This is a genomic window from Salegentibacter sediminis, from assembly GCF_002078605.1.
Classification (GTDB): Bacteria; Bacteroidota; Bacteroidia; order Flavobacteriales; family Flavobacteriaceae; genus Salegentibacter; species Salegentibacter sediminis.
In genome coordinates this window covers 57672-109171 of the sequence record NZ_MSJR01000009.1, presented here as the reverse complement: position 1 = coordinate 109171, position 51500 = coordinate 57672, and the positions used below count along the sequence as shown (strand labels likewise).

The following is a 51500-nucleotide window of genomic DNA, read 5'->3' as shown; positions in this document are numbered from 1 at the left end:
AAGATCTTCTTGATGATGGTTTTGGAATGTTCCAATTTTCTATCTACACCCGGTTTTGCGCCAGCCGTGAAAATGCTGAGGTACATTCCAAACGCACCAAAAGAAACCTTCCCAAAAAAGGAAAGGTGTGTATTATGCAAATTACCGATAAGCAATTTGGAATGATCGAACTATTTCAAGGGCGCAAAGAAACTGCTCCCGAAGCTCCAACGCAGCAACTGGAACTTTTTTAGGATTTCAAAAAAGCAGGCTCGCCTAGCAAAGAAATCAAAAAAAGTGTTCGTTTTTTAATTCTAACTACAAACTTAAAAAACAGGATACCAGCTTTTTAGAGCGGGTATCCTGTGAATCCTAATTAAAAATACAATTCTGAAAGCAATTCACAACTTACTATGAAAAGAGGCTTTGAAACTGATGCCTGTGAATCCTAATTAAAAATACAATTCTGAAAGCAATTCACAACTATTACAAAGCGCCACTTTCAATTGCATGACCTGTGAATCCTAATTAAAAATACAATTCTGAAAGCAATTCACAACAACTTGCTCGCTAAAAAGGAAAGAGTTAACCCTGTGAATCCTAATTAAAAATACAATTCTGAAAGCAATTCACAACTCATCCCACTTACCGGAAGTTTCCTTTAAGCCTGTGAATCCTAATTAAAAATACAATTCTGAAAGCAATTCACAACTAAGCAAAAAATGAATAACGAGCCTGTAACCCTGTGAATCCTAATTAAAAATACAATTCTGAAAGCAATTCACAACGGAACAACCCTTTTGACTTAAAAATATTCACCTGTGAATCCTAATTAAAAATACAATTCTGAAAGCAATTCACAACAGGTCGCAACGAAACCTTATACTTTCCCGCCTGTGAATCCTAATTAAAAATACAATTCTGAAAGCAATTCACAACATCCCAATTAAGCAACAGTTAAAGAGAGATCCTGTGAATCCTAATTAAAAATACAATTCTGAAAGCAATTCACAACTAATACAAAAAGGGCGGTTATCCTGCAACACCTGTGAATCCTAATTAAAAATACAATTCTGAAAGCAATTCACAACAGCTTGTAGATGAAGATGAAGAAGAAGATGCCTGTGAATCCTAATTAAAAATACAATTCTGAAAGCAATTCACAACACAATGTTATTTGTTGTAGCGTAAAGTACACCTGTGAATCCTAATTAAAAATACAATTCTGAAAGCAATTCACAACTGTTCAAATCTCATAGCCGGGGGTGACTTTCCTGTGAATCCTAATTAAAAATACAATTCTGAAAGCAATTCACAACCTACAGTAAAAGAACCTTTACAATAAGAACCCTGTGAATCCTAATTAAAAATACAATTCTGAAAGCAATTCACAACCCGGTATACGCTGAAAGGTACGTGCAGGCGCCTGTGAATCCTAATTAAAAATACAATTCTGAAAGCAATTCACAACTGCGTGGTTACCCTTCCAAATGGAGATCAGCCTGTGAATCCTAATTAAAAATACAATTCTGAAAGCAATTCACAACATTGTGTGTTGAAGGAGCCTCTCTCTTTTGCCTGTGAATCCTAATTAAAAATACAATTCTGAAAGCAATTCACAACCGGGGTAAATATGGGGTTTCTTTCAAAAGGCCTGTGAATCCTAATTAAAAATACAATTCTGAAAGCAATTCACAACCGGCCTGTGAGATCGTTTGCACCTCTTTCCTGTGAATCCTAATTAAAAATACAATTCTGAAAGCAATTCACAACAGACCGGGCTATATTAAAAGGATCCTATTTCCTGTGAATCCTAATTAAAAATACAATTCTGAAAGCAATTCACAACAGAGTCATCATATCCTCGTTAAATTGAGCACCTGTGAATCCTAATTAAAAATACAATTCTGAAAGCAATTCACAACCATGTACTTCACGTTAAGCTGGTTTTCTGACCTGTGAATCCTAAATAAAAATACAATTCTGAAAGCAATTCACAACCCATCCCACAGTAAGCAAATTCAATGTTCCCCTGTGAATCCTAAATAAAAATACAATTCTGAAAGCAATTCACAACGTATACGGAATTGTAAAAGAAGGTGGCATACCTGTGAATCCTAAATAAAAATACAATTCTGAAAGCAATTCACAAGACTTATTAAAATTTAGAAACTGTTTTTCCTTTGGGTGTTTCCCGGTAGCTGCTTCCGAATTATTTATATTTGCGTAAAACCCAAAGCAAATGATTTTCATCGAGAACGAAGGGGTTAATAACCCGAGACTGAATCTGGCATTAGAGGAATATGCCCTAAGGAATTTTAGTGCCGATACCGATTATTTATTGTTTTATATCAATTCGCCTTCCATCATCATAGGCCGGAACCAAAACACTTTAGAGGAGATCAACCAGGGCTATGTCGATGAGAAGGATATCCAGGTGGTAAGAAGGGTTTCAGGCGGTGGCGCGGTGTATCACGACTTCGGAAATTTGAATTTCAGTTTTATCACCAACCACGACGTAAAAAGCTTGAATAACTTCAAGAAGTTCACGGCGCCGGTGATCAAGGTTTTAAAAAGTATGGGGCTTGATGCCGAACTCAAAGGCCGCAATGATATTCAGGTAGAGGAAAAGAAAATTTCTGGAACCGCCCAGTTCTCTACCGGAAAGCGAATGATAAGCCACGGCACCCTCCTCCTGGATACCGAGCTGGGGGAAGTTGCCAATGCCCTGAACGTAAAGATGAGTAAGATCCAGTCTAAGGGCCATAAATCGGTGCGCAGCCGGGTGGCGAATATCTCAGACTTTTTAGAGGAACCGATGAAGATCGAAGATTTCCGGAGTCGGCTTTTAAAAGGACTCTATGAGGAGAGCGAGGATTTTGAGCGCTACTACCTCAGCCCGGAAGAATGGGAAGCCGTGCACCGCTTAAAAGAAGAGAAATACGATACCTGGGACTGGAATTATGGCCGCTCCCCCAAATTCAACATTCAGCGCAGCAAGCGTTTTGCTGCAGGAGAGGTGGATTTACGGATATTTGTAGAAAAAGGTCATATCAAGGATTTTAAAATCTTCGGGGATTTCTTCGGAAAAGAACCCGTAGAAAAACTGGAAAGCCTGTTAGTTGGAGCCCGCTATGAAAAAGAGGATATTTATGAACTTCTAAAGGATATCGAGTTAAAAGAATATTTTGGGGAGATTCCGCATTTGGAGTTTATAGAATTGGTTTATGGGGAAGATGAGTGATTTCGGTTCTCGGTTGTGAGTTAATTCCGGACTTCTCCGTATTTTTTGATGATTGCCAGCTGGCCGGCGTGGTAGGTGGTATGGGAAATGATTCTTCCGAAGGCTTCAGCTTTGGTTTTGGCACCGAATTCTTTGGTGGTAATGATGCTTTCCCAGTCGGCATCGCTTTGTTTCTCTACAATGGCTTTTAGTTGCTCCAGGGAATCGGCAGCATAGGCTTTGATTTCTTCCAGGTTTGTCCACTCCCCGGTATCTTTTTGTGCAATCACTGTTTTAGCGACTACCCTAACCCCGGAATCTCCGAAAACATTTTTGGCAAAAAGCAGTTCGACATCACCAATGTGTCTGATAAGAAATCCTACAGAATTTGGGGAGGTCCCTAATCTTTTTTTAAGATCTTCAGCGCTAAGGTCATCCAGCAGGTTGGAGAATCGCGTGCGGGCTTCCAGCCATAGTTCCAGTAAAGTTTCGGTTTTCGTTTTCATGGGTTTTCTTCCTGAGATTCTGCCAGTCTAATTTACGAATTTAGTTTATTAGTCTTTAGGTCTTGGATGGTAGATGCCGTGGTGGTTTAAGATTTAATAAACCAAGGGTGCTAAGATATTAAGCACATGGTAGCGGCTACAAAAGGAATACTTTTCTGACATTTCTTGTCAATCGGCTTATTCCGAGTTTATTTGCTGACTTGGTTATGTTCATTTTTTTGCTTGTCCAAAAAAACGAACCAAAAAAAGGACACTTTTTTGCAGGTGTTTCCGTAGCGCTACCGCGCTCGGAACCGCACTTTCCCGGCTAAATTTTCTCCAAGGCTTCAAAAATTTTACGCCGGGAAAGTACTACACTCAAAAAAGAAATTTTGATAATAAAATTACCAATATAAGTTATTATGGAATTTTAAAGAATTGATCTTAGTGTGCCAAGAACTGTCCTAACCCAAAGAAACTATTCTGATTTTTATCATTTCCACTCTTTTTCGACCTGGCTACCTTAGCTTAAAAACAATGAGAGTTTATAGTTCAATAATAGTGATACTTTTATTTCTGAACAGTTGCGGGAATAAGGATGAAACTAAAATTCCACACTTTGGGGTAAAACCTGTAGTACCTTCCCTAATTTTAAAGGATCACAAAGATTTTCTTGACAAGCTAAAAGTTATCACTTCTTATGAGGACAGTACCGGCTTAGCCGCAAGGGAGTTGTATGAAGTAATGGAATTTCATTTTAAGGAGGAAGAGGATTATGTTTTGCCTCCTTTAGGGATCCTGCCTTTATTGGCAAAAGGCGAACTCCCCAAAGAGAGCGGGAAGATCATTCAGCTTACCGAAAAATTCAGAGAAAACTCAGACGCCATGCTCGCAGAACATCAGATGATCAAACATTTCCTGGGCGAAATGATGGCTGCTGCCTGGAGAGAAAAGCATCCCGAAATTCTGGGATATGATAAAGCCCTAGAAAAACATGCTGAACTGGAAGAAGGCATCTTATTTCCAGCCGTGTTATTAATAGGAGATTATTTGAAACTCAGGGACAAAGATCTTTGACAAAGCACAAAAAAAAAGAACAGGAGGTGCAGTCCTCCTGTTCTTATAAAAGTATTAATTACTATTAACCAAAAAAGTAACCTGATTGATCGGGCTGTCTGGAGGCCCAACCGGTATTCTGACCGTATTCCAGACAGGAGCTAAATTAGGTATTTAAGGCAGTACGAAATATGATGAGCCTCATATTTTGGAAAACAAATGAAAATTATCATTTAAACCAGCCGCTGTACATGATATAATTTTTAGCGGTTTTCGTTAGGTTTCTTATTTGGTCTTTACTTAGTTTTTTGATCTTTCGCGCAGGGGTGCCGGCGTAGATATGTCCGGGTTCGCAGATGGTATTCTCCAGCACCACCGCGCCGGCAGCGATAATACAATTCTCTCCAACCACAGTTTTATCCATTACAATAGCGCCCATCCCGATAAGGACATTATCCTTTACTTCACAGCCATGAACAATGGCATTATGCCCCACCGAGACATTATTACCAATGCTGGTTGCCGCCTTCTCATAAGTACAATGGATCACGGCCCCATCCTGGATGTTGGTTTTATCACCTATACGTATAGCATTTACATCCCCACGAATCACGGCGTTGAACCAAACCGAACACTGCTCTCCCATCACCACATCTCCAACTATGGTCGAATTTTCGGCAAGAAAACAATCCTTGCCGAATTCAGGGGTAATTTCTTTCACGGGTAAAATAAGTGGCATAAGTTATTTTTGTTCGAAAGTTAGGAATTTTTCTGCGGGAAAAGCAACAAAAAACCGATACCTGAAAACCTAGTCCTCCAGTTTATTGATCACTTTTGCGGCATCTGCTCCCGATCGGAGGGCACCTTCCATGGTACTACGCAATATACTGGTATATTCCCCGGCAAAATGGAAGCGCCCATGAGGTTTTTGCAGCGCCTTTAAATATTTGGCTACATCTCCCGGGGCCGGGAAGCTCGGCCCACCAAGGGCGTAAGGATCTTCTCCCCAGGCCTTGATATAGGTCTTCACATGATGATCTTTAAAATCGGGGAAGATCTTTTTCATTTCAGGTAGGAGCTTGTCTGCCAGGTCTTGTTTATTTAATTTTCCGAGAGCTTCTGCCTCTTTTCCCATGGCATAGCTTTCCAGTATCCCGGGATTTTCGGCTGGGTTTTGAGACATAATATAAGGGGTGATCTGTTTTACAGGGAGGTCGGTATAGACGGCTCCCGATAGATTTTTATTCAACCAGAAGGCCTTGTCGGTTTGAAAAAAGCTACGGGTTACCTCAAGTACAGGTAGTTTCTGTAATGCTTCGGCTTTAAGGGGAGGTAAGGCAGGTTCAAAAGGAATCCCGGCAAGAACTGCCGCGGGGATAGTACAAGCCACGTAATCGGCCCTATATTCAAAATTTCCCTCCTTGTTTTTCACTTTCACAAAGGCCTTATCCTCCGACTCGCCAAGTTGGGTCACTCTGGTGTTATATTTAATCTTATCGCCAAGTTGCCTGGCCATAGCTACGGGCAAGCTGTCGTTGCCTCCTTTAAGCTGAAAAAAGGAAGTCCCGCTCATAAAGAGGCCAAAATCAGAAACTGCCATAGAAAGTCCCGAGGTCTCTTTAGGTTTTGCGGCAAACCACTGCGTATGCTGCACCAATTTAATGGCGCCTTCACTGGCTCCCTGACGCTTCATATAATCATAGAGCGAGATTTCATCGAGATCTATAAGAGGTTTTTGATCCCAGGCATCATAATTAATGTTTTCTTTGGGGAGGGGTTTCATTATATATTTTTGAACGATTCCCATAGGGCCCAATTCATTTTCCTCCGGACTTAAATCGTAGGGCCATTTTGGGGTATCTCCCGGGGCCACCTCCATCTTTTTACCATTAAAATAGTAAATCACAGTTTTTTCCGGAAATGGGAAAGGAACCTGTTCGAGATTTAGTTCTTCAATATATTTTAGGGCCAGGATATAGGTAGAAGAAAAACCCAGCGCGCCCTCTTCGGCGTATAGGCCCTGGGGAAAAGGATCCCGAATGGTAGAAACCCTGCCACCGGGGCGGTTTCGGGCCTCAAGGACAGTGACCTTATGCCCTGCTCTATCAAGTTCCCTGGCTGCAGCAAGACCTGCCAGCCCCGCGCCAAGGATTAAAATATCCCTGGGCTTCCTGGTTTTGCTCAGGATAAACTCTCCGGCCATAAGAGATGAAGGGAAAAGCATGCCCGCTCCCAGGGCACCGAGGCTAAGACTAAATTCTTGAATAAATTTCCTTCTGGTAATTTGTGTTGCATTTATTGGTATCATAATAATTAAGATTGGTGAGTCTAAATATTAAGCACAAAAAGCAGGGATGAGAATAGACAGGGGAGCAATTATAAAGAGCAATAATAGGCTAAATGGGAATAGCCACCAGACTAAGATATTGAATTTTAGATAAATATAAAAACAAGGGTCCCGGTCAGGACTAAATTAAGGTTCAAATACAGAAAAGAGGATTGTATAGAAAGATAAGTTTTTTTTAGGGGCGATTTTTTTACCGCCCACTTATTTTCTTATAGCTACGAAGCTGGTTTGGAGTATATTCATTAACCTTATTCCTGCTCCCCTTGCAGGATCTTAAGATAGGCCGATAATTGCCCGCGGTGGTAAATCTCGTGTTCAAGCAGTTTCTGCATAATGAACCACCAGATATTAGTCTGCTCCCCAAGTTCTCCGGTTACTTTCTCATTCAAGGTGTTTTCATCCATCGCCTGGATGGTTGCGTGACGTTCTTTTTGAAGGCTTTTCAGGCGTTCCTTCACCTCATCGAATTCGGCTTTTTCCACCTCGTAATGAGGCTCTTCTGAACCGAGTTGCCATTTAAAGGTTTTTTCTCCAGCCTGCAGCATCTTTAAAAAGAGCTCATCTACCTTCACCAGATGTTTTGCGATATGGAAAAAGCTCATCGTATTATTATTCAGGCGCCAGTTCATAAAGCCTTCAGGAAGTCTTTCCAGGACCTCAAGGCTTTTATCCCTGATCTCCCAGGAGAATTCGGCCAGTTGGTTTGCATAAGTATTACACTCCATAATTTCTCTGTATGGGTTGGATCTTCCTAAAGTAAGAATATTTAAAAGAGCCTGAAATGATATTTATCAGAAAGGGAAACCGAAAGGTATTTTTAAGCTTCAGGGTACCATATTCCCTGGAAATAAAAAACCGACAGGAAGGCCTGCCGGTTTTTGATGTAAAAAAATCCTGAAAATTTCAGTTTTAATCTTTACTACGTCTTACTTTTTTCTTCTTACGATGTTTCATTACCTCGGCTTCGCTGTAAAAGATAATCTCTTCGGCAATATTAGTAATGAGGTCTCCTATGCGTTCCAGTTTTTTGATCACAGAAAACAGCAGGAGAAACTGGTTGATAAGCTCCGGATCCTTCTTAATCTCTTCAGAAATAATATTGAAGGAAGCCATATTAATCTCGTTCAGGGTCTTGTCTTTTTTAAAGACCTTGCGCGCCATTTTGGTGTCTACCTCTTCATAAGAGTCGGTAATGTCTTCCAGCATAGAAAGAGCGGCACTAAACATCTCCTCCACCCGCATCATTTCCAGAAGCTTCTTATCAATTGGGGTATCGAGTTCTACGATATATTTAGAGATCCCATAGGCGTGGTCTCCTACTCTTTCCAGGTCAAAATTGATTTTTCGCAGGGCCAGGGCGAATCTCAAATCGCTGGCAACTGGATTATGAAGAGCGATGAAACGTTCACAATCCCGGTCTATTCTCAAGTCTAGGGCATTCACCCTGTTTTCGGTATGAACCACCTCTTCGGCTAATTCGCTGTCGTGAGCAAAAAAAGCATCCCGGGCGTTCACCAGTTGTTTGTGACAAAGATGAAGCATCTCAAGCCCGGCTTGATTTAAAGCTTCCTTATGTTGATCTAAACTTATCATAATACTTATTTTTATCCGAACCTACCGGTAATATAATTCTCTGTTTGCTGTTTTTCGGGATTGGTAAAGAGTTTTTTCGATTTATCGTACTCAATCAATTCCCCAAGATAAAAAAATGCGGTATAATCGCTAATCCTACCTGCCTGTTGCATATTGTGTGTTACAATCACAATAGTGTATTTCTGTTTTAGCTCGTAGATGAGTTCTTCGATCTTGGCCGTGGAAAGCGGGTCGAGGGCAGAAGTTGGCTCATCCATTAAAATAATAGAAGGTTCTACCGCAAGGGTACGCGCAATACAAAGTCGTTGCTGTTGTCCTCCGGAAAGAGCCATCGCCGATTTGTTAAGATCGTCTTTTACCTCGTCCCAAAGGGCTACCTGTTTCAGGGACTCCTCTACTTTTTCCTTAAGGAATTTTTTATCTTTTATTCCCTGTATCTTCAGGCCATAGGCCACATTCTCATAAATGGATTTCGGGAAGGGATTAGGTTTCTGAAAAACCATGCCCACCTGTTTCCGAAGTTGTTCTACATTCACCTTCTTTTTATAGATGTTCTCACCGTCTATCAGGATCTCACCTTCCATCCTGAAACCGTCTACATAATCATTCATCCTGTCGAAAAGTCTGAGAAAAGTAGATTTCCCACAACCGGAAGGACCTATAAAAGCGGTAACCTTATTGGCTTTAATCTGCATATCTATGCCCTTAATAGCCTCAAAGTTATCATAAAAGACTTTTACTCCCCTGGCCTCCAGTTTATGCACTCGTTTAATAGATTTATCTACAATATTTTCGTTCACTTGTTGCGTCATTTATCCTAATTTTTTCTGCCATTTATTTCTGAAGAAAACAGCTATTCCATTCATCAGGAAAGTTATTAATAATAAAATTATAATTGCTGCGGCGGCATTTACTTCAAAGCCTTCTTGCGGTCTCGAGATCCAGTTAAAGATCTGAATAGGCAAAACCGAAAATTCATCCATAGGAGATTCCGGGGCAAAAGGCACATAGGTTAGGGCCCCGATCACGATCAGTGGGGCAGTCTCCCCAACTGCTCTGGAAAGCGCCAGAATAACCCCGGTGAGTATCCCTCCAAAGGAGGCCGGTAACAATTGCCGGGCCACAGTTTGCCATTTTGAAGCTCCCAGGGCGAAAGAAGCATCTCTCACCGACTGGGGCACTGCTTTAATCGCCTCTCTGGTAGAGACAATCACAATGGGCAGGATAAGCAAAGCCAGAGTAAAACTTCCGGCCAGCACACTGGAGCCCATTTCGGCTACACGCACAAAAATCTCAAGCCCGAGCAAACCGTAAATAATCGAGGGCACTCCTGCGAGGTTAGAAATATTTACTTCAAGCAGGGAGGAAAGCCGGCCTTTTTTAGCATATTCTTCGAGATAGATCGCCGCAGCTATTCCTAATGGCAAAGCGATTAGGGTTGTTAAAACCAGTACCCATACACTTCCCATAAGGGCCGTATAGATCCCTGCTCTCTCGGCCTTACGGGAAGGCAGGCTGGTGATAAAGTCCCAGTCTATTCTTTGCAAGCCATCAATAAGAATAGATCCTATAAAGATGGCCAGTAAAACCAATCCTAAAAGCGTACAGGCAATTCCCCAGTACTTAAAGATCTGGTCTTTGAGTCTATTGGCTTTTATATTATTCATATTTTTCCCTGAATTTTTTCCTGATCTTATAGCTAAAAGTATTCAGCAGGAAGGTGAAAATGAACAGGGTAATCCCTGCCGCAAAGATGGTTCTGTATTCCAGGCTACCGTGTTCCACATCTCCGAGGCTCACCTGAACTATGTAGGCAGTAATGGTCTCTACCGGTACGGTTGGGTCCATCGTTAAACGGGGTTGCTGGCCGGCGGCTATAGCTACGATCATCGTTTCTCCGATAGCCCTGGAAATTGCCAGGATTATCGATACAATAATACCAGAGGAGGCTGCAGGAACCAAAACCCTAAAAGAATTTTGAAGTTTTGTAGAGCCCATCCCGTAGGCCGCTTCCCGCAGCGAATTTGGTACAGCGTGCAAAGCATCCTCACTCAGGGAAGAGACAAAAGGAATAATCATTATTCCCATCACCAAACCAGCTGAAAGAGAATTAAATCCGGAAAGGCCCGGGATAAAGCTTTGCAAGAAAGGGGTGACTACTGTTAAGGCGAAAAAACCATAAACAACAGTTGGAACCGCTGCCAGTAATTCCAGTGCCGGTTTTATTGACTTCCTGAAGCTTCTTGGAGCGTATTCACTTATGTAAATACTTATGCTAAGACCTACCGGTACTGCAAAAGCAATAGCGATAAAGGAGGTAAGCAAAGTACCGGAAAGCAGGGGCATAATCCCAAAATGCTTATCGGTAAACAATGGGGTCCATTGCGTATCGGTAAGGAAATCGATTATTGGGACTTCCTTAAAGAAATTCACCGCTTCCACCGAAAGAACCAGGATAATCCCCAGGGTAACCAGAATGGTGATTAGCGCGCTGGTTAGCAGGCTCTTTTCGATAAAGACCTCTTTAATTTTCCGCATATGAAAATATTATTAGGAAGATCCCGAACCCGTGTAGGATCCAGGATCTTCCTTAAAGATTATATTATTCTACCTTGTTTTGCTCCACAAAATCACTAAACTTCTTTCTTTCTGTTTTATATTCCTCCTCGGTTAAAGGAACATAACCAACATCTTTCAATAAAGAAGGAACTTCATTTAGATAGAATTCCATAAAGTCTATCACCTTAGGATTATTCTGAACTGAAGAACTATTCACGTATACAAATAAAGGTCTTGATAGCGGTGCGTAAGTTCCATTGCTCACTGTTTCGGAAGTAGGTTTTATACAGCCTTCTCCTCCATCTACACCAACTAATTTAAGCTTGTCGCTGTTTTCTCCGTAGTAAGCCAGGCCAAAAAAGCCAAGTCCATATTTATCGCCTGAAACTCCCTGTACAAGTACGTTATCGTCTTCACTGGCGGTATAGTCTCCACGACTGCTACCACTTTTTCCGTTGATAGCTTCGGTAAAATAATCGAAAGTACCAGAAGCAACTCCGGGACCATATAGATGGATCTCTTCATCGGGCCATTCAGGTCTAATCTGGTTCCAACGCTTTATTTTTCCCTGAGCTGCAGGTTCCCAGATCGTTTTAAGTTCTTCAACGGTGATACAGTCTAACCAGTCATTCTCAGGGTGGGCGATTACGGCAAGCCCGTCATAAGCTACCTCGAGTTCAATAAAATCAATATTGTTCTCTTCTGCTATGGCTTTTTCATCAGTTTTAATAGATCGGGAAGCATTGGCAATATCTACATCGCCACGTCCGAATTTTTGAAAACCTCCTCCGGTACCTGAAACCCCAATGGTTACATTAACTTTTGGATCTTCATTTCTATATTCTTCAGCTATAGCTTCAGTTATGGGATACACCGTACTGGAACCGTCTATAGAAATTCCAGCACTGTCATCTTTCTTATTGTTTCCGCAGGCAAACATCAGGAATGCCATGGCGCTTGTTAATAGAATTTTTTTCATTGTTTCTTAGTTATTAAAAGTGAAAGTCAATTTGAAATCTAAACATTAAACTATTGTCTATATCATCCTCATAATTATTGAGGCTAAGGTCTGTCTGAACTTTTAGCTTATGGCCAACGATATATTTCGAAAGTCCCAGGGTGTATTGATCCTGAATTCCAAGACCGCTTATCCCTCCGGCTTTATCAAGGCTGGTATATCTTCCGGTAAGCTGAAAGTTGTTCTTAAAAACATATCCGGTTTGCAGGTTAAAACCTTCCCCTACATTTACGATATCTCCTGTTGGGGTGCCATCAGAATTCACCGCTACAGCTTCATCGGCTGTACGTTTGGCATACTCGGCCATAACTGACCAGCCGCGGTATTTAAACATCGCATCCAGGAAAAAAGTTTTGATATCGGTTTCAAAAAGCCCGGCATCGGTTTCCATATAAGCTCCAGAGTTGGATCGGGTCCTAACCGCATTATTATTATAATCGTAAGACATCCCTACTCCCAGTTTGGGTTCGGGTTCTCTTTTAAGGTCGGCTCCCTTGTAGTCGTCGAAATTTCCAAAGGGCAGGGCCTCCAACCTACCGGTATACTGAAACCCACCTTCATTTCCAGTGGTTACATTCCTACCTTCCCCCTGGGAAAGAGCCAATGCCTCTTTAATGATGAAATCGTTGCCCAGGTCAATAAAATGGTGCAATTGCACTCCCATTTCCCTGTCTACATTAAAACGGCTATTCACCAGGGAACGGTCTACCGTTTCCAGGTTCGCAGAAGAAATCACCCTCTCGCGGTTCCCCGGAAGCTTGGTTTGACCAGCCCAAAGTTCGAAATTCTCATAGAAGTTCCACTTAAGAACCGCATCAAGAATGTATCGGGGAGTATTTCCGGTGTATTTTGAGCCCCCTGAGATATCCCTGTTTGAAAGGCCTATCTCTATCTTATATTCTAATTTTGGAGTTAAGGCAAATCCCCCAAATTTTAAACGGGAGCGCCTAATCAGTAAATTAGATTCCCCGGTTTCGAAATCTTCATAATGAGGAAATTCCCACTCGGAAGTATACAGCGACTGAAATCTTGCAGCAAAACTCATACTATAGGAGCTATCTTTTGCCACAATATTAATAAGGCCTTTCCCGAAGGTATTTTCTGAAAGGTCCTGTGAATGCATATTAAATGATGCCAAAAAAATAAAAGTTAAGGTCGTTAGCCCTTTTCTGAATTCCATAATTTTCTTTGTTTTTGTCACTGCAAATAACCAACCTTAATGTTAAGCCTAAGTTAAGTGCAAATTATGGTTCAGTAAAAAAAGAACTATTAAAATTAAAAAAAGGTTGCCTGGCCGGGGCAACCTGCATACATCTCAATCGACAAAAACAAAGATGGTATGAAACCCTGAATGCATATCAGAGCCACAAATATGCTTGAAATACAGCAATAGTGTGTAAAGGGAAAGTTATCTAAATTTTAATTTTACTTGTACCGGATCCCGGGCCCGGATCTTCGGGACTCTTTTTTCTGATAAAAAACTATTTAATAATCTTCAAGGAGATTGTTCCATTCCAGGGTTTTCAAGGTACCCACCAGAATTGGATCTATTTTTTTAAGCAAGGGAGAGCCCTTTGGGAAACTGTACCCGTAATAATCTCTCTTAAGCGTTTGCTGCAAGACTTCCAACTCACCTCCGAGATCTCTTCGGTCTATCTCATATTTAAGAATTGGCTGGTCGTAAACAAAAAGTTTTGATTTTTCGTCTAAAATATCCTGAATACCCTGTCTTTCATCTGCAACCTCTTCACTTTTAACAGCATATTGATCCAACAATTCCTGGGCACTGGAGCCGGTTACGGTAAGTACATCGAAACGTTTCAAATCCTCAACAGAATTGATCTCATCAGAAATAGTCTGCACGGTAAGCGAGGAAGCGATTCCCGCGGTAAGTCCAGATATCATCACTATAGCCATAAACATCCAGATAAGTCCGATAAATCTTCCGCCGAAAGTCCGGGGAGCTTTATCCCCATAACCCACGGTGGTCATAGTAACTGCACTCCACCAGAAGCCCTGAAGGATACCACGAGCTCCGGGGCCAAACTCTTCTTTGTTCCTTCTATGTTCAAAGATCCAAACCAGGAATCCAAAAAGAAGGATCACTCCCAGGAGGATCAGGATACCTTTTATGAAATTCCAGCTAAAAATATTAGCCAGGTACGTCCAGATCATGGTTTCACTCTTTTTGGCAACCCCGGTAAAAGAAATAAAATAAGGCTGTGAAAAATCCATTCGCTGCATTCGCTGATCGGTTACTGTAATGGGATTGATACTGAAATCTACCTCTCCTTTTTCCACGGCATCCAGCAATTCTATCAAAGAAGGGTAAGCCCGGAATTCATAATCGGCATCAAGCTCTTCGTTGACCAGGTTCCAGGAGGAAATACTTAGTCCGGAATATGTCCCATTATCTTTTACTACGAAGGGAGGAGTTTCTGTAATCCCGATTTTTAATTTTTTAGTTGGGGAAGCCAGCGTGTCCTGAGCATAAGATTCTGCGGTAAAAAATAAACCAATGAGAAGAAGGAGTTTCAGATATTTGATCATAACAGGAAGTCGGATTTTTGACAAAATAAAGAAAAATATCTTCCCAATCAGATTTAATCAGGTTTATCGAGCTGGTAGTGCATCGATTCAGGATTAATCGTAACTTAGAATTAAATAAATGCAATTTTATGTGTTACCGTACTAAATTGAATGCAAAACTGAGTGATATAGAGCGGGCTTTCGACGCGAGATTTATCGAGGCTGAGGCTTATGAACCCAGGGAAGAGATCAATGCATTTAGTTTTATAAAAACCCCGGTGGTAATCGATGAGAACCCGCGGGAGATCGAAATGTTCAATTGGGGATTGATCCCCTTCTGGGCTAAAGATGAAAAGATAAGGAAAATGACCCTGAATGCCCGCATCGAAAGCCTGAGTGAAAAACCCGCTTTTAGAAATTCGATAGAAAACAGGTGCCTGGTGATCGCCAACGGGTATTACGAATGGCAATGGAAAGATGCCAAAGGGAAGGAAAAACAGAAATTTCTCATCACCCCACAAGAGCAGGATATTTTTGCCTTTGCAGGGATCTATTCCAGCTGGACCAATCCTAAGACCAATAAATTGGTTAACTCCTACTCTATCGTCACCACCAAAGCCAATGAACTAATGAGTGAAATTCACAATCATAAACAACGTATGCCCGTGGTTTTAAAGAAAAAAGACCAACAGCTCTGGCTCTCGGGCAAAGAGGTTTCCCAATTCGCTTTTCCCTATGAGGTGAAGCTTAATGCGAGTCCTCTTTAAAAATAACGGGGGCTACTCAGGCAATTTAGGTTCCAGAACTTCCCAGACATTTTCAGCAATAATTTTTTGTCCTTCGGCAGTTGGGTGAATTCCGTCCTGTTGGTTCAAGCCTGGGATCCCGGCAACATCTTCCAGGAGAAAGGGAATTAGTTCCAGATCGTATTCTTTGGCCAATTCGGGAAAAATATTCCTGAATTCGGTGGTATACTCCGCTCCCATATTTGGCGGAATCTGCATTCCTGCCAGGATGATTCGGGTGTCGGGATTCTTCTTTCGAACTTCCTCTATGATCTCCCGAAGATTTTTTCGTGTTTCTTCCAGGGGCACTCCCCGGAGCCCGTCGTTTGCGCCCAGTTCCAGGACAAAGACATCCACCTTTTGGTTAAGTACCCAATTGAGCCTGTTTTTTCCGCTAGCTGTTGTCTCTCCACTTAAACCTGCATTCACCACATCATAATCCAGTTGCAAAGAATCCAGTTTTCGTTGAATCACGGCCGGATATGCCTGCGCCGGTTCCAGGCCCAGACCTGCCGTGAGACTGGTTCCGAAGAAAAGAATGGTTTTTTCTTCCTCATTTTCCTGTGGAAGATCGGTTTCAATAATTTCTTCATCAGTTTTTTTCTCTTTTTTTTTCGCAGATTCCCCACAGGCAGCAAGGAGTAAAAAGGATAAAAAAATCGTCAGGATAGGGATGTTTCTCATAGCAGCAGGATTATAATCGAAATCATTTCTTTATTTTGTCAAATCAGTATAAAAATTATAGGACCTAAGATGGCAAAGATATTAAACGTACACCAGCTGGAGAAAAGCTATTCCAGCGGATCAAAGAGATTAAAGGTTTTACAGGACATCAGCTTTGATATTGAAGAACGGGAAAGCTTTGCCATTGTTGGGCCTTCAGGGAGCGGAAAGACCACCTTGCTCGGCTTGTGCGCCGGGCTGGACCAGGCCGATTCCGGCAGAATAGAATTATGCGGCACCGATCTTGGTACTTTAAATGAAGATGAACGGGCCGTGTTGCGAAATCGAAGAGTTGGTTTTGTATTCCAGGATTTTCAGTTGCTGCCAACGCTCACTGCACTGGAAAATGTAGCCGTACCTCTGGAATTACAGGGGGCGAAAGATGCTATAAAAACCGGAAAAGAATTGCTGGAAAAAGTTGGATTGAAAGACCGAATGGATCATTATCCTTCGCAACTCTCCGGCGGAGAGCAACAACGAGTTGCCCTGGCACGGGCCTTTTCTACCAAACCCTCGATTTTGTTTGCCGATGAGCCTACCGGAAACCTGGATGCTGAAACCGGAGAAAAGGTTGTGAAACTTCTTTTTGAGCTGAACAAAGAAGCCGGCACTACCCTGGTTATTGTCACCCACGATCTGGAACTCGCACAAAAAACCCAGCGAATACTAAGACTAAAAGGCGGAAGGATAATCTCAAAAGAGACTTCGGCATCATGAAGATAGTCCAGAATAATACTTTCAGTAAAGCAAACTTCGGCTGGCTTCTAAAGATGGCCTGGCGGGATGGGAAAGCTAGTGGGCGCAAGCTCATCCTCTTTATGGCCTCCATTGTACTGGGAATAGCGGCGGTGGTAAGCATCCAGTCTTTTGGAGAAAACCTTAAGGATAATATTCAGTTACAATCCAAGGCCCTCATGGGCGCCGATTTCAAGATAGACAGTAACAACCCGCCGAATGAGCGGGTGACAGAAATAATGGATTCTCTAGGCGGAGCCGATGGAAGAGAGATCAAATTTCCTTCAATGGTAGCTTTTGAAAAAAATGAGGCTACCAGGTTAATGCAGGTTAGAGGTATTGAGGGAGACTTCCCTTTTTACGGGGCTTTGGAGACCAGTCCGGCTTCGGCAGCCAAAGAATACCAGGAAAAAGGAGCAGCCCTGATGGATGCCACCCTGATGCTTCAGCTGGGAATAGAGACCGGGGATATAATAAAAATAGGCAAGCTGCGATTGCCAGTGGCAGGTGCCCTACACTCGGTGCCGGGCAGTGCCGCAATCTTTAGCTCTGTAGCACCACCTGTGGTTATACCTTTTCGGTTTATAGAAGAATCAGGACTGGTGCAAACCGGAAGCCGGATAGATTATGAGTTTTATTTTAAAGCTAAGCCGGGAACCGACCTGGAGAAAATGGATAAAGAGCTGGGGCCAGTGTTGGACCTGGAGGATGCCGATCTGGACACCCATACCTCCACAAGCGAGAGGCTGGGCAGGCGCTATGATAATTTTGGAAAGTTCCTCAACCTGGTTGCTTTCATCGCTCTTTTACTGGGATGTGTGGGTATTGCCAGTGCGATAAATATCTATATCAAAGAAAAACTCCGGGCTGTAGCCGTGCTGAAATGCCTGGGAGCCACCAGAAAACAAAGCTTCCTTATCTTTTTAATCCAGGTGACAATTATGGGATTATTAGGCGGAATTGCAGGTTCCGCACTGGGCTTATTTTTACAACAGTTATTCCCTTTGTTTTTACAGGATTTACTACCGGTTGATGTTCAGGTGAGCATAGTGCCACAGGCCATGTTGATGGGAGTTTTGTTGGGAATCTTCATGTCGGTATTGTTTGCGCTTTATCCTTTAATGGGAACACTATATATCTCCCCACTGCAGGCGCTTCGCGTCCAGGAGGAAAAAACTTCGAGATCACGCAAAGCGATACTGTTGGTTTCCCTGGGGATTTTAATATTCATATTTCTCTTTTCTTTCTGGCTGCTCGGGGACTGGCGGTATTCCCTTGCCTTTGTAGGCGGGATTCTGGTAAGCTTCTCTATCCTAGCGGGAGTGGCAGCTATATTTATGAAAGCCATTAGAAGATATTTTCCTCTTTCCTGGGGATTCCCGGCAAGGCAGAGTTTGCTAAATCTTTTCAGGCCGCAAAACCAAACCTTGATTCTTATTTTGGCTATTGGGGTGGGAAGCTTTCTCATTAGCACCCTTTATTTCAGCAAAGACCTCTTGCTGGCCCAGGCTTCCCTGGACACCGAAGCCGATAGCCCAAATATGATCCTGCTGGATGTGCAATCAGAACAACAGGAGTCGGTTGTAAGTACAATAACAGGCAACAATGCACCATTACTTGACAATATCCCCATCGTCACCATGCGGGTACAAAGCATAAAAGGAAAGACGGTTAACGAAATAAGACAGGACACTACTTCAGTGGTAAACCGGTGGGTATTGAACCACGAGTTCAGGGTCACTTACCGCGACTCCCTTATTTCTTCAGAAATTATTGAACAGGGAGAGTGGAAATCCACATCAGATAATGAAGGCGATATAGCAATTAGTGTTAGCAATAATTTTGCTGAAGATGCTAAGGTAGGCCTGGGGGACAAATTAACTTTCAATGTTCAGGGAGTAGTGCTCAATACTGAGGTGGGAAGTATAAGGACTGTAGACTGGAGCAGAATGCAACCAAATTTTTCCATCGTATTTCCCGAAGGAGTTTTGGAGGAGGCTCCACAATTCAGGGTGATCACGACAAAAGTAGCAGATGAAAGTTCCTCGGCAACCCTGCAGCAGGAACTGGTTCAGAAATTCCCGAATGTCTCTATTATAGACCTCAGGCAGGTATTAAGCGTAATTGAAGCTTTGCTGAACAAAATCTCCTGGATCATTAATTTTATGGCGTTTTTCAGCATACTCACAGGAATAATTGTGATGATTGGGGCGGTGAGAACGAGCAAGTATCAACGCATCAGGGAGAACGTGCTGTTAAGAACCCTTGGTGCTAAAAGCAAGCAAATCCTGAAGATCGCGGCTCTGGAATACATCTATTTAGGTGCTATAGGCAGCCTTTCGGGGATTTTACTGTCGCTCATCAGCAGTCAATTACTGGCGTGGCTGGTTTTCGAATCCAGCTTTATTCCCTCCTGGGTGCCTTTTCTCATACTTTTCCCGGGTATTGTCTTGTTGGTTGTTTCCATTGGATTAGCTAACAGTACTGGGGTGATTAGCAAACCACCACTGGAGGTTTTGCGCAAGGAAGGAAGATGAGTGCGGTATATTATTATAGGTTAGTATAAGATGCAGCGGAAAGTAAAATTTAAAGAATTGAATTTTTATTCTATATTTAAATAGAATATTGATGCACAATTGTTTAAATCTATCTTAGTGACTTCCATCCAAAACCTTATTCCAATGAATAAAATCTCTAAATTCAGTTATTTAAAAGACCTCTTATTACCAGGGGTTCTTTTTTTATTTACGCTCATTTCTGCAGCCCAGAGTAAGCCTGAAATGATTGAGGAGCTCATGGAAAAATATTCTGAGTACCAACAATTCAACGGCTCGGTGCTGGTAGCTGAAAACGGAAATGTAATCTATAAGGATGGCTTGGGCCTGGCTAATATGGAATTTAATATTCCCAATGAACCGGACACCAAACACAGGCTTGGTTCTATCACTAAACAGTTCACTGCAATGCTAGTCCTGCAATTGGTAGAAAACGGCAAGCTGGAACTGGATAAACCAATTTCCGAATATCTTCCGGAGTATACCGGACCAGCAGCAGATAAAGTGACAATTCATCATTTGCTAACCCATAGTTCTGGTATCCCCAGTTACAACTCCTTTCCGGGTTTCTTTGAAAATCAGAGTCGCGACCCATACACTCCCGGGGAGTTTGTGAAAACTTTTGCCGATTCAACCTTACAATTCACGCCCGGAGAAAAATTCGTTTATAACAATTCCGGGTATTTTCTGTTAGGCCATATCATTGAAAAGGTTTCCGGAAAAACTTATGAGGAAATGCTTAAAGAAAATATTTTCGAGCCCCTGGAAATGAAAAACTCCGGTTACGATCACCATGCTCATATAATTAAAAACCGGGCAGCCGGATATGAACGTGTAGGTAATGGGTACCGGAATGCTCCCTACCTAGATATGTCTATACCCTATGCTGCAGGGTCCCTTTATTCAACTGTGGAAGACCTTTACTTATGGGACCGGGCGCTTTATGAAGAAGAGCTGTTAAACGAAAAACTGAAGGAGCAAATGTTTTCAGCACAAATAAAAGATGGAGACTCGTATTATGGGTATGGCTGGGCTATCAGGAAAATGCCCATCGGAAAAACAAAAGACAGCATTCTTACAATAGCACACGGGGGAGGTATTAACGGTTTTAATACGCTGTTAATGCGAATTCCAGAAGACCAACATCTCATAGTTCTTTTAAATAATACCGGCGGTACCAACCTGGGCGAAATGGCCAGATCTATCACTAACATCCTTTACGATACCGATTATGAAATGCCGAAACGCTCGATAGCAATGGAAATACTTCCTGTTTTTATGAACAGTGGAGTTTCGGAAGGAATGAAAAAATTTAAAACTTTAAAGGCAGACCAAACCTATGGCGTAAAGGAAGATGAAATGAATATGATTGGCTACAGGTTACTCCAGGCTGGAAAAACAGAGGAAGCAATAACTGTATTCAAAATAAATGTGGAGGAATTCCCGGAATCTGGAAATGTATATGACAGTCTGGGAGAGGCCTATTTAGAAGCAGGACAAAAAGAACTTGCCATAGAAAACTATAAAAAATCTGTTGAAATCGATCCGCAGAACATCAATGGCATTAACATTCTAAAAAAACTGGAGCAGGAATAAGTTCTGCCCGGGCAACTGGGAAAGTTAACAAAAACCTAAGGCTATTCGTTAGTTCAGTAATACTTTGTACCTTCATTGTTATCAATTGTTTAAGCTATTTTAATAGAAGTTGGAAGAGCATTTTTGTATGCTCGTTTAATCGAAACAATGAAAAATTAATCAACCAAAAATGAGTATTATGAGAAATTTAAAAGTAAGACTAAGCACAGCATTGAGCATGCTATTAATGATGGCTTTATTTACCTCCTGCGATAACGACCGCAGTGTTAACCTGGCTGAAAATGAAGAACAGCGGGAAGATGTTTATCAACAGATTTTAAGTGATGAAGAACTCTTCAATGAGTTTATGGCAGAAATGCGCGAAAATCGTGGTTCCATGGATATGATGCGCAAAAACCGGCCCATGATGCGCAACATGTATGGGCGCCAACAGATGCAGAATATGATGAAAAACAATCCCGAAATGATGGATTCTATACGAATGAATATGATGACCATGATGGAACAGGATACCACCATGAAACTAAGTGAACAAAAACGGCAGCGAATGGCGCAACACATGGTACTAATGATGGAAAGAGACAGCGCACTTCAAGCCAGGGTAAAAGAAAGAATGCAGGATATGGAAAGCAACTAAGAGATCCTGGAGTTTTTTATGTATAAAAGGGAGAATATTACTCCCTTTTTTATGGAACTGAAATACTAATCCAGGAGTCCAAAAAGATAAGCACCTATTCCTAATAACAGAATGGCCAATATTACAGCTAAAATAAATAATACCAGGTAAGGCCGGGTTTGGGTAAGGTGACTCGCTACAAAAGGCTTATACTGGAAATTGAGGCCATTGTAAACTCCAATTTTCAATTTCTGGATCAGGTTATTCCTCTCTCCGCTACATAGAGTTAAAGCTATCTTAATCAAATGGCCAAATCCAATCAAAATCTCACAAGAATTTAAGATTAAGAGGTTTTCCCTTCAGAGGATAGACGGGGAAACAACAAATAATTTTTTCAGCAAGTAAATTCCTGATCACCAGATTAGCGGGAACAAAGATCTTACCTCCTTTCTTGATTAAGAAGCTGTTGCCAAGGATTTAAAATTTGTTAAACTAGTAGACTTTATTGTTTCATAGCCAATTTTTAAAAAGATTTGAAAGCAAATTAGAGCAATGAGTGAAAAAAAATTAGAAAGATCACTGGGGCTTTGGGATGTCTTGATGTTTGGTGTTGGTGGCGTCGTGGGAGCCGGTATTTACGCAATCATTGGACAGGCAGCCGGGCTCGGGGGAAATATGTTATGGTTAAGTTTTGTGATCGCAGCTTTGGTAGCCCTACTCACAGGTTTAAGCTATGCCGAATTTGTTAGCAGATTTCCCGATGCCGGAGGGAGTTTTGAATACATTAAGCAAGGCCTGGGACATAAAACAGCACTGTTTATGTCTATTTTCATGAGTTTTACGGGAGTGGTCGCGGCCGGTGCCATAGCGATAAGTTTTGCGGAATACCTGGGAAGATTACTCGATCTCCCCGCGAGTGTTTCAGTAATTGGGATTATTTTACTCATGGCCTTTTTCAATATTATTGGCTCCAAAATCAGTTCTTATTACAATAGCTTTGCAACTATAGTAACTCTTCTGGGCTTAGCCCTGGTCATTGGAGTTTCATTTCCAGAATTTGGTCAGGTAGACCTCCTGGAAACCACCGGGCAGGGTTGGATTGGAGTAGTAGCTGGGGGAGCCTTAATCTTTTTTAGCTATGTTGGCTTTGAGGACCTTGTAAAAATGGCTGAAGAAACCAAATCTCCAAAGAAAAATATGCCTCTTGCGGTAATGATAAGTGGGCTTAGCGTCCTGGTGCTGTATGTATTGATCGCGATAAGCGCAGTTAGCGTTTTAGATTGGCAGGAACTCTCACAATCCAGCGGGCCATTGGCAGCGGTTATTGAAACCCAACTCGGAAGTATTGGTGCTACTATTCTTGTATTTGTAGCCTTATTTGCGACCAGTAAAACCATATTAAGCAATATCCTTGGGACTTCCCGTCTGCTTTATGATGTAGCCCGGGATAGTGATATTACCTGGCTTAAGAAATTTACCACCATTTCGGGAATAGGCAATGCCCCCAACTACGCCATTTTCGCCGTAGCTTTGGTTACCATGGCCTTTGGATTGATAGGAAATCTAAAAACGGTGGCCAGTATCAGTAATATCTTTATCTTCATAGTATTCGGGATGGTGAATATCGCACTGATCAATTTCCGCAGAAAAAATAGGGACAGCCAGGAAGAAAAACCTTATTTCTTTATTCCTTTTAACATTAAAAATATTCCTATTCCCACCATCCTGGCTTTGGTAAGTCTGCTCATTCTTCTTGGGTTTAACATTTATAATCTGGTCCAGGGCAAAATGTAAAAAGAAAGGCTCAGGCAGATAAATCTCTGTCTGAGCCTTTTGGCAAAGCAAAATTTAAATTCTCTGAAGCACCCGCAATCTACTGCTGAGCTTTAGCATTGAATTTATAACTTATCCCAAACATCACCAGGTCGGTGGTCATCTCATAAGCCACTTCACTTCCCGGAATAGCTCCATTGGGAGGATAATTTTGTGCAAACATTGGATTAAGCAGTGGTCCTGCAGTACGACCATCGCTGGCACCGTGGTGATAAACCGCATCGAGATTAAAGTTTTGATTAATCTCATAACTTAAACCAAACTGATAGGCATTTTTAATAATTGCCGTAGCCGGAATATTAAAAAATGCAATTTCTTCGGGGATAGGGTTTGAACTATAAGTATAACCCACCCGCAATGGTAGTTTGTTGATTCCTTTATACTGAATTCCTGCAGAGATCACATCCATGTTTTCCCAGCCAAAACCTCTAACTGAAGCATTTTGAGTCCATCCGGTTTCAGAAAAACCATCGGTGTTTTCATAATCCACCATACGGTAATCCAGAGCCAAATCGAAATCCCCTGCAGAATAACCAACACCAAGAGAAAGAATAGCAGGGTAATCCATCCTAAACTCATTGGTAGAAGTAGAATTATCCAGATAGGTATTCTCAAATTCGAAATCGCTGAAGTATTGATTGGTTTTATAAGAAGCTCCCGCTTTAAAGCCCATTTGTGAATCATAAAAAACACCTATCTGCCCGCCAAAGCCTATAGCCGAAGCCTTATCGGTTCCAGGATAACCAGCCGTCATACTTGGATTAGCTGTTGGATTTGGTAAGAGTTCCAGCGCTGAATAGTTAATAGTAGGGTTTATACCGATTGAAAAATTGTCAGAAAGTTCATATGCATAGGCAAAACCTGCTTGCAGCAACATATAATCTGATTCGATATGACCGAAGCCACCCATATTTTGAGGCATACTAATCGGGTTGCTCATATTTTCAGGGAAATCTACCCCAAAGCCACTAATCCCGAAGAGAAAGGCACCAAAAGTATGTTTGCTGTCTTCTTTACCCCATACCATAGCCAAAGCAGGCATCGGAGAGGCTCCACGGTCATCTTCGGTATACCCACTATAGAAATTTCCGGTTGGTTGACCTTCATCGCTAAACTCAGGTACGGTAGAGTACAATTCAGGAGACGAATAGAATAAGCCCAGGTCAAACTTTATAATCTTTTCATCAAATGTGGAAATTGCCGCAGGGTTCCAGTGCAAGGCCCCCGAAATATCAAGAGGCTGCCCGGTTGCGGCTCCTCCCATAGACATGTTTACGGCACCCATTCCCTGCATAATGTGTCCGGCCTGGGAAAAGGCAAAAGCCGAAAACAATAAAAAGCTTAGATTAAGAAATTTTTTTATCATAGTTGAAAAAATTAGTTGAAAAAAGAGGATTATAAAAAATGCCCGAAAAGCCTGAAATCCTCAGTAAACAAACAATGTTCGGGTAACTAAAAGTACTCATAAAGAAGCTATAGAATTATGATTATCATCAGGTTTTATTGAAATACAGAAGCTTTTAATTTGAATATTAATTTTTTATTCTATAGGTATCAAAGGAGGCTGCCAGATAACTTTTTTTTTCGTATATACTCTCACAAATTAAATTTTTAATTCTGCCAATTTCGTATATTAGAATTGGCTATTTTTAAGCTTATTCAGTATTTCCTTCCCCTCTTAACCTACTTCTCAACCCACATTTTGTGATGAGGAACCTTATCGCTTTATGGGATATTAATTAAGATATAATCTTATTAAGATGGAAGAATTTTCCTGGCACTATATGAGCGCAGAAGAGAGCCTTAAAAAGCTTGATGTTACCCCGGCAGGGCTTTCTTCGGAAGAAATTCCTAAAAGGATGGAAAAATACGGCCGGAACACCCTGCCCTCTGCTAAAAAACTCACCTTATTCAAGATCATTCTCAACCAGTTTTTAAGTCCGTTAATCTACGTGTTATTGGTGGCGGCAATAGTTTCTGTAGTACTTAAAGAATATTCAGATGCCGGTTTTATAATCATCGTCCTTCTTATAAATGCTATTATAGGTGCCTTTCAGGAATGGAAAGCCGAGGCAAAAGCTTCAGCCCTGGAACAGATGATAAAGCTAAGAGTGCGGGTAAAACGAGATGGAAGAAGTTTTGTGATTGACGGGGAAGACCTGGTTCCCGGCGATATGGTAATTCTGGAGTCGGGAAATAAAGTTCCGGCAGATATCAGAATAATTAGGGAAAACAATCTTACCGCCGAGGAAGCCATTCTTACCGGGGAGTCCATGGCCATAGATAAAACAAGCGAGCCCTTGGAGAAGCAGAATATTCCTGTAGCCGAGCAGCTCAATATGTTATTTGCGGGCACAACTATTAGCACGGGAAGAGGTACAGGTTTGGTAATCGCCACAGGAAAGGATACAGAAATCGGAAAGATCGCCTCCTCTCTTAAAGAGTTAACTACAGGGAAAGCTCCCCTGGTAAAAAGGATGGAAACTTTCACCAAACGCATTAGTATTATTGTGCTTATCGCGGTTATTTTACTGGGAATAACCGGATATCACAGTGGAATTCCATTGAAGGAGATATTCTTCTTCGCGGTTGCCGTGGCTGTTTCGGCTATTCCGGAAGGCCTGCCTATCGCGATGACCGTTGCCCTTTCTATAGGAGCTTCCCGAATGGCAAAAAGAAATGTTATAATCAGGAAATTAACCGCCGTAGAAGGTCTTGGAAGCTGCACCTTTATCGCTACTGATAAAACGGGTACACTAACCGTAGACCAGCAAACAGCCCGGGCAATTGTCCTTCCCCACAATCAGGTTTTTAGTCTAAGCGGAGAGGGATATAACGGAGAAGGTAAAATCAGAAGTAAAAATGATTCTGAAGTCAATTTTGATCACTCAGAAGATCTCAGACGAATCATAAGCAGTACAACAATTTGCAACGAGGGGGAGTTATTTAAAAGCAACACCGACTGGAGTTATTCCGGAGATCCTATAGATGTGGCCTTGCTAAGTATTTCATACAAAGGAAACTCCTCTCCAAAAGAGCTGCTCCAAAATATAGAAAAGATTAGTGAAATACCTTTCGAATCAGAAAGGCAATATGCGGCGGTATATTATAAGGAAGATCAACAATTGAAAATTGCCTACAAAGGGGCGATAGAAAAGTTACGCCCCAGAATAAACGAGAATAAATACGGTCAACTCCTGGAAGAAACAGTGCGCTATGCCCGGGATGGCTACCGGATTATAGCAGTAGGGGGTGGAAATGTAGACGAGGTCAAACCGGTTGACCAATTACCGGAAATGGAATTCCTGGGGTTCATCGCCCTTATTGATCCCTTACGGCCACAGGCAAAACCGGCAGTGGAGGATTGTTACCGGGCCGGAGTTCAGGTGGCTATGATAACGGGAGATCACCCTGCAACAGCCCTGGCCATCGCAAAAGACTTAGGAATCGCCAGGGGCCCGGAAGAACTGATAAGTGGAAACGAACTGGAAGATATTCTAGCCGGAGGAGAAGAAGGTTTTCAGGAAACCTTAAAAACAAAGCGTGTATATTCTCGCGTTTCTCCGCACCAAAAACAATTAATCGTAAAAGCTTTACGTGAATCAGGACATTTCATCGCAGTAACCGGAGACGGGGTCAATGATGCACCGGCTCTAAAAACGGCAAATATCGGGGTAGCTATGGGCTATGGAACCGATGTGGCCAAAGATACGGCCTCCATTATCCTAAGCGATAACAATTTTGCCTCTATTGCTGCCGGAATTGAAGAAGGTCGGTTTACTTATGCCAACCTTAGAAAGATTATCTATTTACTGATCTCTACTGGCGCAGCCGAACTATTAAGCATAGGGATGGCCCTTATCGCAGGACTGCCCCTGCCCTTCCTTCCGGTGCAACTGCTCTGGTTAAACCTGGTCACCAACGGAATCCAGGACGTAGCCCTTGCCTTTGAAGCCGGAGAGAAAAAGGTAATGACCCAAAAACCCCGGCAACCACATGAAAGCATCTTTGATCCCCTAATGATTAAACAAACTTTGGTATCTGCCTCGGTTATCAGCATACTCGCCTTTGGCCTCTGGTACCATTTAATCAATAATTTAAATTATGAGGAAAGCACCGCCCGCAATCTCATTTTGCTATTAATGGTATTACTTCAAAACTTCCACGCGCTCAATGCACGTTCAGAAACCCGATCGGCATTCAGAATTCCTTTGAGCAATAATTATATTCTCATTTTAGGAATTCTCACTGCGCAGGGTATTCATATCCTGGCCTTACACCTTCCTTTTATGCAGGATCTTCTTTCCCTGGATCCGGTTTCCGGAGCAGAATGGATTAAATTATTCTTCACCGCAACTCTCATTCTTGTGGCTATGGAAATATTTAAACTCTTCTACAGGAAACGTAAAAATAAATCTAACTAAAATAATCAGGTTTTCACTCTAACAAAACACTGATTATCATAGGCTAACGAATCTGCTTTCTAACCCACTCCCCCTTTAAGAGGGGGGATAAATCCCCTTTTAAAAGGTATTTCTCTCTTTATAAGGTTTTTGGCTAATAATTCCGGTAAATTTTCACCCTAAAAAGGGATTGCGGGCAGTGCTCTTTTCACCTACTTTTACATATAAGAAATTACAAGTACACAGAAGCTAAACCCTTCAGCTCTCTGGAAGGAATTATCCGGAAACCTATCCTCCCGGATCAATTCAAAAGACTATGAATCCCAAAATTCAGAAGTCTAAAGTTCCCCATAACACGTATTTGACGATTTAAAATGTAATTATTAATCACTAAATATTATTGTTATGAAAAATTTAATTTTTTATTCGTTGCTGATTTGTTTTATTGCAACAGCACAATCGCAGGAAATTACCGAACTTGAAGAAGCCAGGGTAACTTTAAACCCGATTTCTGAAAAACTTACTGGAAATGTTGATGAATTAACCTTTAAGGTAAAGGAGGAATACACTGGAGAATTTATGCAAAATCCTTTAGGGTTTATGATGAATAATTTCAATGTATGGAACTTAATCGATCAATTCGATAAGGAATATGATTCCTACCGTGTTAGTTTCAGAACTTCCAAAGGATCTTTGAACGCTGAGTTCGATGATGACGGAGAGTTAAAAAGACACAACCAGTCCTTTAGGGATGTTGTACTCTCCAGAAAAATAATGGCAGACCTCTACCGCGATCATAAAGGTTGGGCAGCCGTAGGTAATAAATATGTAGCGTATGGCACCGGCGAGAAAATCGATAAAGCTTTTTATAAAATTAAGCTGGTTAACGGTAATCGCAGTCAAACCATTAAAATTGAACAACAGGCCGCAGACGGAAGACTCGCGGAGATTGAAAGAGAGAAATGATCCAGAAAAAGGGAGCTTAAAGCTCCCTTTTTTTTGTCCTCACATACCAATCCCCAACAGCAACCTATTCAAACCACTATCTCAGGTTTATTTTCTCTGTAAAGACCTTGGCGATAGCTTCCTTGCCACAGTGTACATTTAGTTTCTGATAGATGTTCCTTAGATGAGACCGGGAGGTCTCAAAAGCCATATTCAATTCGCTGGCGATTCGTTTCACACTATGTCCCTTGATAAGAAGTTTAAGCACCTCTATTTCCCTGTCGGTAAGATTGTAATTTTCATCATTATTTTTAGAAGGTTTCCTAAAGGATTCAAGCACAAGTCTTGCTACGGCAGGAGACATGGGTGCTCCACCGTTTCTAAGTTCATCCACCCCTTCGTATACCTCTATTAGTGAGACATCTTTAAGAAGGAAACCGTTAGCACCCCTGCAAAAGCATTTAAATAGTTTCACCTCATCTAAAACATTGGTATATATAAGAATAAGGCTTTCAGGACTTATCTTTTTAATTATAGAGATCGCAGCAATGCCTTCTGGCATTTCGGCGTCAAGGATAACCATATCCGGTTTCTCAAGTCTAAGGATAGAATCGATATCCGTTACATTTTCGTATGCTCCTGAAACCACATACTCCCCTCCACTTTCAAGAACCGCTTTAAGCGATTCCCGAAGCTTTTTATCATTTTCAAACAACAAAAGTCTCGATTGCATAATTAAAAAGTTTAAAACCTAAAGTTTGCGGGTATAAAGGCTTTTGAGGAAAACTCTTTAAGACTGAAGTTATTCAGTCTAGAGATTGGCAGGGTATAAAAACATCCGCCGGGGACGGGAATTGGCATTGGAAGTGCGAAATAATTTTCCAGCACGTAATAAAGTATAATACTTTTGAAAGAACCCAGCCTGGTATAAAGGTGGTTAGTTAACAGGAAATGCCTTTTCTTACACCTTCCTTCAGGTTTAAGAATAACAGGAAGAGCATATATCTGGCACCACTTTTCCATAAGACTCAGGTTAAAAAAATATCCGGGGAGAAAAATTCGGCGGGCCTATAAATTTAATCAATTTATAATTCACCACAAAACCCTCAACGCATTGATTTTTAATAAATTATAAGGGTTTTCCCCTATTATTTAAATTAATAATCTGGAGGTAAAAACTGGAAATCAACGCTTTTAAATAAAAAAAGTGTTTTATTCAGAATAACCAGATGCTTCAGCCTTAAGAACAGTGGCTCCAAACCATTTTTCAATGCCGGAGGATTTCAGACCTCTTTCACTTTAATGATCTTCACGGGACAGGCACCTGCAGCTGCTTCAGCTGGTTCCAGGATACTATAATCGGGAGATTTCAGGGTGTGAAAGCCTTTATTGTCTTTAGCTCTCAAAAGCACCGATTTCCCGTCCTTTTTGGACATCTGGAACTGGCCCGGGGCAAGTTCAACACAGTAATTACAACCAATACACTTTTGGCGTTGCAGGGTAATTATGATCATCAGGCCTCTACCATTTTATAAAGTTTATCTGAAAGTCTTATCCTGAAAGGAAGCTTAATAGTACAGGAATCCCCTTTGGTGGCTTTTTCGGCACTAACTTCATCCACAAAAAATTCATCCAGCTGAAGTTCCTTTGCGCCGGTGGTTGGGCCCGTGACCAGGAGTTTATCTCCCTTCTTAATGTCATAAGCTTCAATTTTAAATTCAGCAATTCCGGCTTTGGGGAAATAATGCACCCCTTTCCCCACATACACCTTTTTCTGTGTGGCTTGAGAGCCGGAGGTCTTACTCCACTCCCCTAGTTTCTGGCCCAGGTAGTAACCACTCCAAAATCCGCGGTTATAAACAGTTGCCAGCTCTTCCATCCAGGTTTTCACTTTTTCCGAGGTAAAAGTACCTTCATAAAGCGCATCTATAGCTTCCCGATATACCCGGGTTACTGTCGCTACATATTCAGGAGCACGGCCACGGCCTTCAATTTTAAGTATTTGAATACCGGCATCCATTACCTGATCAAGAAAATCCAGGGTACAAAGATCTTTTGGCGACATCATATACTCGTTATCAATCTCGATCTCGAAACCTGTTTCCTGATCTATAACTGTATATTTCTTCCTACAATTCTGTTTACAGGCACCACGGTTTGCAGAGGAGTTATCGGAATGTAAACTCAAATAACATTTTCCGGATACCGCCATACATAAGGCCCCGTGACCAAAAATCTCGATCTTTACCAGTTCGCCGGAGGGCCCTTTAATCTGTTCTTTTTCGATCTGTTCGGTAATCTTTTTTACCTGCCGCAGACTTAACTCACGGGAAAGCACCATAGTTTCCGCAAAAAGGCTGTAGAATTTTACCGTTTCGATATTGGTGACATTAAGCTGGGTTGAGATATGAACTGCTATTCCAATTTCCCTGGCGGAAGCGATCACCGCCTGGTCTGAAGCGATCACAGCAGTGATCCCGGCCTCTTTTGCTTTGTTCAAAAGCGTTTTAATAAGGGAAAGGTCGTGGTCGTAAATGATGGTATTGAGGGTAAGGTAGGTCCTCACATTTTTCATTTCACACCTACGGGTAATTTCCGGCAGGTCGTCCATCGTGAAATTTATTGAGGCTCTCGCTCTCATATTAAGCTGATCTACTCCAAAATAAACCGAATCGGCACCATTGTCAAGAGCTGCCTGCAGGGATTCAAAATTTCCCGCTGGAGCCATAAGTTCCATCTTTGTCTTCATTCAATATCTGTTTAGTGATAACTTCAATTCCTGATTTAAGGAAATAATTTCCCTTCCAAATCGCTTCGGTTGAAAAACACTGCAAAAAAAATAAAAATCCCATTTTCTCATTGTGATTAGGGTCATATTTTAACACATTTCTGCGCCTTTTCTTTGTCTTAAAATAAAGACTATGAATGCAAGCTTAGATATAAGTACCCTTCCGGAAGGGCATCCGGTAAAGATTTATTTTGAGGAAAAAGAACTCATTCAAATATTACTGGGAGAATTGGAGGAAACCAATCCTGCTGAAGAAACCCAGAAATACTATAATATCTTTAACCAGTTACAAAGCATTGAAAGACGCTTTGAACGAAAAGAGAACCAGTTATTCCCTTTTCTGGAACAAAAGGGATGGAATGGCCCCAGCCAGGGAATGTGGTCTTTTCACGATAATCTCAGGGAACAGTTTAGGTTACTGCGGAAAAAGATAACAAACAAAGAGTTTAAAAATGTTGTTGCTGATGCCAGGTTTTTAACCAGCGGAATCCATCGATTGCTTCTGATAGAAGAAGATGTGCTTTTTCCAAATGCACTGGAAATACTTTCAGAAAAAGACTGGATAGAGGTGCGCAAAGGAGAAGAGGAGATCGGTTGGATGTTAGCTCACCCCCCGGTTGCTTTTCCGAAGGAGGAGGAATACATTCACCCAAGTAAGGATACTACCAAAAGAGAGCTCACTTTTAGTCTGGAAAACAAATCTCACTACGATGAAGGTTATATGAGTGTTGAACAGGTTAACTTGCTGTTAAAAACCATGCCCCTGGATATTACCTATGTTGATGAAAACGATAAGGTAATCTTCTACAATCGTGGAGAAGAAAGAGTTTTCCCGAGAAGTGCGGGAATTATAGGAAGAGAGGTAAGATTTTGCCACCCGCCAAAAAGTGTGGGAACTGTGCTGAAGATCCTGGAGGAATTCAGAAAGGGTACCAAAAATGAAGCTTCATTCTGGATCAACTTTAAAGGCCGGCTTATATACATACGTTATTTCGCGGTAAGGGATGCTGAGAAAAAATACAAAGGAGTGATTGAAATGTCTCAGGATATTACAGACATTAAAAAAATTGAAGGAGAAAACAGGTTACTGGACTGGGATTAGTTTTAGAAAATCTGTTTCTGTTTGAAATTTATTATCTTTAGCTGAATCAGTAATCCGAAATATTTTTCGGTAAAAACCAATCACTATGAGAGCAATATTTTTCATCGGACTTTTAAGCTTTTTAAGCTTTGAAGCTATAGCACAGGAGGGAGAAATCCTGCCAAAAGAAATTCAAATCAAAACAGCAACTCTTGCAGCACCCGAAGAAGACAGGGATGGTGCCATGGTTTACGGTTATGACGATTCAGGAAAAATGGTGGTGTTAAGAGAAGGCACAAATAATCTCGTTTGTCTCGCCGACGACCCCAACCGGAAAGGAATAAGCGTATCCTGCTATTCTAAAAAGTTGGATCCGTTTATGGCCAGGGGAAGACAATTACGGGCAGAAGGAAAGGAAATGATGGAAATAAGGGAAACACGACGCAAAGAAGCAGAAGCCGGCGACCTGAAACTTCCTGATTCTCCCAGTATGACTTATATTCTAAGCGGCGATGATGAGAACTACAACAAAGAAACCGGGGAATTAAAAGATTCGCACATACGCTATGTGATTTATATGCCCTATGCTACCACCGAAGAAACCGGACTTCCGGATAAGCCAGGTCTTCCCGGAATGCCATGGCTTATGGACCCGGGAACACACCGGGCGCACATCATGATCACCCCGCCTAAACAGTAAAAATTATAAAATCCCGGAATCTGGAAGTTTCGGGATTTTTTTTAGGGGATTCCGCAAAAGGTTCGCCGACTATTTCCTGTGCCGGTATCGGATAGTCCTTAGTTTCCAGTAACCCATTTTATAATAAATAAAGGCTACAACTGCCGCCAGCAAGTTTGAGATAGGGAACGCCCACCAAATCCCTTCAAATCCCAGGCCAGTGTTATTGGAAAGCACGAAGGCCGTGGGAAACCTTATAATCCAAAGGGCAAAAACAGAAATTAGCAGGGAAGCTTTTGTAAAACCCGCCCCGTTAAAGACTCCGTTCAAAACCTGCTGGACCCCTAGCAGCCCAAAACTTGGTGCCATTATTTTAATAAACAAAGAACCATCCCTTATTACTTCGGGATCCTCGGGCACAAAGAAAGCTGTTACCGGTTCAGCGAAAGCAAAAAGCACAAGGCCAACAGCTGTTAGTCCGAAAAATGCAATTTTGGTACTCAGGTTCCCGATCTGCTCGGCTCTTTTTATCTTTCCGGCCCCTATATTTTGTCCCACCAGGGTGGTGGTAGCCATGGCAAAGCCCAGGGCGGGAACAACGATAAGGCTCAAAATGCGGCTACCAATTCCATAGGCTGCTACAACCTCACTTCCAAAACTCGTCACCAACATTATAAGTACCGTCATTCCTGCAGCGCGGGTAGACATTTCCATACTGGAAGGAATACCTATATTAAACATTCGCCGGGTCCAGGGGAGATCAAATTTCATCTCGCTGAAACTAATTCTAATACCCATTTTTCCTCGAAACAAGATTATAAGTCCGGTAAGGGCAGAGAGCCCCTGGGTCACAATACTTGCAACAGCAGCGCCGGCAACCCCATACCCGGGAATGGGACCATAGCCGAATATGAACAAGGGATCCAAAACCAGATTCAGGAAAACAGTAGCTAAAACAATATACATGGGCAGAAGCACGTTGCCTATGCCGCGCATTAAGGACTGGAAAACATAAAACATGAACAGGAAGATGAACCCCCAGGAAGAAACCTGGAAATAACTTACCGAATCCTCCAGTATTTCAGGGCCCGCCCCTATCAGTTTCATCAATGGGGCTGCCAAAAAGTATCCTACAACCGCCAGAAGTACCGAGATAAAGAAAATCACAAAAACAGTTTGAGAACTACTGTAATTTACCTGCCATTGATTTTCGGCACCTTTATACTGGGAGACGATCACCGTACCTGCCAGGGTTAAGCCTGCACCCAGGCTAAGGATTAGAAAAAGAATAGGAAAACTGATACTTACCGCAGCCACAGCATCGGCGCCTATACGCCCAAGCCAAAAAGTATCTATAAGCTGATAGGCAGTTTGAAGGATATTGGCTAGAATAATAGGCCAGGCCAATCCCAGCAGGGAATGGAGGATCTTACCTTCAGTAAATTTCACCTGTCTTTTTTTAGCCACGGAGTTGGAAATAGTTTAAGGCTGCAAGTAAGGAAAATATCGATAAAGCCGGGTCTGCAAAACCCCAGAAAAAAATATTTTAAGGATACTTTATAAAAACCTGTCGTGACCAGACCGCAGAAATAGTCTCAGAAAATAAAAAAACCTCTTCACTACAAAAGTAAAGAGGCTCCCTTCTCCCGAAGACATCCTATGGGGGGCTTCGGAAGTTCGTCTAACTAAGTTAATGAATTTTCCTACAATTAAAGAAAAAGTGTTCAGGAATTTCTAAGAGCTTTAATAAGTTCATCTTTGGTCATATCACTCCGGCCTTCAATGCCCACCTTTTTAGCCTGTTCATAAAGTTCTTCTTTCGTACGCTCTTCATATTCATCGGCTTTTCCACCCTTTTTACCGGATTTAGGATCGTTAGCGATCCGGGCGGCCTTTTTCTTGTTCATTCCCTCTTCCCGAAGTTCTTCATATTGCTCATCATTCTTAATACTGGGTCCATGATCTTTAGCCATAATTCAAAATTTTAAAATTCTATTTTAAAGTTAAGAAAATTGGACTCCCGGGAAGGTTAAAGTTTTCCAAGGATTTTCTAAACACTTCCCTTATTAACAGTATTTTATAATCCTAATATTTACTTAGAATTAAGTTAAAACTGAAAGTTTTCCAACCGAAATTGTTTATCTTATAAATAGAGCCCCTTTTCTTTTACACGTTTTTTAAATCATATATTAATGGCTATGAAATCCAACATAAAAGACTCAATAAGAAGATTAAGGGAACTCTATTTATTGAATAAAAACCTGGAACTATTTTACCGGAAAATTTTGGAACGGGAAAAAAGACTTTTTTTAAAAAGCCTGTTGTCTCAATTAATCCGGCAGAAGAGAAGTTTTAATCATAATATTGAGCGTCACCTAAAACGATATGAAAAGAAAGATCCGGCAAATGAGGTAAAAGCTTTGAATGAATCCAGAAAGTTTATGCCCGAGGCTGGTAAAGAAAAAATAGAAGCGGTTTGTCTTAAGATGGAATTAACCTCTTATAAACTCTGCCAGGAAGCTCTGGCAAAAACTACCGTAGGTGAAATCAGGGCAACCCTGCTGGAGCACCGGCAACAAATGAGGCAACTCCTGGAAAGCTTAAAAACAATGAATAAGTACGTTATATAGTTATTTCAACGACGGTGCCACTTGGTTTGAAAGAGACTTACGGCTATTTGTAGAAAAATGGTTAGGACTACAGCCACAAGCAAATTTTGAAGTGTAGTAAAAGCACCCAGGGTATAAGAATCACTAAAGCGGGAAGAATTCCCGAACACATTATGCGCATGTTGGGTAAAATATCCAAAGGCACCAAAAGTGAAAACAAGAAAAAAATAGGTGATTTTAAAGAAGAAATTATCTCTTTGCCTCCATTTATAATATACAGAAACCACCATCATTCCTACCCAACTTAGCCAGATGCTTAATTGATAAGTTACGATATTCGCTCTTATTTCTCCGGGGTTCTCTACTGATGAAAATAAATTTAAGACTCCATATGCCTGGTAAAGAGGATAAAGTAATAAACCAAAAAATATAAGGAGAAGGAATTGTTTTTTCTTCATAGATACCAAATACCAGATTATTTTAAGACAAAAGAAAATCCCGGGCCAGATAGCCTCCTACGGGCCCGGGAGTCTTTGATTGGTTAGATCTAAGAAGTCAATTCTGTTATTATTTTTGATCCTACCTGAGAAAAAGCATTTTTTGCGCAAGAGCAAAAACAGAAATAACCTCTTAATTTTAAATCACTTACTACATAAATTTAGCATTAAAGGAATGCAATATCAATGGATTTAACGTTTTTAACTCTTTTATTATCAATTCATTAAGTGTAGAATCTTTTAATCGATAGAACTTTCGTTTTGTCGGGAAAGGACCTGAAAAACCTCTTAATTCCTTAAGGGACAGATTCCTATAGAAACAGGTTTCTCAATGGGTCTGGTCTCATAAAAATTAAGAAATAAAAAAGCCCTTCATTTCTGAAGGGCTCAATAAAGGGGTGGAAGACCGGTTTCGAACCGGCGACCTCCGGAACCACAATCCGGCGCTCTAACCAGCTGAGCTACAACCACCATTTTAATTGCGGTTGCAAATGTAATTTATTTCTACTATTTCCCAAAGAAAAAAATCAATTTCAGAAGGAAAAAATCAGATCAAATCAAAAATTGAATCTACCGCAGGGTAGCGTTCAGCCGTAAATCCCTCAGCGTGTTCGGTATTGATCAATCTGCCCAGGTCACGAGCCCGATAAGTTATACTATCTAAAAAATTGGAACTGGAAATAGGAGTTTGAGGTTCATCTGAATTTTGATCGTAAAACTGGGTCTTGTAAGCCAGAACGGAGTCCAGCTTTTTATCCATATATCCCGTAATATCTACCACAAAATCGGGTTCCAGGTTCTTCCACTGGATGTAATGATATACGTGCTTAGGTCGCCAGGCCGGCTGACTCTCCCCATTATTAATGGTTTCTATTTTGCGCAGCCCGCTAAGAAAACAAGCATCGCTAACCAGTTTAGCCCCTTTCCCATGATCTATATGCCTGTCGTTAATGGCATTACAAAGCACGATCTCCGGCCGGTATTGTCTAAGTATCTTTATGATCTCCAATTGGTGCGAGGTATTGTTCTGAAAAAAACCATCGCTAAACTCCAGGTTGTGACGCATTACTACCCCAAGAATTTCGGCTGCAGCCTTCGCTTCTTCATCCCGGGTCTCGGCAGTACCTCTGGTGCCCAGTTCGCCGCGGGTAAGATCCAATATACCCACTTTCTTTCCGAGGTCTACCTCTTTGGCGATGGTCCCGGAACAACTCAGTTCCACATCGTCGGGATGGGACCCGACAGCTAATATATCTAACTTCATAATATTCAATTTGTTATTTCCGTGAAGCCGGAAATCTAATTTTTATCCCTTCCTTCCCCCCAGCAGTTTCGGGGCAGAAATTCACAGGTCGTACTTCTAATTTCTTATTTTTTCTAAGGCTTGCTCCAGATCCTCCATTAGGTCTTCCTTTTCTTCTATTCCAACCGAAAACCTTAACAGCCCATCCCTTATCCCCTGTTTTTCTCTTTCTTCTTCGGAAAGGAGTCCGTGGCTGGTTTTAGCCGGGGAAAGGATCGTTGATTCCACACCCGCAAGGCTCATGGAAGATTTAATCAGTTTTAATTCCTTCTGAAACAAACCGGCATCCAGGCCTTCCCGAAGTTCAAAAGACATCATCCCTCCAAAACCACGCATCTGCTGTTTGGCCAGCTCGTGATCGGGATGAGATTCCAAGCCGGGATAGTAAACCTGGGCCACATCGCGTTGTTTTTCGAGAAATCTCGCCAGTTCCAGGGCATTTTCATTCTGAGCTCTTACCCGAATTCCCATCGTTTTAAGGCTACGCTCCAAAAGCCATACGGTATAATCGCTGAGGCTCCCACCAAAATTCTTAGCCAGCTGAAAGACGGTATCTATATTTTCTTCGGTAGAGATCACCGTACCGGCAAGGATATCGCTATGCCCGCCCATATATTTTGTTGCCGAATGGATGACGACATCTATTCCCAGATCTATAGGATTTTGGTTAACTGGAGAGGCAAAAGTATTGTCGATCATACTCACCAGGCCATGGGTTTTAGAAATTTCGGCTATGGCTTTGATATCGGTGACTGTGAGCAGCGGATTGGATGGAGTTTCGATATAAATCACCCTGGTATTCGGTTTGATTTCCACCTCGAAAGAGGAAGGCTTTGAATCTTCGGTAAAACTGTATTCTATCCCAAATTTATCAAACTCTTCGGTTACCAGGTTGCTGGTTCCGCCATACAAGGTATGCTGTAATACTACGTGATCTCCTTTATGCAAAAAAGCCATCAGGGCAGTGCTCACTGCAGCCATTCCGCTGCCAAAGATCAGAGCTGCCTCGCCGTGTTCCAGGGCGGCCATCTTTTTAGCCAGAGCCACCTGGTTTGGGGTATTGAAATATCTTGGGTAACGTTTCACCTCTACGTCTTCAAAAGCGTAAGAAGTGGCCATATACAAGGGAGAAACCGCCCCTTTAAATTCTTTATCCTCCAGTTCGCCGGCATGAATACAAGTAGTATTAATTCCGTGAGTTTTTTTTGCCATATATATGTCTTTGGATTAATTCCTCAAAATTTCCTCTAAAATAAACATAAGCCCATAGTTTACTAGCATTTCCTTTATTTTTCTTCCCCGTTTTATATCTTTATATGCCAAAACACAAGAGAAAATGAAATTACTGTTCACTGATATAAAAGAACTCTTACAGGTAAGGGAAACTGCTGTAGAAAAGCTCTCTGGAGAGGAAATGAAGGAGTTGCCCACAATTAAAAATGCCTGGTTGCTAATTGAAGATGATAAAATATCCGACTTCGGAAAAATGGAAGATCTCCCGGAAATCAAGGCTGATGAAACTATTAATGCACAGGGAAAGATCGTTTTGCCCTCCTGGTGCGACTCGCATACGCATATTGTCTACGCCGGAAACCGGGAGCAGGAATTCGTAGATCGCATTAACGGACTCAGTTATGAAGAGATTGCCAATCGCGGAGGCGGTATCCTTAATTCGGCTAAAACCCTGCAGGAGACTTCCGAGGAGGAGGTGTACCGGCAATCGGCACAACGCCTGGAAGAAGTAATGAGCCTGGGTACCGGCGCGGTGGAAATAAAATCGGGTTACGGGCTCACCAAAGAAGGCGAGCTTAAAATGCTGCGGGTGATAAAAAAACTGAAAGAAAATTATCCTATCCCAATTAAGTCAACCTTTCTGGGTGCTCACGCCCTTCCGAAGGAATATAAAGGGAATACTGCGGCATACATAGATAAAGTCATAAATGAAATCCTGCCAGAGGTCGCTAAAGAAAAACTGGCAGAATATATAGATATCTTCTGCGAGCAGGGATATTTTACGGTAGAAGACACTCACCGCCTGCTTTCAGCAGCAAAAGCATACGGCATGAAACCTAAGATTCATGTCAACCAATTTCACGCCATAGGTGGAATTCAGGCCGGGGTAGAACACGAAGCCCTGAGCGTAGATCACCTGGAGGTAATGCGCCCCGAAGATATTGAAAGCCTTAAAAACACGGCCACTATGCCGGTGGCCCTTCCCACCTGTTCCCTGTATTTAAGCATTCCTTACACGCCCGCCCGTGAGATCCTGGAGGCGGGATTGCCCCTGGCCCTGGCAACCGATTTTAACCCCGGCAGCACGCCAAGCGGGAATATGAACCTTGTAGTTTCTCTGGCCTGTATCAAGATGAAAATGACCCCGGAAGAGGCTATTAATGCAGCGACTATCAACGGAGCTTATGCCATGGATCTCAGCGAGACCCACGGCAGCATCACTAAAGGAAAAAAGGCCAATATTATCCTAACGAAAGAAATTCCTTCCTATGCTTTCCTTCCCTATGCCTTTGGGACAAACTCCATAGATTATGTATTTATTAACGGTAAAAAAGTGAAATAATGGAAGGCCTGAAGCTCTATAATTTCAAAACAGTCGAGAAGCTGATCGCTCCCAGGGATGGCGAAACCAAATTCGGAGAAAAGATCGAATTCATCAATAAATTAGAAGAACTTAAAGAGCATCCTGCGAAATTTGTGATCTTCGGGATTCCGGAAGATATCGGGATTCGTGCCAACCATGGAAAACCCGGAGCTTCAAAGGCCTGGGAAGCCTGCCTGAATTCCCTTTTGAATATTCAACATAATGAATTTACGAATCCCGAATCTCTTATCCTGCTGGGGCATATTGATTGTACTGCCGAAATGAAAAAAGCGGGAAATATCGATGAGGAAGACCCTAATTATTTGCCTAAACTGGGAGACCTAACAGCGATCATAGATCAGAAAGTAAGTGCACTGGTGCAATCCATAGTTTCAGCAGGAAAGATTCCGCTTATTATTGGAGGTGGGCACAATAATGCATATGCTAATATAAATGGCAGTTCAAGGGCCTTCGGAAAAGCACTCAATGTGCTTAATATCGATGCTCATACCGATTTACGCAAACTGGAGCACCGACACAGCGGAAATGGTTTCAGCTTTGCCAGAAAAGAAGACCTCTTAGGTAGGTATACAATCTTTGGGCTGGCACAAAATTACACCCCGCAGTATATTTTCAATGAGATCAAGCCTTCAGAGAATACGGAATACAGGCTCTTCGAGGAATTGATGGATCTGTCTTCCGAAGAACTCCATTCAGCCTTTTTGGACAGTCTGGAATTTGTTCGGGATGAAGAGTTCGGCTTGGAACTGGACTGCGATGTAATCAAGAATTTTCCCGCAAGTGCCCAAACGCCCTCCGGTTTTAGCATGGAGCAAGTGAGACATTTCATAAGCCTTGCTGCACGTTTACCAGAGTGTAGCTATCTACATGTATGCGAAGCAGCTCCCACTACTGCTAGCGCCGGCCAGGTAGGAAAAGCACTTTCGTTTTTTATAACAGATTTTATGAAAGCTGCCCATGGAAGATAATGTAAAAGAACTTATTGAGATAACTGCGCGGGTTATAGAAGTGGTAGGGATCCTGGTAATGGTTATCGGGACATTTCTTGCCCTGGGCCGGTTTGCTTTTAAGCTTCAGGGCGAAAATATTAGAAGCTTTCAAAAGATTCGGGAGGAATTAGGCCGTGCCATCCTACTTGGGTTAGAGGTGCTGATTGCCGCCGATATTATCGCCACTGTGGTCTACGATGTGCAAATGGAGCAAATTCTTAAACTGGGACTCATCATCCTGATTAGAACCTTTTTAAGCTTTACCCTGGAGGTAGAAATAGAAGGAAAATGGCCCTGGAACCAAAAAAATAAAAGAACTACAGGCCAGAAGTAAAACCTCCGGCCACTTTCTTTTTCTATTATTCTTTTGATAGTTTCTGGTAGACTCCGTTGGTCCAACCAAAGCCATCCTGGGTGGGGTATTCCCCTCCCCCGCTCTCTTTGCTAAGGTCTTCCACATTGTATTTTTCCAACATTTTAAAAGTCTTCTGATATACGTTTTGATTAAGATTTAACCAGCGCTGCTTAATTTCTGAAGCAAGTTGGTCTTTCCCATAATTGCGAAGCCCTTCAATACTCATATATTGCAGTGGGGCCCAGGCATTGGGTGCATCCCATTGCTGCCCCGTATGGTGTGGAGTGCTTACCAGACCGCCCGGCCTTAAGAAAATCTGTTCCAGGGCTTCTGTGACCTTTCGGGCCTGCTCTACTTTCGAAATTTCAAAAAAGAGCGGGTAAACCCCGGCCAGTGAATAGATCCCCGTAGTATTAGCATTTTTAAAATTATAATCGAAATAAAAACCGGTCTCTTCTTCCCAAAGGTATTTCTGAATGGCGGCCTTTCGATTCTCTGCTTTTCTTCGGTAAATTTCAGCTTTATCAGTAGGTGCTTCCAATTCATAGGCCCGGGCAAGGGTATGCTCCAGATTATAAAGAAGGCTGTTTAGATCCACCGGAATAATTTGAGTGGTATGAATACTATAAAGATTAAAATCACCATTCCCATTTATACTAAGCCAGCGGCTGGAAAAATCCCAACCTGATTCGGCCGCGGCCCTTAGGTCTCTGTAGACTTCCCCCCGTGTACGCTCTGGATTTTTAGCAACCGCTTTTTCAGCGGTTTTCACATCCTCGCGATAACTTTCGGGCCTTGGTGTGTTTTTATCGTCCCAGTAACGATTTAAAATCTCTCCGTCGGGAAGTATCACCACTCTTTTATAGGCCCCCGATCCAGCATTTTCACTGCCACTCATCCAGAAATCATATTCTTTTTGCATCGCCGGTAGGTATTCTGCATAAACTTCCTCCCCTTGTATTTGAGCAAGTAACTGAACCATTTTGGCAAAAAATGGTGGCTGGGAGCGGCTTAAATAATAGGTGCGGTTTCCGTTAGGGATAAAACCATAGTTTTCGATGAGCCAAGCAAAATTATCCAGCATGTGCTTTATGGTTTTAATTTCCCCGTCTTCCTGCAGCCCAAGCATAGTGAAATAACTATCCCAGTAATAGATCTCCCGGAATCTCCCTCCGGGAACTATGTACGGATTCGGCAGGGGAATTAAGGTGCCTGAAACCTGCTCATCGGCAGGGCGTTTCAATTCCTCCCAAAGCTTTTTGATATGCAGGTTTATCGAAGAAGAATCTGTTTCATAATCGCTGGAGGCTTCCGGGATGATGAAGTTTTTATTTAAAAAAGCTTTTATTTCAGCATTAGTCTCTGGTTGTATTTCAGAATATCTCTTTCGAAGCTCTTCCGGAGCGATGCGCGGCACAGCATCTACAAAAGTTTTGCTATCAGAAAACAGGGAATCATTTTCCTGAACCCGGTAAAACAGCTCCCCGTAAAGGTCTTCGGGTGGCAAAATACTTAGCTGCTTTTCTTCGGTCTTTTTTTCTTCTGTTGTTACCGCTGAAGAGCAGGCATTCAATATTAAAAACGAACAGAGAAACAGGAAGTTTACCGAAAGCTTTTTCATAAAAATTAATTTTTGATTAGTCAGGCGGCGGTGAAAGTAAAAAATAATTTATAATTCAGGGCTTTAGCCTTAAAGGCAACCTGCACAAACTGCTTTATTTTCTATTTTAGCCAAAAAATTTCAGCATAGTAATATGGAAATAATCTCTTACCAGCCACAATACGCCAAAGATTTTAAGGAGCTTAATATCGCCTGGCTCGAAAAATACTTTTGGGTAGAATCACATGACGAGGAAGTACTGGGTAATCCCGAAAAATATATCATTGAGCCGGGAGGCACAATTTTTTTCGTCAAAGAAGCTGAGGAGATCATTGGCTGCGTCGCTCTGATGAAAATAGACGAGAATGTATTTGAGCTCACAAAGATGGCGGTTACTCCAAAATACCAGGGAAAAAAAATCGGGCAGAAATTAATGGAACATAGTATTAAATTCGCAAAAAACCAGAAGTGGAACCACCTCATCATTTACTCTAATCGCAAACTGGAAAACGCGATCTACATCTATAAAAAATACGGCTTCAGGGAAATTCCAATCGGGGAGAATAACCCATACTCCCGCGGAGATATTAAGATGCGCTTAGAGCTTTCTTAAATCTTTACTAAAGCTCCAGAACATCTGTTTTTGGTTGGTTAACTTTATAAATTCCTTAATTTTAAGAGGAAATTAAAAACTAAAATCAAGCATTATGAAACACTTATTAGGAATACTGGCCTTGAGCCTGCTTCTTACCGGCTGCAAAAACGAAAACCAGGAAGACCGGGAAGAGAGCCAGGCGGAGGTAGAACAAGCCACAGAAATAGATGAAAAAAATAATGCTTCAGCAGATATCAATATTCAGCCTGTATCGCATGCTACGGCGGTGATTAATTGGGGCGAGGCGGTTTTCTATCTGGACCCTGTAGGAGGAGCCATAGCATTTGAAGGGAAAGAAAAACCCGATTTTATATTAATCACCGATATCCATGGAGACCATCTAAACGCCGAAACTTTACAGGCACTGGATCTGGAAGGCGTGCATATTATTGTTCCTCAAGCGGTAAAAGAGGAATTGCCAGAAGAAATGGACGATATCTTAAGAACTTTAGATAATGGTGGTACAACTCGAGTACTTGATTTCTATATTGAAGCTATCCCCATGTATAACCTGCCGGAAGACGATCCTGAATCACGTCACAAAAAAGGACGGGGGAATGGTTATTTAATCGAGAAAGATGGCCAGCGTTTATATATTTCTGGCGATACCGAAGATATTCCGGAAATGAGAGCATTAAAAGATATAGATATGGCACTGGTATCTATGAACCTCCCCTACACAATGTCTGTAGAACAGGCGGCCGATGCCGTGCTGGCGTTTAAACCCAAACAGGTTTACCCTTACCATTATCGGGGGCAGGACGGGCTGGCCGATGTAGATAAGTTCAAAAGTCTGGTAGATGAAGGAAATGAAGAGATCGAGGTGATACAACTCGACTGGTATCCTGAACGGGATTAAGGCCCAATTATTTATAATACAATTCTCATCGGTTTTCTCCAGGGGAATTTTTTTATAGGAATTTTCTTTAAACCCTCATTCTGAAATTATTTCAGCGTCTCTAGTGATTTTATCAGTCAGGAGGCTATAAAAAAATAACCCGGTGATGAGCCGGGTTTTTTGTTCTTTACATTTTTTGATCGATCTTAAGCTTTGAGTCTGATGGGCAATTTGTAAACTCTTATAGATTTATCTAGTTGTGTTTCTACCTTCTTGTAGTTCAAACGCTTCTTAATCACACTTTCTACATACGGGTCGTCACATTCTACCGATAAAACCACGATCTCATTATCATCGTTGAAGGTAATAGAAAGATTAACTGTTTTCTCTGCCTCCTCAAGTTCTATAGGTAAATCCTCAAGAAGTTTTTCCACTTCATATTTAAAAGCAGAAGTCGGGTCGATTGGCAGATAAGCTGCCTTCACTGCTGTTCCGAAACCAATGGCCAGCACCAGCAAAAATAACTGTAAATTTTTCATAATAAAATGATTTATAAGGTTATACATTAAAAAAGACCCTATAAAATTTTAGATGTTACAGTTGGAGTTAGAATTCTATATTTTTTTTAAAAGAAAGAGAGCCTACCAGGGGGACATTACGCAGCATGAGATTCCTGGTCTATCCCGGAATGACGATTCCGTAGAAACGTCATTCTGAACTTGATTCAGAATCTCACTCAAAAGCTGTAGAGAAGAAAAGATCCCGGCGGAGTCAAAAAAGTTCCTAGATGAGATTCCGGGTCAGGCCTGGAATGACGAATGAAAACATAAAAAAAAAGCCACCCTTCCGGGCGGCTTTTCAGTATAATATTTACTCAGGTTTTAGCTAAGTACTTCCTGTACTTTATCGGCTGCTTCCTGGAATTCCACGGCAGAGTGAATTTTCAATCCGCTGTTGTCTATAAGTTCTTTTGCGATATCGGCATTAGTTCCCTGCAGACGCACAATAATTGGTACATTTATCTTATCTCCAAGATTCTTGTAGGCATCAACAATTCCCTGCGCCACACGGTCACAACGAACAATACCTCCAAAGATATTAACCAAAATAGCTTCTACTTTTTCATCCTTCAGAATAATTCTGAAAGCTTCTTCCACTCTTTTAGCATCGGCAGTACCACCAACATCAAGGAAGTTTGCAGGTTCTCCACCCGCCTGCTTGATAAGGTCCATCGTTGCCATAGCAAGCCCGGCACCGTTAACCATACAACCCACGTTTCCGTCAAGGTCTACATAGTTAAGTCCTACCTCCTTGGCTTCAACTTCAGTAGGATTCTCTTCACGAATGTCCCGCATTTCAGCATAATCTTTATGACGGAAAAGCGCATTATCATCAAGGGTTACTTTAGCATCAACGGCAAGGATCTTATCGTCGCTGGTTTTTAAAACAGGATTGATCTCAAAAAGAGAAGAATCAGATTTTTCAAAGGCGGTGTAAAGCGCGGTTACGAATTTCACCATTTCTTTGAATGCGGTTCCGCTAAGGCCTAAATTAAAGGCTATGCGACGCGCCTGGAAAGGAAGCAATCCTACCGTAGGATCGATCTCTTCGTTAAAAATAAGGTGCGGTGTCTTTTCGGCAACACTTTCGATATCTACTCCACCTTCGGTAGAATACATGATCATATTCCTTCCGGTAGCACGGTTAAGGAGCACCGACATATAAATCTCTGAGGTTTCGCTGTCGCCGGGATAATAAACATCCTCGGCAACAAGTACCTGGTGTACTTTTTTTCCTTCGGCTGAAGTTTGTGGAGTAACCAGGTTCATCCCGATAATATCCCCTGCAATTTCTTCTACCTCCTTAAGGTTTTTGGCAAGTTTCACACCTCCCCCTTTACCACGGCCTCCAGCGTGCACCTGTGCTTTAATCACGTGCCAACCGGTTCCGGTTTGTTCGGTTAATTCTTTGGCTGCGTTCACGGCTTCAGTAGCATTATGAGCTACAATCCCACGCTGAATGCGCACTCCAAAACTATTTAAAATCTCTTTTCCTTGATATTCGTGTATGTTCATAATCAGGTATTTCTTCAGATTTAATTACGGTTAACAAAAGTAACAAAACCAAAAGTATTGTACCAATCTTTTTTCCTTTAATAATAGAGGTTTCCACAGGTAGCAATTAATTGATTTGTGGCCAAATAATCCTTAAAAAAGCTATTTTTGGACAACCGGGTCTATCTCTGAGTTTATTCCGAAGAAAACAATTAAGAGGAATTCGTTATTTTTGGGACTTGCACTTGCGGGAGTTTTATTTTCTCCTGTATTTTGTGCCTTAATATTTCCCCATTATGACCAATCAAGACCTGCTGGCCGTTGCCAAAGAATTTGGAAGCCCTGTGTATGTTTATGATGCTGAAAAGATCGCTTTTCAGTACAACCGCCTGAAGAATGCTTTTAGCGAAGTGAAAGACCTGCGCATACATTATGCCGTAAAAGCGCTTTCCAATATTTCTATTTTGAAGTTTCTCAATTCTATGGGCTGCGGGCTCGATACGGTCTCGGTACAGGAAGTGATGTTGGGTCTCAAAGCTGGCGTGGATCCTAAAGATATTATCTATACGCCCAACGGGGTTTCGCTGGAGGAGATAGAGGAAGTGGTAGAATTGGGTGCACAAATCAATATCGACAATCTTTCTATCCTGGAGCAGTTTGGTGCCAAACATCCTGAAGTGCCAGTATGTATTCGAATAAACCCTCACATTCTTGCGGGTGGAAATGCAAAGATATCTGTGGGCCATGTAGATTCAAAATTCGGAATTTCCATTCACCAGATGCCACTTTTGCTGCGCATCGTAGAAAATACCGGAATGAACATCAACGGAATCCATATGCACACCGGGAGCGACATCCTGGATATCGAGGTTTTTCTTCGTGCTTCTGAAATTCTATTTGATTCGGCTAAGAACTTTAAAAATCTGGAGTTTCTCGACTTTGGAAGCGGTTTCAAAGTACCTTATACCGAAGGTGATATCGAGACCGATATCGAAGAGTTGGGCGAGAAACTCACCCACAGGTTCCATGATTTCTGCAAAGATTACGGTCGCGAACTCACCCTGGTCTTCGAACCCGGAAAGTTTTTAGTGAGCGAGGCCGGGAAATTCCTTGCAAAGGTAAACGTGATCAAACAAACCACCTCTACGGTGTTCGCGGGGGTAGACACGGGTTTTAACCACCTCATTCGCCCAATGTTCTACGGTTCGCATCACGACATTCACAATATCTCGAATCCTGAAGGAAAACAGCGGTTTTACTCTGTGGTAGGTTACATCTGCGAGACCGATACTTTTGCCAATAACCGCCGCATCGCCGAGATCACCGAGGGTGACATTCTGGCTTTCAGCAATGCCGGAGCCTACAGTTTTTCAATGGCCAGTAATTTTAACTCCCGCTTCCGTCCCGCCGAAGTGCTTTGGTATAAGGATAAAGCCCACCTGATTAGGGAAAGAGAAACCTTTGAAGACCTGTTAAGACACCAGGTGATCATAGATCTGGGGCCCCCGGCCTCTGAATAGTATTTCTACGGAGGATGATAATTAAAAAACAAAGGGTTTTAATTAACTTTCCCTACGGAAAAATACCCACACGATGAGCCTGTATTTTATCGCCATACTCCCGCCCGAAACCCTGAGTCAAAGCATCAAAGAGTTGAAGCTGGAGCTGGCCAAAAAATACCACAGCAGGCACGCACTGAAACTCCCGGCACATATTACCCTGCAGGTTCCTTTTAAAATGGCAGCAGCCAAAGAGGAAAAACTAAAAAAGCTTCTGGAAGATTTCGCCGCACAACAACAGGCATTTCAGGTGGAAACCGAAGGTTTTGGAAGGTTTTCCCGAAAAGTTCTATTTATAGGCATAGCCAAAAACCCAGCGCTGCAGGAACTCCACCACAAGCTGCAAAAATATCTTGACAAAGCTTTGCACTTAAAGGAAAACGAAAAAGGCCGCAACTTCCACCCACACTTCACCTTAGCCACCCGAGACCTCAGCTATCAAAACTTCGAGCCCGCCTGGAAAGAACTCCAGGACCGTAAATTCAGAGCCTCTTTTATAGCTAACAGCCTGGTGCTGTTCAAGCACAATGGTAAAAGCTGGGATAGTTTTGGAGAGTTTTTCTTAGACAAGCCCTCCGATGCTGTAAGCGATTCCTGAATTGGATTATACCTTATTCCCTGGAAAATGAATCCCGAAATTTCATAAAAACATCCGGCCCTTGCTATCTAAGAAGGGCCGGAATTAGCTTTTTTAATAGCTTATTAGAATTTGCCGGTAGCACAACTGATCATAGAATTGGCTTTTGACACCAGCGAGTTCTTTTCATCAACTGCCGGATAGCCCAGCTTTCTCAATTTCTCCTTAACCTTTATTGCATCTTCCGGCCCTGTATATTCAAATGATATTGCCGAGGTCTCCTTATCTACCTGGACCTCCCGGATATTTTCCATTTCTGAAATTTTGGTAGTAATGGTGTTTACACACCCACCACATTTTAAATTTTGTACTGTTATTGTCATATTCATTTTCAAAGAATTTTAAGATTTCCAAAATTAGTATTCCGGGCAGCCCAGGCTTGTAACATAAGTTACAGTTGGCCGCTTCTTACATATCCAGGATTAATTTTTAAGGAATGGAAAAAACGGATATGTTGAGAAATTGCAAAGGATCCGATTTAGAAAAACAGTATAAAAATGCTTATAATCTTCTATTAGGCATTCCTTCACATTTTAAACCTCTAGCTTTTGTCTAAAATTCTATTTCTTTTACCCGAATCTAATTCCGGATCTTGAAATCCTCTTCTTACAAAATATTTTTTTGTCTAAACATTTAGTTAAATTATTAAACAATATGATTTTGTTTAATATATTTACCTCATTATTAATCAATTAAAAAATTGAATTGTTATGAAGAATTATGCCTTACCGATCCATTACAACAGAATTGCTGTATCGATCTTTTTTATTGTCTTTTTATCTCTTTTCCTGGTTTCCTGTGAAAAAGAAGAAACAATGACCGAAGTCGAATCTTACGAGATGACCGTTTATGATGTTTTAGAAGCAAACACCAAAAAAGCAGATGCCAGCAAAAAGAAAGGTGCTCCTGCACCCGGAGATGATCCTATTGCTGCCATAGCAATAGAAGCAGGTTTTGATGAACTGGTAGATGCGCTTTTTTATGTTGATGAAGAGCTTGATGCGGGCCTGGTAGAACTCTTCCTTAACGGCACCGACCAGTACACCGTCTTCGCCCCAACCGATGAAGCTTTTGAAAATCTCTACATAGCACTTGGCATTGACAGTACACGCGATCTGCCTGCCGAATTGGTACTTAATGTGCTTTTATACCATGTGACCGAAGGCCGCAGAGCCTCCAACAGTGTAGTGCCTCCAAAAAACTATCGTAGCATCGAAACCTTGCTCGGAGAGAGTTTTAGCGTTAACCCTGAGAAGAAAATTACTGCCATCGGCAGCACTGCCGATATCGTGATCCCGAATATTTCAGCTTCTAACGGAATTATTCACGTTATCAATGCGGTGCTTTTGCCTATAGAATAGTTTAGATTAGTTTTGTTTGAATTGTTAAAGGCCGTCTCAAAAGAGATGGCCTTTTTATTTCCTATACCTTGCTGGAAAAAGCTTTCCTCTTACCCGGGCGGAAACCAGGCTCAGGAATATCTTCTGAAAAAATCCTGAAAAATTTCCCTTGAATTCCCTCCTAAAATCATAGTTTTATTCCCAGAAAGTAATAGCTCAATGAAAAAGATTCTCTGGATAATCCTTCTGATCTTCCTGCTTTTAATTAGCCTGGTATACATCTCTGTATCCGGCAACGAAAAAGAATTCGAAACAGCGAATATTAAAGAATTTAAAGACCTGGAGCAAGTAGATTTCAGCAAACATGACTCTGTAGTTGTGGCTGCGAGTAGCCTTTATGAAGCCAATATATTAAAAGATATTATCCAGGGAGAAAATTACCGGGCAGCCTGGTCAGCTCCTGTGAAGGTACCGGTTGTGTTTCTCGATACCCTTTTTGGCGGGATGAAGATCGTCAAGGAAGGTGGCGGGAGTCAAACCCATTCCCTGCGCCTGGAAGGCCAGGATGGGGTTCTTTTTTCCCTTCGCAGTGTAAACAAAGATCCAGCCTCCCATGTTCCGGAATTCGCCCGTAGCCTTGGCCTTGAAAATATCGTAATAGATGCCATCTCGGCTTCGCACCCTTATGGGGCCATTCTTTCGGCATCACTCTCTGAAGCCGCCGGTGTTCTCCACACCCATCCCTGGCTGGTCTTTATTCCCAAACAGGATTTTCTTGGAGAAAAATATAACGAGAAATACGGAAACCGGCTTTTCCTGTTGGAATATGAAACCGAAGGTGAAAAGAACTGGACAAAAGTAAATAAGGTTGTGGAAATCCTGGATACGAAACATCTGCAGGAATGGAAGCAGCAATACG

At 41.8% G+C, this 51500-nt stretch carries 49 protein-coding genes, 1 tRNA gene and 1 CRISPR repeat array (1 of these 51 only partly in view); of the genes, 23 read left to right on the top strand and 27 right to left on the bottom strand.

Annotated features, from left to right (window positions below; genetic code table 11):
• Both cas2 and BUW93_RS12935 read left to right on the top strand, forming a co-directional pair.
• Positions 1-233, top strand: a 233-nt coding sequence (gene cas2 / locus BUW93_RS12940; RefSeq protein WP_081212153.1) for a CRISPR-associated endonuclease Cas2, incomplete at its 5' end; no start/stop codon positions are given.
• Positions 234-341: 108 nt separating this feature from the next.
• Positions 342-2132: a CRISPR direct-repeat array (repeat unit 46 nt; unit sequence CCTGTGAATCCTAATTAAAAATACAATTCTGAAAGCAATTCACAAC).
• Between the two features lie 89 nt (positions 2133-2221).
• Positions 2222-3223: a lipoate--protein ligase gene (locus BUW93_RS12935; protein ID WP_081212152.1), complete on the top strand. Its 1002-nt coding sequence runs from the start codon at positions 2222-2224 to the stop codon at positions 3221-3223.
• Positions 3224-3243: 20 nt separating this feature from the next.
• Here BUW93_RS12935 and BUW93_RS12930 read toward each other — a convergent pair whose 3' ends face one another.
• Complete coding sequence (locus BUW93_RS12930; RefSeq protein ID WP_081212151.1) at positions 3244-3708, bottom strand: DinB family protein; 465 nt, start codon at positions 3706-3708, stop codon at positions 3244-3246.
• A 516-nt stretch (positions 3709-4224) separates the two neighbouring features.
• Here BUW93_RS12930 and BUW93_RS12925 point away from each other — a divergent pair.
• Positions 4225-4764 (top strand): hemerythrin domain-containing protein, encoded by a 540-nt coding sequence (locus BUW93_RS12925; RefSeq protein ID WP_081212150.1) that lies wholly within the window; start codon positions 4225-4227, stop codon positions 4762-4764.
• 208 nt (positions 4765-4972) lie between these two features.
• Here BUW93_RS12925 and BUW93_RS12920 read toward each other — a convergent pair whose 3' ends face one another.
• The 10 genes from BUW93_RS12920 to BUW93_RS12870 all read right to left on the bottom strand — a co-directional run bounded on the left by BUW93_RS12920 (position 4973) and on the right by BUW93_RS12870 (position 14810).
• Positions 4973-5482 carry a gamma carbonic anhydrase family protein gene (locus BUW93_RS12920; RefSeq protein ID WP_081212149.1) on the bottom strand — a complete coding sequence of 170 codons (510 nt, stop codon included), beginning with the start codon at positions 5480-5482 and terminating at the stop codon, positions 4973-4975.
• A 69-nt stretch (positions 5483-5551) separates the two neighbouring features.
• Positions 5552-7051, bottom strand: coding sequence for a flavin monoamine oxidase family protein (locus BUW93_RS12915; RefSeq protein WP_081212148.1), 1500 nt, complete (start codon positions 7049-7051; stop codon positions 5552-5554).
• Positions 7052-7338: 287 nt separating this feature from the next.
• A complete protein-coding gene (locus BUW93_RS12910; RefSeq protein WP_081212147.1) occupies positions 7339-7815 on the bottom strand; it encodes a DinB family protein in 477 nt (158 codons plus the stop codon).
• A gap of 184 nt (positions 7816-7999) precedes the next feature.
• On the bottom strand, positions 8000-8683 hold the full coding sequence (gene phoU, locus BUW93_RS12905; protein WP_081212146.1) for a phosphate signaling complex protein PhoU: 684 nt from the start codon (positions 8681-8683) through the stop codon (positions 8000-8002).
• A gap of 11 nt (positions 8684-8694) precedes the next feature.
• Positions 8695-9495 (bottom strand): phosphate ABC transporter ATP-binding protein PstB, encoded by an 801-nt coding sequence (gene pstB, locus BUW93_RS12900; RefSeq protein ID WP_081212145.1) that lies wholly within the window; start codon positions 9493-9495, stop codon positions 8695-8697.
• The gene (gene pstA / locus BUW93_RS12895; protein ID WP_081212144.1) at positions 9496-10350 is read right to left on the bottom strand and encodes a phosphate ABC transporter permease PstA; all 855 of its coding nucleotides are present in this window, start codon (positions 10348-10350) and stop codon (positions 9496-9498) included.
• On the bottom strand, positions 10343-11221 hold the full coding sequence (pstC, locus tag BUW93_RS12890) for a phosphate ABC transporter permease subunit PstC (protein ID WP_081212143.1): 879 nt from the start codon (positions 11219-11221) through the stop codon (positions 10343-10345). Before pstC ends, pstA begins: the two co-directional genes overlap by 8 nt.
• A gap of 64 nt (positions 11222-11285) precedes the next feature.
• On the bottom strand, positions 11286-12221 hold the full coding sequence (locus BUW93_RS12885) for a PstS family phosphate ABC transporter substrate-binding protein (protein ID WP_081212142.1): 936 nt from the start codon (positions 12219-12221) through the stop codon (positions 11286-11288).
• 13 nt (positions 12222-12234) lie between these two features.
• Positions 12235-13440: a porin gene (locus tag BUW93_RS12880; protein ID WP_081212141.1), complete on the bottom strand. Its 1206-nt coding sequence runs from the start codon at positions 13438-13440 to the stop codon at positions 12235-12237.
• Positions 13441-13745: 305 nt separating this feature from the next.
• Positions 13746-14810, bottom strand: coding sequence for a transporter substrate-binding domain-containing protein (locus BUW93_RS12870; RefSeq protein ID WP_081212139.1), 1065 nt, complete (start codon positions 14808-14810; stop codon positions 13746-13748).
• Between the two features lie 128 nt (positions 14811-14938).
• Here BUW93_RS12870 and BUW93_RS12865 point away from each other — a divergent pair, with 128 nt between their 5' ends.
• Positions 14939-15556: an SOS response-associated peptidase gene (locus tag BUW93_RS12865; RefSeq protein ID WP_081212138.1), complete on the top strand. Its 618-nt coding sequence runs from the start codon at positions 14939-14941 to the stop codon at positions 15554-15556.
• Positions 15557-15568: 12 nt separating this feature from the next.
• Here BUW93_RS12865 and BUW93_RS12860 read toward each other — a convergent pair whose 3' ends face one another.
• Positions 15569-16258, bottom strand: coding sequence for an arylesterase (locus BUW93_RS12860; RefSeq protein ID WP_081212137.1), 690 nt, complete (start codon positions 16256-16258; stop codon positions 15569-15571).
• Positions 16259-16327: 69 nt separating this feature from the next.
• Here BUW93_RS12860 and BUW93_RS12855 point away from each other — a divergent pair, with 69 nt between their 5' ends.
• The 4 genes from BUW93_RS12855 to BUW93_RS12840 all read left to right on the top strand — a co-directional run bounded on the left by BUW93_RS12855 (position 16328) and on the right by BUW93_RS12840 (position 21820).
• Positions 16328-17014 (top strand): ABC transporter ATP-binding protein, encoded by a 687-nt coding sequence (locus BUW93_RS12855; protein WP_081212136.1) that lies wholly within the window; start codon positions 16328-16330, stop codon positions 17012-17014.
• Positions 17011-19569, top strand: a complete 2559-nt coding sequence (locus BUW93_RS12850; RefSeq protein WP_232778362.1) for an ABC transporter permease — start codon at positions 17011-17013, stop codon at positions 19567-19569. Before BUW93_RS12855 ends, BUW93_RS12850 begins: the two co-directional genes overlap by 4 nt.
• Before the next feature lie 144 nt (positions 19570-19713).
• Positions 19714-21183, top strand: a complete 1470-nt coding sequence (locus BUW93_RS12845) for a serine hydrolase (RefSeq protein WP_081212135.1) — start codon at positions 19714-19716, stop codon at positions 21181-21183.
• Between the two features lie 178 nt (positions 21184-21361).
• Complete coding sequence (locus BUW93_RS12840) at positions 21362-21820, top strand: hypothetical protein (RefSeq protein ID WP_157893327.1); 459 nt, start codon at positions 21362-21364, stop codon at positions 21818-21820.
• 65 nt (positions 21821-21885) lie between these two features.
• Here the strand turns inward: BUW93_RS12840 and BUW93_RS12835 are convergent, their stop codons facing one another.
• Positions 21886-22122, bottom strand: coding sequence for a hypothetical protein (locus BUW93_RS12835; RefSeq protein WP_081212133.1), 237 nt, complete (start codon positions 22120-22122; stop codon positions 21886-21888).
• 229 nt (positions 22123-22351) lie between these two features.
• On the opposite strand from BUW93_RS12835, the gene BUW93_RS12830 reads away from it, so the two are divergent.
• Complete coding sequence (locus BUW93_RS12830; RefSeq protein ID WP_081212132.1) at positions 22352-23593, top strand: APC family permease; 1242 nt, start codon at positions 22352-22354, stop codon at positions 23591-23593.
• A gap of 79 nt (positions 23594-23672) precedes the next feature.
• On the opposite strand, the gene BUW93_RS12825 is transcribed toward BUW93_RS12830, so the two are convergent.
• Positions 23673-24998 (bottom strand): OmpP1/FadL family transporter, encoded by a 1326-nt coding sequence (locus tag BUW93_RS12825; protein ID WP_081212131.1) that lies wholly within the window; start codon positions 24996-24998, stop codon positions 23673-23675.
• A gap of 394 nt (positions 24999-25392) precedes the next feature.
• On the opposite strand from BUW93_RS12825, the gene BUW93_RS12820 reads away from it, so the two are divergent.
• Together BUW93_RS12820 and BUW93_RS12815 are read left to right on the top strand one after the other, a co-directional pair.
• A complete protein-coding gene (locus BUW93_RS12820) occupies positions 25393-28056 on the top strand; it encodes a cation-translocating P-type ATPase (RefSeq protein WP_081212130.1) in 2664 nt (887 codons plus the stop codon).
• A gap of 384 nt (positions 28057-28440) precedes the next feature.
• Positions 28441-29001 (top strand): hypothetical protein, encoded by a 561-nt coding sequence (locus BUW93_RS12815; protein ID WP_081212129.1) that lies wholly within the window; start codon positions 28441-28443, stop codon positions 28999-29001.
• A gap of 76 nt (positions 29002-29077) precedes the next feature.
• Here BUW93_RS12815 and BUW93_RS12810 read toward each other — a convergent pair whose 3' ends face one another.
• From BUW93_RS12810 to BUW93_RS12795, 3 genes are all read right to left on the bottom strand, one after another.
• Entirely contained in the window at positions 29078-29713 is a 636-nt protein-coding gene (locus BUW93_RS12810; RefSeq protein WP_081212128.1) for a LuxR C-terminal-related transcriptional regulator, read from the bottom strand.
• Between the two features lie 550 nt (positions 29714-30263).
• Entirely contained in the window at positions 30264-30494 is a 231-nt protein-coding gene (locus BUW93_RS12800; RefSeq protein WP_081212126.1) for a ferredoxin, read from the bottom strand.
• Positions 30494-31729, bottom strand: a complete 1236-nt coding sequence (locus BUW93_RS12795; protein WP_081212125.1) for a peptidase U32 family protein — start codon at positions 31727-31729, stop codon at positions 30494-30496. The genes BUW93_RS12800 and BUW93_RS12795 overlap by 1 nt, the downstream gene beginning before the upstream one ends.
• A gap of 172 nt (positions 31730-31901) precedes the next feature.
• On the opposite strand from BUW93_RS12795, the gene BUW93_RS12785 reads away from it, so the two are divergent.
• The gene (locus BUW93_RS12785) at positions 31902-32870 is read left to right on the top strand and encodes a DUF438 domain-containing protein (RefSeq protein ID WP_081212123.1); all 969 of its coding nucleotides are present in this window, start codon (positions 31902-31904) and stop codon (positions 32868-32870) included.
• 85 nt (positions 32871-32955) lie between these two features.
• Entirely contained in the window at positions 32956-33549 is a 594-nt protein-coding gene (locus BUW93_RS12780) for a hypothetical protein (protein ID WP_081212122.1), read from the top strand.
• 69 nt (positions 33550-33618) lie between these two features.
• Here BUW93_RS12780 and BUW93_RS12775 read toward each other — a convergent pair whose 3' ends face one another.
• Positions 33619-34977, bottom strand: a complete 1359-nt coding sequence (locus BUW93_RS12775; RefSeq protein WP_232778361.1) for an MATE family efflux transporter — start codon at positions 34975-34977, stop codon at positions 33619-33621.
• 275 nt (positions 34978-35252) lie between these two features.
• Positions 35253-35501, bottom strand: a complete 249-nt coding sequence (locus BUW93_RS12770) for a DUF7218 family protein (RefSeq protein ID WP_081212120.1) — start codon at positions 35499-35501, stop codon at positions 35253-35255.
• Between the two features lie 225 nt (positions 35502-35726).
• Here BUW93_RS12770 and BUW93_RS12765 point away from each other — a divergent pair, with 225 nt between their 5' ends.
• On the top strand, positions 35727-36158 hold the full coding sequence (locus BUW93_RS12765) for a hypothetical protein (RefSeq protein WP_157893326.1): 432 nt from the start codon (positions 35727-35729) through the stop codon (positions 36156-36158).
• A 5-nt stretch (positions 36159-36163) separates the two neighbouring features.
• Here the strand turns inward: BUW93_RS12765 and BUW93_RS12760 are convergent, their stop codons facing one another.
• The 4 genes from BUW93_RS12760 to BUW93_RS12745 all read right to left on the bottom strand — a co-directional run bounded on the left by BUW93_RS12760 (position 36164) and on the right by BUW93_RS12745 (position 39149).
• Positions 36164-36595: a hypothetical protein gene (locus tag BUW93_RS12760; protein WP_081212118.1), complete on the bottom strand. Its 432-nt coding sequence runs from the start codon at positions 36593-36595 to the stop codon at positions 36164-36166.
• 435 nt (positions 36596-37030) lie between these two features.
• A tRNA-His gene (locus tag BUW93_RS12755) sits at positions 37031-37106 on the bottom strand.
• Between the two features lie 75 nt (positions 37107-37181).
• Positions 37182-37898, bottom strand: a complete 717-nt coding sequence (bshB1, locus tag BUW93_RS12750; RefSeq protein ID WP_081212117.1) for a bacillithiol biosynthesis deacetylase BshB1 — start codon at positions 37896-37898, stop codon at positions 37182-37184.
• A gap of 96 nt (positions 37899-37994) precedes the next feature.
• The gene (locus BUW93_RS12745; protein ID WP_081212116.1) at positions 37995-39149 is read right to left on the bottom strand and encodes a trans-sulfuration enzyme family protein; all 1155 of its coding nucleotides are present in this window, start codon (positions 39147-39149) and stop codon (positions 37995-37997) included.
• 124 nt (positions 39150-39273) lie between these two features.
• On the opposite strand from BUW93_RS12745, the gene hutI reads away from it, so the two are divergent.
• The 3 genes from hutI to BUW93_RS12730 are packed head-to-tail and all read left to right on the top strand — an operon-like array spanning position 39274 to position 41877.
• Positions 39274-40512, top strand: a complete 1239-nt coding sequence (gene hutI / locus BUW93_RS12740) for an imidazolonepropionase (RefSeq protein WP_081212115.1) — start codon at positions 39274-39276, stop codon at positions 40510-40512.
• Positions 40512-41522, top strand: a complete 1011-nt coding sequence (locus BUW93_RS12735) for a formimidoylglutamase (protein WP_081212114.1) — start codon at positions 40512-40514, stop codon at positions 41520-41522. Before hutI ends, BUW93_RS12735 begins: the two co-directional genes overlap by 1 nt.
• Entirely contained in the window at positions 41512-41877 is a 366-nt protein-coding gene (locus BUW93_RS12730) for a DUF1622 domain-containing protein (protein WP_081212113.1), read from the top strand. Before BUW93_RS12735 ends, BUW93_RS12730 begins: the two co-directional genes overlap by 11 nt.
• A 25-nt stretch (positions 41878-41902) precedes the next feature.
• On the opposite strand, the gene treF is transcribed toward BUW93_RS12730, so the two are convergent.
• Positions 41903-43519: an alpha,alpha-trehalase TreF gene (gene treF / locus BUW93_RS12725; protein ID WP_081212112.1), complete on the bottom strand. Its 1617-nt coding sequence runs from the start codon at positions 43517-43519 to the stop codon at positions 41903-41905.
• Between the two features lie 133 nt (positions 43520-43652).
• Between treF and BUW93_RS12720 the strand changes: the two genes are divergently transcribed.
• Together BUW93_RS12720 and BUW93_RS12715 are read left to right on the top strand one after the other, a co-directional pair.
• Complete coding sequence (locus BUW93_RS12720; RefSeq protein ID WP_081212111.1) at positions 43653-44111, top strand: GNAT family N-acetyltransferase; 459 nt, start codon at positions 43653-43655, stop codon at positions 44109-44111.
• 94 nt (positions 44112-44205) lie between these two features.
• Positions 44206-45012, top strand: coding sequence for an MBL fold metallo-hydrolase (locus BUW93_RS12715; RefSeq protein WP_081212110.1), 807 nt, complete (start codon positions 44206-44208; stop codon positions 45010-45012).
• Positions 45013-45197: 185 nt separating this feature from the next.
• Here BUW93_RS12715 and BUW93_RS12710 read toward each other — a convergent pair whose 3' ends face one another.
• A complete protein-coding gene (locus tag BUW93_RS12710; protein WP_157893325.1) occupies positions 45198-45530 on the bottom strand; it encodes a hypothetical protein in 333 nt (110 codons plus the stop codon).
• Positions 45531-45872: 342 nt separating this feature from the next.
• On the bottom strand, positions 45873-47066 hold the full coding sequence (sucC, locus tag BUW93_RS12705; RefSeq protein ID WP_081212108.1) for an ADP-forming succinate--CoA ligase subunit beta: 1194 nt from the start codon (positions 47064-47066) through the stop codon (positions 45873-45875).
• Positions 47067-47341: 275 nt separating this feature from the next.
• On the opposite strand from sucC, the gene lysA reads away from it, so the two are divergent.
• Together lysA and BUW93_RS12695 are read left to right on the top strand one after the other, a co-directional pair.
• The gene (gene lysA / locus BUW93_RS12700) at positions 47342-48565 is read left to right on the top strand and encodes a diaminopimelate decarboxylase (protein WP_081212107.1); all 1224 of its coding nucleotides are present in this window, start codon (positions 47342-47344) and stop codon (positions 48563-48565) included.
• A 73-nt stretch (positions 48566-48638) separates the two neighbouring features.
• Positions 48639-49202 carry a 2'-5' RNA ligase family protein gene (locus BUW93_RS12695; protein WP_081212106.1) on the top strand — a complete coding sequence of 188 codons (564 nt, stop codon included), beginning with the start codon at positions 48639-48641 and terminating at the stop codon, positions 49200-49202.
• Positions 49203-49306: 104 nt separating this feature from the next.
• Here BUW93_RS12695 and BUW93_RS12690 read toward each other — a convergent pair whose 3' ends face one another.
• On the bottom strand, positions 49307-49570 hold the full coding sequence (locus BUW93_RS12690) for a heavy-metal-associated domain-containing protein (protein WP_081212105.1): 264 nt from the start codon (positions 49568-49570) through the stop codon (positions 49307-49309).
• 381 nt (positions 49571-49951) lie between these two features.
• Between BUW93_RS12690 and BUW93_RS12685 the strand changes: the two genes are divergently transcribed.
• A complete protein-coding gene (locus BUW93_RS12685) occupies positions 49952-50602 on the top strand; it encodes a fasciclin domain-containing protein (RefSeq protein ID WP_081212104.1) in 651 nt (216 codons plus the stop codon).
• 198 nt (positions 50603-50800) lie between these two features.
• Positions 50801-51500, top strand: partial view of a hypothetical protein gene (locus tag BUW93_RS12680; RefSeq protein WP_081212103.1) — the 5' portion only. 593 nt of this gene lie beyond the right edge of the window; only the first 700 of its 1293 coding nucleotides appear in the window; the start codon lies at positions 50801-50803; the stop codon falls past the right edge of the window.

Excerpts from the sequence above, each read along its gene's own strand:
- BUW93_RS12820 (WP_081212130.1), top strand. The coding sequence starts at position 25,393 with ATGGAAGAATTTTCCTGGCACTATATGAGCGCAGAAGAGAGCCTTAAA.
- hutI (WP_081212115.1), top strand. The coding sequence starts at position 39,274 with ATGAAATTACTGTTCACTGATATAAAAGAACTCTTACAGGTAAGGGAA.
- BUW93_RS12715 (WP_081212110.1), top strand. The coding sequence starts at position 44,206 with ATGAAACACTTATTAGGAATACTGGCCTTGAGCCTGCTTCTTACCGGC.
- BUW93_RS12815 (WP_081212129.1), top strand. The coding sequence starts at position 28,441 with ATGAAAAATTTAATTTTTTATTCGTTGCTGATTTGTTTTATTGCAACA.
- BUW93_RS12690 (WP_081212105.1), bottom strand. The coding sequence starts at position 49,570 with ATGAATATGACAATAACAGTACAAAATTTAAAATGTGGTGGGTGTGTA.
- BUW93_RS12850 (WP_232778362.1), top strand. The coding sequence starts at position 17,011 with ATGAAGATAGTCCAGAATAATACTTTCAGTAAAGCAAACTTCGGCTGG.
- lysA (WP_081212107.1), top strand. The coding sequence starts at position 47,342 with ATGACCAATCAAGACCTGCTGGCCGTTGCCAAAGAATTTGGAAGCCCT.
- sucC (WP_081212108.1), bottom strand. The coding sequence starts at position 47,066 with ATGAACATACACGAATATCAAGGAAAAGAGATTTTAAATAGTTTTGGA.
- BUW93_RS12840 (WP_157893327.1), top strand. The coding sequence starts at position 21,362 with ATGAGAAATTTAAAAGTAAGACTAAGCACAGCATTGAGCATGCTATTA.
- BUW93_RS12800 (WP_081212126.1), bottom strand. The coding sequence starts at position 30,494 with ATGATCATAATTACCCTGCAACGCCAAAAGTGTATTGGTTGTAATTAC.
- BUW93_RS12765 (WP_157893326.1), top strand. The coding sequence starts at position 35,727 with ATGAAATCCAACATAAAAGACTCAATAAGAAGATTAAGGGAACTCTAT.
- BUW93_RS12930 (WP_081212151.1), bottom strand. The coding sequence starts at position 3,708 with ATGAAAACGAAAACCGAAACTTTACTGGAACTATGGCTGGAAGCCCGC.
- BUW93_RS12695 (WP_081212106.1), top strand. The coding sequence starts at position 48,639 with ATGAGCCTGTATTTTATCGCCATACTCCCGCCCGAAACCCTGAGTCAA.
- bshB1 (WP_081212117.1), bottom strand. The coding sequence starts at position 37,898 with ATGAAGTTAGATATATTAGCTGTCGGGTCCCATCCCGACGATGTGGAA.
- BUW93_RS12845 (WP_081212135.1), top strand. The coding sequence starts at position 19,714 with ATGAATAAAATCTCTAAATTCAGTTATTTAAAAGACCTCTTATTACCA.
- BUW93_RS12770 (WP_081212120.1), bottom strand. The coding sequence starts at position 35,501 with ATGGCTAAAGATCATGGACCCAGTATTAAGAATGATGAGCAATATGAA.
- treF (WP_081212112.1), bottom strand. The coding sequence starts at position 43,519 with ATGAAAAAGCTTTCGGTAAACTTCCTGTTTCTCTGTTCGTTTTTAATA.
- BUW93_RS12870 (WP_081212139.1), bottom strand. The coding sequence starts at position 14,810 with ATGATCAAATATCTGAAACTCCTTCTTCTCATTGGTTTATTTTTTACC.
- BUW93_RS12735 (WP_081212114.1), top strand. The coding sequence starts at position 40,512 with ATGGAAGGCCTGAAGCTCTATAATTTCAAAACAGTCGAGAAGCTGATC.
- BUW93_RS12785 (WP_081212123.1), top strand. The coding sequence starts at position 31,902 with ATGAATGCAAGCTTAGATATAAGTACCCTTCCGGAAGGGCATCCGGTA.
- BUW93_RS12920 (WP_081212149.1), bottom strand. The coding sequence starts at position 5,482 with ATGCCACTTATTTTACCCGTGAAAGAAATTACCCCTGAATTCGGCAAG.
- pstA (WP_081212144.1), bottom strand. The coding sequence starts at position 10,350 with ATGAATAATATAAAAGCCAATAGACTCAAAGACCAGATCTTTAAGTAC.
- BUW93_RS12860 (WP_081212137.1), bottom strand. The coding sequence starts at position 16,258 with ATGAGAAACATCCCTATCCTGACGATTTTTTTATCCTTTTTACTCCTT.
- BUW93_RS12710 (WP_157893325.1), bottom strand. The coding sequence starts at position 45,530 with ATGAAAAATTTACAGTTATTTTTGCTGGTGCTGGCCATTGGTTTCGGA.
- BUW93_RS12935 (WP_081212152.1), top strand. The coding sequence starts at position 2,222 with ATGATTTTCATCGAGAACGAAGGGGTTAATAACCCGAGACTGAATCTG.
- BUW93_RS12925 (WP_081212150.1), top strand. The coding sequence starts at position 4,225 with ATGAGAGTTTATAGTTCAATAATAGTGATACTTTTATTTCTGAACAGT.
- phoU (WP_081212146.1), bottom strand. The coding sequence starts at position 8,683 with ATGATAAGTTTAGATCAACATAAGGAAGCTTTAAATCAAGCCGGGCTT.
- BUW93_RS12685 (WP_081212104.1), top strand. The coding sequence starts at position 49,952 with ATGAAGAATTATGCCTTACCGATCCATTACAACAGAATTGCTGTATCG.
- BUW93_RS12865 (WP_081212138.1), top strand. The coding sequence starts at position 14,939 with ATGTGTTACCGTACTAAATTGAATGCAAAACTGAGTGATATAGAGCGG.
- BUW93_RS12760 (WP_081212118.1), bottom strand. The coding sequence starts at position 36,595 with ATGAAGAAAAAACAATTCCTTCTCCTTATATTTTTTGGTTTATTACTT.
- BUW93_RS12830 (WP_081212132.1), top strand. The coding sequence starts at position 22,352 with ATGAGTGAAAAAAAATTAGAAAGATCACTGGGGCTTTGGGATGTCTTG.
- BUW93_RS12745 (WP_081212116.1), bottom strand. The coding sequence starts at position 39,149 with ATGGCAAAAAAAACTCACGGAATTAATACTACTTGTATTCATGCCGGC.
- BUW93_RS12880 (WP_081212141.1), bottom strand. The coding sequence starts at position 13,440 with ATGGAATTCAGAAAAGGGCTAACGACCTTAACTTTTATTTTTTTGGCA.
- BUW93_RS12810 (WP_081212128.1), bottom strand. The coding sequence starts at position 29,713 with ATGCAATCGAGACTTTTGTTGTTTGAAAATGATAAAAAGCTTCGGGAA.
- BUW93_RS12720 (WP_081212111.1), top strand. The coding sequence starts at position 43,653 with ATGGAAATAATCTCTTACCAGCCACAATACGCCAAAGATTTTAAGGAG.
- BUW93_RS12730 (WP_081212113.1), top strand. The coding sequence starts at position 41,512 with ATGGAAGATAATGTAAAAGAACTTATTGAGATAACTGCGCGGGTTATA.
- BUW93_RS12825 (WP_081212131.1), bottom strand. The coding sequence starts at position 24,998 with ATGATAAAAAAATTTCTTAATCTAAGCTTTTTATTGTTTTCGGCTTTT.
- BUW93_RS12855 (WP_081212136.1), top strand. The coding sequence starts at position 16,328 with ATGGCAAAGATATTAAACGTACACCAGCTGGAGAAAAGCTATTCCAGC.
- BUW93_RS12795 (WP_081212125.1), bottom strand. The coding sequence starts at position 31,729 with ATGAAGACAAAGATGGAACTTATGGCTCCAGCGGGAAATTTTGAATCC.
- BUW93_RS12780 (WP_081212122.1), top strand. The coding sequence starts at position 32,956 with ATGAGAGCAATATTTTTCATCGGACTTTTAAGCTTTTTAAGCTTTGAA.
- pstC (WP_081212143.1), bottom strand. The coding sequence starts at position 11,221 with ATGCGGAAAATTAAAGAGGTCTTTATCGAAAAGAGCCTGCTAACCAGC.
- pstB (WP_081212145.1), bottom strand. The coding sequence starts at position 9,495 with ATGACGCAACAAGTGAACGAAAATATTGTAGATAAATCTATTAAACGA.
- BUW93_RS12910 (WP_081212147.1), bottom strand. The coding sequence starts at position 7,815 with ATGGAGTGTAATACTTATGCAAACCAACTGGCCGAATTCTCCTGGGAG.
- BUW93_RS12915 (WP_081212148.1), bottom strand. The coding sequence starts at position 7,051 with ATGATACCAATAAATGCAACACAAATTACCAGAAGGAAATTTATTCAA.
- BUW93_RS12885 (WP_081212142.1), bottom strand. The coding sequence starts at position 12,221 with ATGAAAAAAATTCTATTAACAAGCGCCATGGCATTCCTGATGTTTGCC.